General features: G+C 61.2%; 44 protein-coding genes and 1 pseudogene. 25 read left to right on the top strand and 20 right to left on the bottom strand.

Annotated elements, in window-relative coordinates; genetic code table 11:
• Positions 1-87: 87 nt before the first annotated feature.
• The gene (gene rapA, locus PSTU_RS0111345; protein ID WP_019341145.1) at positions 88-2,937 is read right to left on the bottom strand and encodes an RNA polymerase-associated protein RapA; all 2,850 of its coding nucleotides are present in this window, start codon (positions 2,935-2,937) and stop codon (positions 88-90) included.
• A gap of 180 nt (positions 2,938-3,117) precedes the next feature.
• On the opposite strand from rapA, the gene PSTU_RS0111340 reads away from it, so the two are divergent.
• From PSTU_RS0111340 to ccoM, 4 genes are all read left to right on the top strand, one after another.
• Positions 3,118-3,417, top strand: coding sequence for a hypothetical protein (locus PSTU_RS0111340; protein ID WP_019341144.1), 300 nt, complete (start codon positions 3,118-3,120; stop codon positions 3,415-3,417).
• Entirely contained in the window at positions 3,404-4,042 is a 639-nt protein-coding gene (locus tag PSTU_RS0111335) for an alpha-ketoglutarate-dependent dioxygenase AlkB family protein (protein WP_019341143.1), read from the top strand. Before PSTU_RS0111340 ends, PSTU_RS0111335 begins: the two co-directional genes overlap by 14 nt.
• Positions 4,039-4,200, top strand: a complete 162-nt coding sequence (locus PSTU_RS21830) for a hypothetical protein (protein WP_019341142.1) — start codon at positions 4,039-4,041, stop codon at positions 4,198-4,200. Before PSTU_RS0111335 ends, PSTU_RS21830 begins: the two co-directional genes overlap by 4 nt.
• A gap of 224 nt (positions 4,201-4,424) precedes the next feature.
• A complete protein-coding gene (ccoM, locus tag PSTU_RS22225) occupies positions 4,425-4,535 on the top strand; it encodes a cytochrome c oxidase subunit CcoM (protein WP_019341141.1) in 111 nt (36 codons plus the stop codon).
• Positions 4,536-4,823: 288 nt separating this feature from the next.
• On the opposite strand, the gene PSTU_RS0111320 is transcribed toward ccoM, so the two are convergent.
• Positions 4,824-5,294, bottom strand: a complete 471-nt coding sequence (locus tag PSTU_RS0111320) for a MaoC family dehydratase (protein WP_019341140.1) — start codon at positions 5,292-5,294, stop codon at positions 4,824-4,826.
• Positions 5,295-5,564: 270 nt separating this feature from the next.
• Between PSTU_RS0111320 and fadD2 the strand changes: the two genes are divergently transcribed.
• From fadD2 to rarD, 6 genes are all read left to right on the top strand, one after another.
• The gene (fadD2, locus tag PSTU_RS0111315; RefSeq protein WP_019341139.1) at positions 5,565-7,253 is read left to right on the top strand and encodes a long-chain-fatty-acid--CoA ligase FadD2; all 1,689 of its coding nucleotides are present in this window, start codon (positions 5,565-5,567) and stop codon (positions 7,251-7,253) included.
• Between the two features lie 211 nt (positions 7,254-7,464).
• A complete protein-coding gene (gene fadD1, locus PSTU_RS0111310; RefSeq protein WP_019341138.1) occupies positions 7,465-9,153 on the top strand; it encodes a long-chain-fatty-acid--CoA ligase FadD1 in 1,689 nt (562 codons plus the stop codon).
• A 262-nt stretch (positions 9,154-9,415) separates the two neighbouring features.
• A complete protein-coding gene (locus PSTU_RS0111305) occupies positions 9,416-11,101 on the top strand; it encodes a methyl-accepting chemotaxis protein (RefSeq protein WP_019341137.1) in 1,686 nt (561 codons plus the stop codon).
• Positions 11,102-11,474: 373 nt separating this feature from the next.
• Complete coding sequence (locus PSTU_RS0111300; protein WP_019341136.1) at positions 11,475-13,079, top strand: M28 family metallopeptidase; 1,605 nt, start codon at positions 11,475-11,477, stop codon at positions 13,077-13,079.
• 116 nt (positions 13,080-13,195) lie between these two features.
• Positions 13,196-17,611 (top strand): ATP-dependent RNA helicase HrpA, encoded by a 4,416-nt coding sequence (hrpA, locus tag PSTU_RS22035; protein ID WP_019341135.1) that lies wholly within the window; start codon positions 13,196-13,198, stop codon positions 17,609-17,611.
• Between the two features lie 49 nt (positions 17,612-17,660).
• Positions 17,661-18,554 (top strand): EamA family transporter RarD, encoded by an 894-nt coding sequence (gene rarD, locus PSTU_RS0111290; RefSeq protein WP_019341134.1) that lies wholly within the window; start codon positions 17,661-17,663, stop codon positions 18,552-18,554.
• 174 nt (positions 18,555-18,728) lie between these two features.
• Here the strand turns inward: rarD and PSTU_RS22030 are convergent, their stop codons facing one another.
• The 3 genes from PSTU_RS22030 to PSTU_RS0111275 all read right to left on the bottom strand — a co-directional run bounded on the left by PSTU_RS22030 (position 18,729) and on the right by PSTU_RS0111275 (position 20,683).
• Positions 18,729-19,055, bottom strand: a complete 327-nt coding sequence (locus tag PSTU_RS22030) for a hypothetical protein (RefSeq protein ID WP_080571208.1) — start codon at positions 19,053-19,055, stop codon at positions 18,729-18,731.
• A gap of 277 nt (positions 19,056-19,332) precedes the next feature.
• Positions 19,333-19,929: a 2-hydroxychromene-2-carboxylate isomerase gene (locus PSTU_RS0111280; RefSeq protein ID WP_019341132.1), complete on the bottom strand. Its 597-nt coding sequence runs from the start codon at positions 19,927-19,929 to the stop codon at positions 19,333-19,335.
• 22 nt (positions 19,930-19,951) lie between these two features.
• The gene (locus PSTU_RS0111275) at positions 19,952-20,683 is read right to left on the bottom strand and encodes an SDR family oxidoreductase (protein ID WP_019341131.1); all 732 of its coding nucleotides are present in this window, start codon (positions 20,681-20,683) and stop codon (positions 19,952-19,954) included.
• A gap of 91 nt (positions 20,684-20,774) precedes the next feature.
• Here PSTU_RS0111275 and PSTU_RS0111270 point away from each other — a divergent pair, with 91 nt between their 5' ends.
• Positions 20,775-21,350 carry a TetR/AcrR family transcriptional regulator gene (locus PSTU_RS0111270; protein ID WP_019341130.1) on the top strand — a complete coding sequence of 192 codons (576 nt, stop codon included), beginning with the start codon at positions 20,775-20,777 and terminating at the stop codon, positions 21,348-21,350.
• A 167-nt stretch (positions 21,351-21,517) separates the two neighbouring features.
• Here PSTU_RS0111270 and PSTU_RS0111265 read toward each other — a convergent pair whose 3' ends face one another.
• Complete coding sequence (locus PSTU_RS0111265) at positions 21,518-23,614, bottom strand: TonB-dependent receptor (protein WP_413771559.1); 2,097 nt, start codon at positions 23,612-23,614, stop codon at positions 21,518-21,520.
• 172 nt (positions 23,615-23,786) lie between these two features.
• Positions 23,787-24,767, bottom strand: coding sequence for a ribonuclease Z (locus PSTU_RS0111260; protein ID WP_019341128.1), 981 nt, complete (start codon positions 24,765-24,767; stop codon positions 23,787-23,789).
• Between the two features lie 204 nt (positions 24,768-24,971).
• Here PSTU_RS0111260 and PSTU_RS0111255 point away from each other — a divergent pair, with 204 nt between their 5' ends.
• A complete protein-coding gene (locus PSTU_RS0111255; RefSeq protein ID WP_019341127.1) occupies positions 24,972-25,754 on the top strand; it encodes a sulfite exporter TauE/SafE family protein in 783 nt (260 codons plus the stop codon).
• Between the two features lie 203 nt (positions 25,755-25,957).
• On the opposite strand, the gene PSTU_RS0111250 is transcribed toward PSTU_RS0111255, so the two are convergent.
• The 5 genes from PSTU_RS0111250 to ccoN form a co-directional block, all read right to left on the bottom strand.
• Positions 25,958-26,380 carry a VOC family protein gene (locus PSTU_RS0111250; RefSeq protein WP_019341126.1) on the bottom strand — a complete coding sequence of 141 codons (423 nt, stop codon included), beginning with the start codon at positions 26,378-26,380 and terminating at the stop codon, positions 25,958-25,960.
• A 19-nt stretch (positions 26,381-26,399) separates the two neighbouring features.
• Entirely contained in the window at positions 26,400-26,819 is a 420-nt protein-coding gene (locus tag PSTU_RS0111245; RefSeq protein ID WP_019341125.1) for a YciI family protein, read from the bottom strand.
• Between the two features lie 303 nt (positions 26,820-27,122).
• Complete coding sequence (locus PSTU_RS0111240; protein ID WP_019341124.1) at positions 27,123-27,827, bottom strand: glutathione S-transferase N-terminal domain-containing protein; 705 nt, start codon at positions 27,825-27,827, stop codon at positions 27,123-27,125.
• 198 nt (positions 27,828-28,025) lie between these two features.
• Positions 28,026-28,241, bottom strand: coding sequence for a hypothetical protein (locus PSTU_RS0111235; RefSeq protein ID WP_019341123.1), 216 nt, complete (start codon positions 28,239-28,241; stop codon positions 28,026-28,028).
• Positions 28,242-28,244: 3 nt separating this feature from the next.
• The gene (ccoN, locus tag PSTU_RS0111230) at positions 28,245-29,693 is read right to left on the bottom strand and encodes a cytochrome-c oxidase, cbb3-type subunit I (protein ID WP_019341122.1); all 1,449 of its coding nucleotides are present in this window, start codon (positions 29,691-29,693) and stop codon (positions 28,245-28,247) included.
• A 407-nt stretch (positions 29,694-30,100) separates the two neighbouring features.
• On the opposite strand from ccoN, the gene PSTU_RS0111225 reads away from it, so the two are divergent.
• The 4 genes from PSTU_RS0111225 to PSTU_RS0111210 all read left to right on the top strand — a co-directional run bounded on the left by PSTU_RS0111225 (position 30,101) and on the right by PSTU_RS0111210 (position 33,094).
• Positions 30,101-30,559, top strand: coding sequence for an HIT family protein (locus PSTU_RS0111225; protein WP_019341121.1), 459 nt, complete (start codon positions 30,101-30,103; stop codon positions 30,557-30,559).
• A 114-nt stretch (positions 30,560-30,673) separates the two neighbouring features.
• Entirely contained in the window at positions 30,674-31,684 is a 1,011-nt protein-coding gene (locus PSTU_RS0111220) for an ABC transporter substrate-binding protein (RefSeq protein ID WP_100206781.1), read from the top strand.
• Positions 31,681-32,442 (top strand): ABC transporter permease, encoded by a 762-nt coding sequence (locus PSTU_RS0111215; protein WP_019341119.1) that lies wholly within the window; start codon positions 31,681-31,683, stop codon positions 32,440-32,442. Before PSTU_RS0111220 ends, PSTU_RS0111215 begins: the two co-directional genes overlap by 4 nt.
• A complete protein-coding gene (locus tag PSTU_RS0111210; RefSeq protein ID WP_019341118.1) occupies positions 32,435-33,094 on the top strand; it encodes an ATP-binding cassette domain-containing protein in 660 nt (219 codons plus the stop codon). The genes PSTU_RS0111215 and PSTU_RS0111210 overlap by 8 nt, the downstream gene beginning before the upstream one ends.
• 149 nt (positions 33,095-33,243) lie before the next feature.
• Here the strand turns inward: PSTU_RS0111210 and PSTU_RS0111205 are convergent, their stop codons facing one another.
• Positions 33,244-34,509 carry a DUF445 domain-containing protein gene (locus PSTU_RS0111205; RefSeq protein ID WP_019341117.1) on the bottom strand — a complete coding sequence of 422 codons (1,266 nt, stop codon included), beginning with the start codon at positions 34,507-34,509 and terminating at the stop codon, positions 33,244-33,246.
• Between the two features lie 149 nt (positions 34,510-34,658).
• The gene (locus PSTU_RS0111200; RefSeq protein WP_019341116.1) at positions 34,659-35,051 is read right to left on the bottom strand and encodes a hypothetical protein; all 393 of its coding nucleotides are present in this window, start codon (positions 35,049-35,051) and stop codon (positions 34,659-34,661) included.
• Positions 35,052-35,252: 201 nt separating this feature from the next.
• On the opposite strand from PSTU_RS0111200, the gene PSTU_RS21770 reads away from it, so the two are divergent.
• The 3 genes from PSTU_RS21770 to PSTU_RS0111185 all read left to right on the top strand — a co-directional run bounded on the left by PSTU_RS21770 (position 35,253) and on the right by PSTU_RS0111185 (position 36,248).
• Positions 35,253-35,402, top strand: coding sequence for a hypothetical protein (locus PSTU_RS21770; RefSeq protein WP_019341115.1), 150 nt, complete (start codon positions 35,253-35,255; stop codon positions 35,400-35,402).
• Positions 35,403-35,520: 118 nt separating this feature from the next.
• A complete protein-coding gene (locus PSTU_RS0111190; protein WP_019341114.1) occupies positions 35,521-35,742 on the top strand; it encodes a hypothetical protein in 222 nt (73 codons plus the stop codon).
• Positions 35,743-35,819: 77 nt separating this feature from the next.
• Positions 35,820-36,248, top strand: a complete 429-nt coding sequence (locus PSTU_RS0111185) for a 3-isopropylmalate dehydratase large subunit (protein ID WP_019341113.1) — start codon at positions 35,820-35,822, stop codon at positions 36,246-36,248.
• Between the two features lie 108 nt (positions 36,249-36,356).
• Here the strand turns inward: PSTU_RS0111185 and PSTU_RS0111180 are convergent, their stop codons facing one another.
• Complete coding sequence (locus PSTU_RS0111180) at positions 36,357-38,216, bottom strand: SLC13 family permease (RefSeq protein WP_019341112.1); 1,860 nt, start codon at positions 38,214-38,216, stop codon at positions 36,357-36,359.
• 296 nt (positions 38,217-38,512) lie between these two features.
• On the opposite strand from PSTU_RS0111180, the gene PSTU_RS0111170 reads away from it, so the two are divergent.
• The gene (locus PSTU_RS0111170) at positions 38,513-39,418 is read left to right on the top strand and encodes an alpha/beta fold hydrolase (protein ID WP_019341110.1); all 906 of its coding nucleotides are present in this window, start codon (positions 38,513-38,515) and stop codon (positions 39,416-39,418) included.
• A 131-nt stretch (positions 39,419-39,549) separates the two neighbouring features.
• Here the strand turns inward: PSTU_RS0111170 and PSTU_RS0111160 are convergent, their stop codons facing one another.
• The 3 genes from PSTU_RS0111160 to PSTU_RS0111150 all read right to left on the bottom strand — a co-directional run bounded on the left by PSTU_RS0111160 (position 39,550) and on the right by PSTU_RS0111150 (position 43,515).
• A complete protein-coding gene (locus PSTU_RS0111160; protein WP_019341109.1) occupies positions 39,550-41,232 on the bottom strand; it encodes a methyl-accepting chemotaxis protein in 1,683 nt (560 codons plus the stop codon).
• Positions 41,233-41,362: 130 nt separating this feature from the next.
• A complete protein-coding gene (locus PSTU_RS0111155) occupies positions 41,363-42,586 on the bottom strand; it encodes an MFS transporter (protein WP_019341108.1) in 1,224 nt (407 codons plus the stop codon).
• 395 nt (positions 42,587-42,981) lie between these two features.
• On the bottom strand, positions 42,982-43,515 hold the full coding sequence (locus PSTU_RS0111150; protein WP_019341107.1) for an ankyrin repeat domain-containing protein: 534 nt from the start codon (positions 43,513-43,515) through the stop codon (positions 42,982-42,984).
• Between the two features lie 191 nt (positions 43,516-43,706).
• Between PSTU_RS0111150 and PSTU_RS0111145 the strand changes: the two genes are divergently transcribed.
• On the top strand, positions 43,707-43,919 hold the full coding sequence (locus tag PSTU_RS0111145; RefSeq protein WP_019341106.1) for a DUF3820 family protein: 213 nt from the start codon (positions 43,707-43,709) through the stop codon (positions 43,917-43,919).
• 1 nt (position 43,920) lies between these two features.
• Here the strand turns inward: PSTU_RS0111145 and PSTU_RS0111140 are convergent, their stop codons facing one another.
• Positions 43,921-44,451, bottom strand: coding sequence for a hypothetical protein (locus tag PSTU_RS0111140; protein WP_019341105.1), 531 nt, complete (start codon positions 44,449-44,451; stop codon positions 43,921-43,923).
• Between the two features lie 271 nt (positions 44,452-44,722).
• Here PSTU_RS0111140 and PSTU_RS0111130 point away from each other — a divergent pair, with 271 nt between their 5' ends.
• The 3 genes from PSTU_RS0111130 (at position 44,723) to PSTU_RS0111120 (ending at position 48,742) form a co-directional block, all read left to right on the top strand.
• The gene (locus PSTU_RS0111130; RefSeq protein WP_019341103.1) at positions 44,723-45,844 is read left to right on the top strand and encodes a beta-ketoacyl-ACP synthase III; all 1,122 of its coding nucleotides are present in this window, start codon (positions 44,723-44,725) and stop codon (positions 45,842-45,844) included.
• 248 nt (positions 45,845-46,092) lie between these two features.
• Complete coding sequence (locus PSTU_RS0111125; protein WP_019341102.1) at positions 46,093-47,403, top strand: OprO/OprP family phosphate-selective porin; 1,311 nt, start codon at positions 46,093-46,095, stop codon at positions 47,401-47,403.
• A 211-nt stretch (positions 47,404-47,614) separates the two neighbouring features.
• Entirely contained in the window at positions 47,615-48,742 is a 1,128-nt protein-coding gene (locus PSTU_RS0111120) for a GNAT family N-acetyltransferase (protein WP_019341101.1), read from the top strand.
• 1 nt (position 48,743) lies between these two features.
• On the opposite strand, the gene metR is transcribed toward PSTU_RS0111120, so the two are convergent.
• On the bottom strand, positions 48,744-49,670 hold the full coding sequence (gene metR, locus PSTU_RS0111115) for a transcriptional regulator MetR (protein ID WP_019341100.1): 927 nt from the start codon (positions 49,668-49,670) through the stop codon (positions 48,744-48,746).
• A gap of 401 nt (positions 49,671-50,071) precedes the next feature.
• On the opposite strand from metR, the pseudogene PSTU_RS20700 reads away from it, so the two are divergent.
• Positions 50,072-50,530 (top strand): annotated as a pseudogene (locus PSTU_RS20700) (5-methyltetrahydropteroyltriglutamate--homocysteine S-methyltransferase); the annotation flags it as partial.

Below are 50,530 nucleotides of genomic sequence, written 5' to 3'. Positions count from 1 at the left end.
TCTCTCGGGCGAGGCGGGTCCACCAGATGAAATGAAAAAGGCCGGCTGCGATCACTCGTAGCCGGCCTTTCATACTGCGATCAAACGTCAGCCGGCGACCAGCACGCGGATCGCCTCCAGGCGCAGACCGGCCTTCTCCAGCATCGCCAGACCTTCTTCGCGCTGCTTGCGTACGGCTTCGATCTCGCTGTCGCGCACGCTCGGGTTGACTGCCTGCAGCGCCGTCAGGCGCGCCAGCTCTTCGTCGAGGCTGGCCTTCAATTTGCGCTGCGCTTCGGCGACCCGCTCGGTATGGCGAGGGGTGACTTTGGCTTCGGCATCAGCGATCTGCTTGGCCAGCACGTCGCGCTGAGCCTGGACGAACTTGTTCGCACTGGCGCGCGGGACGCTTTCCAGCTGATCGGTGAGCGTCTCGAACGCCACCTTGGGCGCCAGGTCGTTGCCGTTCGAATCCAGCAGGCAACGCAGCGCCAAGGGTGGCAGGAAGCGGTTGAGCTGCAGGGCACGCGGCGCCACCACCTCGCTGACATAGAGCAGTTCAAGCAGGACGGTGCCGGGCTTGAGCGCCTTGTTCTTGATCAGCGCCACCGCGGTGTTGCCCATGGAGCCGGACAGCACCAGGTCCATGCCGCCCTGAACCATGGGGTGTTCCCAGGTGAGGAACTGCATGTCTTCGCGAGCAAGTGCCTGCTCACGGTCATAGGTGACGGTCACGGCTTCGTCGTCCCCGAGCGGGAAGCTGGCATCCAGCATCTTCTCACTCGGGCGCAGGATTAGAGCGTTCTCGGAATGGTCTTCGCTGTCGATGCCAAAGGCGTCGAACAGCTCTTCCATGTAGATCGGCAGGGCGAACTGGTCGTCTTGCTCTTCGATGGCCTCAACCAGTGCCTTGCCCTGTTCTCCGCCGCCGGAATTGAGTTCCAACAGACGGTCACGGCCGGCGTGCAGGTCGGCTTCCAGTCGTTCGCGCTCAGCGCGTGCCTCTTCGATGAGTTGCTGGAATTCGTCGTCGTCGCCTTCTTCCAGCTGATTCAGCAGGCGCGGGCCGAACTGATGCTGCAGGGCATTGCCGGTGGGGCAGGTGTTGAGGAAGGCATTCAGCGCCTCGTGGTACCACATGAACAGGCGTTCCTGCGGGCTGGTTTCCAGGTAGGGCACGTGCAGCTGGATGACGTGGGCCTGACCGATCCGGTCGAGGCGGCCAACACGCTGCTCCAGCAGGTCGGGGTGCGACGGCAGATCGAACAGCACCAGATGATGCGCGAACTGGAAGTTGCGGCCCTCGCTGCCAATTTCCGAACAGATCAGCACCTGCGCGCCAAATTCTTCGTCGGCGAAGTAGGCCGCGGCGCGGTCGCGCTCGAGGATGCTCATGCCTTCGTGGAACACCGTGGCCGGAATACCGGAGCGCACGCGCAGGGCGTCTTCCAGGTCCAGCGCGGTCTCGGCGTGGGCGCAAATGACCAGCACCTTGAATTTCTTCAGCATCTTCAGCGTGTCGATCAGCCACTCGACGCGCGGATCGAAATTCCACCAACGGTTCTGAGCATCCGGTTCTTCCTGCTGGCTCTGGAAGCTGACTTCCGGATACAGCTCGGCATGCTCGCCCAACGGCAGTTCCAGATACTCGGCGGGGCAGGGCAGCGGATACGGATGCAGCTGGCGCTCTGGGAAACCACGCACGGCGGCGCGAGTGTTGCGGAACAACAGGCGGCCGGTGCCGTGACGGTCGAGCAGCTCGCGAATCAGGCGGCTACTGGCTTCGATGTCGCCGTCGGTAGCCGCGGCGAGTAGCGCTTCGCCTTCGGCGCCGAGGAAGTCGTGAATCGTCTGGTGTGCTTCTTGAGAGAGGCGACCCTCGTCCAGCAGCTCCTGCACAGCCCGTGCAACCGGCTGGTAGCTGGCGCTCTCAGCGCGGAAGGCTTCGAGATCATGGAAACGGTTCGGGTCTAGCAGGCGCAAGCGCGCGAAGTGGCTTTCCTGGCCGAGCTGTTCCGGCGTTGCGGTCAGCAGCAGGACGCCGGGGGTGACTTCGGCCAGTTGCTCGACCAGTTTGTATTCGGCGCTGGCGTTTTCCGGGTGCCAGACCAGGTGATGCGCTTCGTCCACCACCAGCAGATCCCAGCCGGCGGCGAAGGCGGCGTCCTGGGCGCGTTCGTCATCTTTCAGCCATTCCAGCGAAACCAGTGCGAGCTGGGTGTCCTCGAATGGGTTGCTGGCATCGCTCTCGATGAAACGCTCGTCATCGAACAGCGCGACTTGGAGGTTGAAGCGGCGACGCATCTCCACCAGCCATTGGTGCTGGAGGTTTTCCGGGACGAGAATCAGCACGCGCTTGGCGCGTCCCGAGAGCAGCTGGCGATGGATCACCAGGCCGGCCTCGATGGTTTTGCCGAGCCCCACTTCGTCTGCCAGCAAAACGCGTGGGGCGATGCGGTCGGCGACCTCACGGGCGATATGCAACTGGTGCGCGATGGGTTGCGCACGTACACCGCCCAGGCCCCACAGCGAGGAGGTGAGCTGTTTGCTCTGGTTTTCCAGGGTGTGATAACGCAGCTTGAACCAATTCAGCGGGTCGATCTGCCCGGCGAACAGACGATCACTGGCGAGGCGAAACTGGATGAAATTCGACAGCTGGGTTTCCGGCAGCGTGCGGGCTTCGCTCTGGGCGGTCAGGCCGTGATAGACCAGCAGGCCGTCGACGTCGTCAACTTCGCGCACGGTCATCTTCCAGCCTTCGAAGTGGGTGATTTCGTCACCCGGAACAAAACGCACGCGGGTCAGCGGGGCGCTGCGTGCGGCGTATTGGCGGGTTTCGCCTGTCGCGGGGTAAAGCACGGTGAGCATGCGGCCATCTTGCATGAGGATGGTTCCCAGACCGAGTTCCGCTTCGCTGTCGCTGATCCAACGTTGCCCCGGTAGATACTGCTGCGCCATGCCCTGCCTCCCGCTGTAAAAAAGCCCGCTATATTAACGGAACACTACCGATAGAGCGACGATAGATACCGCGCCAGTCAGTGTAGCGTTGCTGTTAAAGTCGACAGCAGGTTTAGCGTTCGGTTGGTTCAGGGCTGCTCGAATGGCCCTTGATCTTGGCGTAGCTTTTGGAGAGCACAGATGCTGCCAGTTATTCCACCCGGTACAGTCCAGGTCACCGCGCAACAGGACGTGGTCAAACCGAGACCTGATATCGCGCCGGTGACGCCCGTTCAGCCGAGCGCCAACGAGAGCTCGGTGGGCCTCGATCGTCGCCACCCGCAGGAAGCCGAGCAGATGCTTCGCGATGAGCAACGCAGGCGCCAGCGTCGTCGTGGCTATACCGCTCAGGAGCTGGCCGAGGGCGAGACCGCCGAAGAGGATCAGGCCGCCCTTGAAGAGCTTCCGCGTCAGGGGTTATGGGTGGATGTCGAGGTTTGATCCGTCTGGACCCGCCAGCTGCGAGGTAATCGAGGAGGTAATCGAGCTGCCAGACGCGGATCTGCGCTACTTCCCGCAATGGGTCGATGCAGGCCTGGCTGATCAATGGCTTTCGCAGCTTTCAGCACAGACGCCATGGTCCCAGCCGCAGATCCGACTCTATGGCCGCAACATCGCCGTGCCGCGACGGGTTGCCTGGTATGGCGATGCTGACGCGCTCTACCGGTATTCAGGTCTCACTCACGAACCGCTTCCCTGGACGCCACTGCTGGCCAATATTCGCCAGCGGGTGCAGCAGCAGGTTGGCCAGCCCGTAAACGGTGTGTTGCTCAATCTCTATCGTGATGGGCGGGACGCCATGGGTTGGCACAGCGATGACGAGCCAGAGCTGGGCCAACAACCCCTGGTGGTTTCTCTCAGCCTGGGCGCAACACGGCGTTTCGATTTTCGCCGCAAGGGAACCAGCCGGACTGCGCACTCCATCTCGCTCGAGCACGGATCGCTGCTGGTCATGAGCGGCCTGACGCAGCATTATTGGCAACACCAGATCGCCAGAACTCGAAAGGTTCGCGCACCGCGCCTGAACCTGACTTTCCGCCAGATCATCCGCGAGCCCATCTTATGAGCAGTGACGAAAAGCTGATCGACTTCAGTGCAGAACGTGAAAAGCGCATCCACGACATCAAGGAAAAGCGCCTTGTCGAGATGCGCCAGGCCTTCGAGCAGGTGTTGCCGTTGAGCAAACCGAAGAAGAAGCCCAAGACCAATCCGAAAAAACGCTGATAGCGCGTTCGCACCGTTTCGCCCTCCGCCACATCGCGATGGCCTGCAGGTTGTCGTCTCGCTAAGGCACCTCGCCTTCATACCCCGAATTACTTGACCTGGATCAGCTCCCGCGGCGCCTTTTTCTAAAGGTCTTGCGGGGTTGATGTCGGTCAATTTTTTAATCGGTGAGACGGGTAACTATGCAGCCATCAGACAGCGAGACAGCTTGGAGGTAGGGAATCATGTTCCTCGATAATGTGGTGCTCGCAGGGGTGGTCACGGTCGGCCTTATGGTCGCCTTCCTCGGAGGTTTCGGATATTTCATCTGGCGGGACGCGCACAAGAAGCGTTGATCCGGCTGGTGGTACAGAGCACGCAAGGCATTTGGGCGACTTAGGTCGCCCTTTTTTTTGCCTGCGTTTTTGTTAACCGCGGCGGATTATGCGGGCACTGTGCGGGGCAGAAAAAGCCGTCCATATCATTCGCGACCCAGCTGGGCAGCCGAGCGTGCCGCTCGAACCGCAACGCCGGCAGCCCGATGCACCTCGTCTCGCTGGGGTCAATCAAGCGCAAAAGGCGCCAATCAGGCGCGCTTGAGCGTGACCCCATTATCGTTCCGCAGGTGCCGAACCATCGGCGTGTCAGCCGATGCTGACCGGTGGCAAGGCTTTGATCTCGACCGTCTGTGCCTTGCGTGGGGCGAGAATTTCGGCCTCGCCGTCAACGACCATCTCGTCGCGCTGGTTGAACACCTGAGTGGCGATGCGGACGCGAAACTTGGGCAGTTTCTCGAGGATTTCCAGGCGCACGGTCAGGGAGTCGCCAAGCTTGACCGGCAAGGCAAAGCGCATCGTCTGGCCGAGGTAAATAGTGCCCGGTCCCGGCAACTCGCAGGCCACGGCTGCGCTGATCAATGCGCCGCTGAACATGCCATGGGCAATACGCTCGCGGAAGATCGTCGAGGCGGCGAATTCGGCGTCCAGGTGGACCGGGTTGTGGTCGCCCGACATTGCGGCGAACAGCTGGATGTCACGTTCTTCCACGGTTTTGCTGTAGGTGGCCTTTTGGCCGATTTCCAGATCAGCGTAGGGAGTGTTGCTCAGCGTGCTCATGCATAGACCTCTAAATGCGGATAACGACAGACCCCGCCGCGATAGGGTCCGCCGCAGGTAGCAAAAGACGCGCCCTAAAAGGCGCTCGAGTGCCAGCATTCTAGAGATCTGTGATGGGGTTGTCCCGTGCCTGGTTGTCTGTCGCAGTAGCCGGAGATTCACATCACTGATTACACCCGCCTCGCTATTGCGCGGCACAGCGGAACTGCTAAGTTCGCCACAGCCCGCCGCGAGTGGGTCAGACACTCTCAGGTATCGAGGCCAATAACAATGCAACCTGACTTCTGGAATGACAAACGCCCCGCCGGTGTGCCCAACGGCCTGGACATGGGCGGCTTCCGCTCGGTCGTAGAAGTATTTGAGCGCTCCTGCAAGCTTCACGCAGACCGTCCCGCATTCAGCAACATGGGTGTGACGCTGACCTATGCGGACCTGGAACGATACTCGGCGGCTTTCGCGGGTTGGCTGCAGAATCACACCGACCTGCAACAGGGCGATCGCATCGCGGTGCAGATGCCCAACCTGCTGCAATACCCGGTTGCTGTCTTCGGCGCGCTGCGTGCCGGACTGATCGTGGTCAACACCAACCCGCTGTATACCGCGCGGGAGATGCGCCACCAATTCAAGGATTCCGGCGCGCGGGCATTGGTCTATCTGAATACCTTTGGCAAGCTGGTGCAGGAAGTTGTGCCCGATACAGATATCGAGGTGCTCATCGAGGCGCGTATCGGCGACATGCTGCCTTCGCTCAAGGGGCTGCTGGTCAACGCCGCAGTCAAGCATGTGAAAAAGATGGTGCCCGCGTACAGCCTGCCGCAGTCCGTGTCGTTCAAGCATGTGCTGCGTGATGGCGCGCGGCATGCCCTGAAGCCGGTTCCACTGACATTGGACGAGGTTGCCGTCCTGCAATACACCGGCGGGACTACTGGCGTTGCCAAGGGCGCCATGCTGACCCATGGCAATCTGGTCGCCAACATGCAGCAGGTCCATGCCAACATGCAGCAATTGGACGAGCACGGGCAGACGATCATCAAGGAAGGCCAGGAGATCATGATCGCGCCGCTGCCGCTCTATCACATCTACGCCTTCACAATTAACTGCATGTGCATGATGGTGACCGGCAACCATAACGTGTTGATCACCAACCCCCGCGACATCGACGGCTTCGTCAATGAGCTGCAGAAGTGGCAGTTCACCGCGTTCCTTGGGCTGAACACGCTGTTCGTCGCGCTCATGTCGCATCCCGAATTCAAGAAGATCAACTTCGCCTCGCTCAAGGGCACCAACTCAGGCGGCACGGCGCTGGTTTCCGCGGTGGCCGAGCGCTGGAAGAGCATTACCGGCGTCACCGTGACCGAAGGTTATGGTTTGACCGAAACCTCACCTGTGGTCTGCGCCAATCCGCATGGCGAAGGATCGCGCTTGGGTACCGTCGGCCTGCCGGTGCCGGGCACGACACTGAAAGTGATCGACGATAACGGCCGCGAGCTCCCGGTTGGTGAGCGCGGCGAGCTCTGCGTCAAAGGTCCTCAGGTGATGAAGGGCTACTGGCAGCGTCCTGAAGCAACTGAAGAGGTGTTGGACGCGGAAGGTTGGCTCAAGACAGGCGACATCGCTGTAATCGATGCGGATGGTTTCGTGCGTATCGTCGATCGCAAGAAAGACCTGATCATCGTGTCCGGCTTCAACGTCTACCCCAACGAAATCGAAGATGTGGTCATGGCGCATCCGAAGGTGGCCGCCTGCGCAGCTATTGGCGTGCCTGACGAGAAGTCAGGTGAAGCCGTTAAGTTGTTCGCCGTGCGCAGCGACCCCAGCCTGACCGTCGAAGAGCTGATGGCGTACTGCCGGGAGAACTTCACGGGCTACAAGATCCCTCGCCACGTGGTATTCCGCGATGCATTGCCGATGACGCCGGTGGGCAAGATTCTGCGGCGCGAGTTGCGCGAACAGGCTTGAATCGAGCGATCATTTCCGCTGTCTTCGAAGTGACTGGTTTTTTGCCTTCAGTCACTTCGTGTCTTTTTCAGGCTTGCCGGACACTGTTCGGCCAGTTGCAAAGCTGCTAACCTCGAACTCTGTTTTGGCCGGTACTTCCGTACAAAAATTAACAAAACACAACAAAACCGCTGCGATATGCAGTGAAGCTGTCGCTTAGGAGTGGGGTTATATGACCGATAACTTCTGGAAGGATAAGTATCCTGTCGGGGTCAAGAGCGAGATCAATCCCGATGAGTACCAGAACATTCAGGCTGTGCTCAAACAGTCCTGTGAGCAATTCGCAGACAAGCCTGCCTTCAGTAATCTCGGCAAAACCCTAACCTACGGTGAGCTATACAAGCTGTCCGGTGAGTTTGCGGCTTACCTCCAGCAGAATACCGACCTGCAGCCAGGCGATCGTATTGCGGTCCAGCTTCCGAACGTTATCCAGTATCCAGTCGTCGTGTTCGGCGCCATGCGCGCGGGGCTTGTTGTAGTCAACACCAACCCGCTCTACACGGCGCGGGAGATGGAGCATCAATTCAATGATTCCGGCGCCAAGGCACTGATTTGCCTGGCCAATATGGCGCACCTGGCGCAAGAGGTACTGCCCAAGACCGGCATCCGGCACGTAGTGGTGACAGAGGTTGGCGATATGCTGCCGACCCTCAAGCGCATGCTGGTCAATGCTGTGGTCAAGCATGTCAAGAAGATGGTGCCGGCATACAACTTGCCCAAAGCGGTCAAGTTCACCGATGCCATGGCGCTGGGACGCGGCAAGGTGGCGCGGGAAGCCAATCCGGCCAGTGATGATGTGGCCGTGCTGCAGTACACCGGCGGTACGACCGGGGTTGCGAAAGGCGCCATGCTGACCCATCGCAACATCGTCGCCAACATGCTGCAGTGCCGCGCGCTGATGGGCTCGGAGCTGGGTAAAGGTTGCGAAACCATGGTTGCGCCGCTGCCGCTGTACCACATCTATGCGTTCACCTTTCACTGCATGACCATGATGCTGATCGGCGCCCATAACATACTGATCACCAACCCGCGCGACCTGCCGACCTTCGTCAAGGATTTGAGCAAATACCGCTTCACCGGTTTTGTTGGCCTTAACACCCTGTTCGTGGCGCTGTGCAATAACGAAGACTTCCGCAAACTCGATTTCTCCTCCCTGAAAGCGACCTTCTCCGGCGGAATGGCCTTGCAGCTGTCGGCGGCCGAGCGTTGGCAGCAGGTCACAGGCTGCGAAATCTGCGAAGGTTTCGGCATGACCGAAACCAGTCCAGTCGTCTCGGTCAACCCCTTCGGCGGCATCAAGATCGGCACGATCGGCATCCCGATGCCCTCGACGTTGTGCAAGGTCATCGACGATGAAGGCAACGATCTGCCGATGGGCGCAACCGGCGAGCTCTGCGTCAAGGGCCCCCAGGTGATGAAGGGCTACTGGCAGCGTCAGGAAGCCACTGATGAAATCCTGAGCGCTGACGGTTGGTTGAAGACGGGCGACATCGGCATTATTCAGGACGATGGTTACATGCGCATCGTCGACCGCAAGAAGGACATGATTCTGGTGTCCGGTTTCAACGTCTATCCCAACGAACTGGAAGACGTGCTCGCAACCCTGCCCGGCGTGTTGCAGTGTGCAGCCATCGGAGTGCCGGACGAAAAATCGGGGGAGGCGATCAAGCTGTTTGTAGTGGTCAAGCCGGGCGAAAGCCTGACCAAGGAACAGGTTATGCAGCACATGCATGACAACGTTACGGGCTACAAACGGCCTAAAAGCGTCGAGTTCCGCGACAGCCTGCCAACCACTAACGTTGGCAAGATCCTGCGTCGTGAGCTGCGTGACGAAGAGTTGCGAAAAATCGGCAAGAAGTAACGCTTCCAGGCTAGTAAGAGCCCCGCTTCGGCGGGGCTTTTTCGTTTCAGAGCTTCGTTCAGGTCCAGCTAGCCTATCGTCTGGTTTGGCCTGGTCTGACTTGGACTAACAATCGCGCGCTCCTTAACACCTGGCGTCATTTTTTTTGCTGTGGCTGGCTCAATTATGCGGCCAGCTAGCCGATATCCCTGATGGTGCGGTAAATTTGGCGCCGAAAAAAAGGCGCCTTCGCTGCCTTTAAGTTCTGCTCGGGGTTCCGCTCATGCTGTCCAGATTACGTCTGCAAACGAAGCTTCTCATCCTCGCATTAGGTCCAATCCTCTTGTTGGCCATACTTCTTAGCGGCATATCCGTGCTCACGCTGCACGAATTGGCGGCCAAGCAGGAGGCAGAGACGCGTAAGAATCTCGTTCGGGATCGCCGCGCGGAACTGGAAAACTACGTGCAGCTTGCTCGAAAGATGATCGCCCCCATCTACGACAGCTCCGCCTCGGATGACCAAGACGCACGGGACCGTGCCGTGGCCATTCTGGAAGCGCTCTCCTACGGCAAGGACGGCTATTTCTGGGGCTACGACGAACAGAGCGTGCGGATTCTGCAGGGCAACACCAAGGACAAGATTGGGCAGAGCTTCTCCGATTATCGTGACCCCAGTGGCAAGTACGCCATTCGTGAACTCGTCCGGGCCGGTATCGATGGAAGCCATTACGTCGATTACAGCTTCGTGCTGGGCAGCAGCACGACGCTGGTCCCGAAGATCGGCTATGCAGAGTATTTGCCGAAATGGAACATGGTCTTTGGTACATCTCTTAACCTGGACGGGGTAGAGCGTGACGTTCAGGCAGCTCGAGCGGCGTTTCAGGACGATATCAACGAATTGCTGGTTATCATGGTGGGCTCTGCGCTCGGGCTGCTGGTGCTGATCGCCCTGCTGGCGACTGCCACGAGCCGCACGCTGCTACGGCCACTCATGCTGATAAAGGGCAAGCTCGATGACATGGCGTCCGGTGAGGGCGATCTGACCCATCGCCTGCCGGTTACCAGCCAGGACGAACTGGGCGATCTGGCGTCGTCGTTTAATCGCTTCGTCGATAAGATCCACGGCCTGGTTCAACAGGTTTCGAAGACCACCGGCCAGCTGACTACCCTGGTTGCTAGCGTCGCCAGCCAGGCGCAACGTTCCGAGCAGGCGATGGCAGCGCAGCGTCATGAAACCGATCAGGTGGCGACCGCAATCAACGAGATGTCGGCCGCTGCCCAGGAAGTGGCAATGAGCGCACAGCGTGCCGCCGAAGCGGCTCAGGAAGCGGATCAGCAGGGCCAGAGCGCCAAGCGAGTCGTGGACGGCAGCATTCAGCAGATTCACGATCTGGTCGGCGAACTGCATGACAGCGGCGAGTCGCTGGGCGGACTGCAGAAAGACGTGGAAGGCATCGTCGGCGTGCTCGATGTGATTCGAGCGGTCGCGGAGCAGACCAATTTGCTGGCGCTCAACGCCGCCATCGAAGCGGCACGCGCCGGCGAAGCCGGCCGCGGATTCGCCGTGGTCGCCGACGAAGTACGAGCGCTCGCCAGCCGTACCCAGCAGAGCACGGTCGAAATTCAGGGCATGGTCGACCGCCTGCAAAACACCACGGCGACGACCGTGACAGGCATGGGCCGTGCCGGACAGCAGGGTGAAAGCACTCGGGCCCAGTCCAACCAGGCGGGCGAATCGCTGGATGCGATTGCCGCTCTGATCGGCACCATCAACTCCATGAACGCTCAGATCGCCAGCGCGGCCGAAGAACAGACTGCGGTTGCCGAAGAGATCAATCGCAGCGTTCATCACATCGCCGATGCGGTTGACGGCGTGGCGCAGGAAGCCGCCGAAGGCGCCCAGACTTCCCGCGAACTCAATGGTCTTGCCGAAAATTTGCAGCGTTTGGTCGGGCAGTTCTGTATCTGACCAATGCTTGATGAGGCGGGCGCAATGTCCGCCTTTGCCTGTCGAAGGTTCCCGGCGGCATTTTCGTCGGGTTCCATCAACCCGACCGGCGGTGTTGCCGTCTGGCGCAACGGTGCGAACCGAAACGACGCAATCCAGTCTAGGACCCTATGGCCGCGTCCGCTCTAGCGGCTGTTGAATGCCAGCGCGCCTCTGCTATGCCGTGCCGAAGCCGTTTGAGTGTCCACTGCAATGCGTCGACGCGCATCGCAGCCGGCTTCGCCTCCATTTCTGTCGCACGCTTCGTTTTCAATGGCCGGTTGTGCCGTAGGGGACGATGGCGCATGCCATTTTGCGGCCTGCCCATCAATCTCGTTCCAAGGATGAGTTACCCATGCAAAAGAAAAACAATGCACGTCGGGTAGTTGCTTCTTTCGCTTTACTGGCTTCCACCGCAGTTTTGGCTGCACCCACTGCAGAAATTCCCGCGTTCGACGATTACTGGAGTCCGGACAAGCCCGACTCCAGGGTTTGTCGTACACCGCTGCTGGTCGGCACCCCGCTCGGGCTGCCACGCTGTATGCAGGCCAGCAACATCATGACGCACCTGCAGAACCTGAGCGACATCGCCGCCCTGAACAACGGCAATCGCGCGTCCGGTCAATCGGGTTATCAGGCTTCCGTCGATTACGTGCGCACGACGCTCGAGCGCGCCGGTTACCGCGTGCGGGTGCAGACTTTCCCGTTCCTTGCGTTCTATCCGCAGGGGCCTGGCTCACTCGCTGCGGTAGCACCGCAGGCCGTGCAGTACACCTGGGAGGAGGACTTCACCTACGCCGATCAAACCGATCCCGGAACCGTGACCGCTCCCGTCGTCCCGGTCGATCTGGCCCTTGGTCTGGGCAACACCTCCACCAGTGGATGTGAACCGGAAGATTTTGCGGGCTTCCCAGCCGGCGCCATTGCCCTGATGCAGCGCGGTGCGTGCACGTTCGGCCAGAAGGCGACCAATGCGGCAGCGGCCGGTGCTTCGGGCGCGATCATCTTCAACCAGGGCGATACCGAGGACCGTAAAGCGCTCCTCGTTGCGACGTTGGGTGAGGATTATGAAGGCGGCATTCCGGTGCTGTTTTCCACCTATGACAATGGCGAGACCTGGGCTAGCACGGAAGGGCTGCAGCTGAGCATGAACGTTGACGTGGTGCGCGAGCGGACCGAAACCTACAACGTGCTGGCCGAGACCCGGCGGGGCGATCCCGACAACGTCGTGATGGTCGGCGCGCATCTGGATTCGGTATTCGAAGGGGCGGGCATCAACGACAACGGCTCCGGCAGTGCCGCATTGCTGGAAATGGCAACCCTGATGAGCCGGGCTTATCCGCTGAACAAGGTGCGCTTCGCCTGGTGGGGTGCGGAGGAATCGGGACTGGTCGGCTCGACCTTCTACGTCAACCAATTGCCGGAGGAAGAGAAGCAACAGATCAAGGCCTATCTGAACGTCGACATGATTGGCTCGCCGAACTTCGCCAACTTCCTCTATGACGGTGACGGCTCCGATTTCGGCCTGCAAGGCCCACCCGGCTCCGGTGCCATCGAGCGTCTGTTCCGCTCCTACTTCCAGCTGCGTAATGCGCCGACCGAAGGCACCGAGATCGACTTCCGCTCCGACTATGCGCAATTCTTCGATGACGGCATCGCATTTGGCGGGTTGTTCACCGGTGCCGAAGGCATCAAGACCCAGGAGCAGGCACAGCGTTACGGCGGCACCGCCGGGCTATCGTACGATCCGTGCTACCACTCTGAGTGCGACGACCTCAGCAACATCTCCACCGAGGCGTTGGAGTTGCACGGCGATGCGCTGGCCTTCGCCACGAGCTGGCTGTCCCTGTCGACCAAAATGATCGACGACGAGATAGCGGCAGCGGCCGAGCAGAGCATTGGCACCATGCGCATCCAGCAGGTACAGGAGAAGTCACGCTGGGGTCATTGGATCCGTTGATCGCCTAGCCACCGCGCCGGCTTGCCGGCGCGGTCCCTCCGCCAATCCCTTTCCTTACGGCCAGCCGGGCAAATCTGCGACAATCGCGCCCTTCACGAATTGCCCCACGGCTGTCCATGACCGACGCAACGCCCGCCTTTGAACAACTCCTGAAAAACCTCGATCAGGCCATGTACGCCGACCGCCATCGCTTGCGTCGGCAATTGCACGACTTGCGCAAGAAGGCTGGTGACTCGCCGATTGAAGAAGAACGTCTTGCTCAGTGGTTTGAGCGCTTTCAGGCTTCAGCGACCAAGGTCGAGGCGCGGCGCCAGAGCGTGCCGGTCATGCGCTACGACGACAGCCTGCCGATTGCCGCCAAGCGCGACGAAATCAAAGCTGCGCTGGAAAAGCACCAAGTGCTGATAATTGCCGGCGAAACCGGCTCGGGCAAGACCACTCAGCTGCCGAAGATATGCCTGGAGATCGGTCGCGGCGTGCATGGACTGATCGGTCATACCCAGCCGCGTCGGTTGGCTGCGCGCAGTGTCGCGACCCGAGTTGCCGAGGAGATCGGTACGCCATTGGGTGAGCTGGTGGGTTATCAGGTGCGCTTTGAGGATCAGAGCAAGGAGAGCTCGCTGATCAAGTTGATGACCGACGGCATTCTGCTGGCCGAGACTCAGCATGATCGCTTCCTGGAAAAGTACGACACCATCATCGTCGACGAGGCGCACGAACGCAGCCTCAACATCGATTTCCTGCTCGGGTACCTCAAGACGCTGTTGCCGCGCCGTCCGGATCTGAAGGTGATCATCACCTCAGCAACCATCGACCTGGAGCGCTTCTCCGAACACTTCAGCGGGGCCGGCCGTCTGGGCGCGCCCATTGTCGAGGTCTCGGGGCGTACCTATCCGGTCGAAACCTGGTATCGGCCTCTTTCGGCAGAAGTCGACGAAGACGGTAATCGTGTCGAGGATGACCTGACCGTCGACCAGGGCATCCTTGCCGCGCTGGACGAAATTGACGCCCATGAAAAGAGCATCGGCAAACGCCCCGGCGACGTGCTGGTGTTCTTGCCGGGTGAACGCGAAATCCGCGATGCAGCCGAGGTGCTGCGCAAGGCGAATCTGCGCTTCACCGAGGTACTGCCGCTGTATGCGCGGCTGACACCTGCCGAGCAGCAGAAGATTTTCCGTCCTGCCGGTGGACGCAAGATCGTGCTGGCGACCAACGTCGCTGAGACCTCGCTGACCGTGCCGGGCATTCGCTACGTGATCGACTCGGGGACCGCGCGCATCAGTCGCTACAGCTACCGTGCCAAGGTCCAGCGGCTGCCAATCGAAGCCGTTTCTCAGGCCAGCGCCAACCAGCGCAAGGGCCGTTGCGGTCGCGTCGAGCCGGGAATCTGCATTCGGCTCTACAGCGAGGAGGATTTTCTCTCTCGCCCGGAGTTCACCGATCCGGAAATTCTGCGTACCAATCTCGCGGCGGTAATACTGCAGATGCTGCATCTGCGCCTCGGCCAGATCGAAGATTTCCCCTTCATCGAGCCGCCGGATGGCAAGGCTATCAGCGACGGCTTCAACCTGTTGCAGGAGCTTTCGGCGGTCAACCGTGAGAACCAGCTGACCCCCTTGGGTCGGCAACTGGCGCGTCTGCCCGTCGACCCACGCCTCGGGCGCATGCTGCTTGAGGCGGCGCAGTTGGGCAGCATCGCCGAGGTGCTGATCGTTGCCAGTGCGCTGTCGGTGCAGGATGTGCGCGAGCGCCCAGCCGATCGCCAACAGCAGGCCGATCAGGCACATGCGCAGTGGAAGGACCCGGATTCGGATTTCGCCGCGCTGATCAATCTTTGGCGCGGCTTCGAGGAGCAGCGCCAGGCGCTGGGCTCCAACGCGCTGCGGACCTGGTGTAGGAAAAATTTCCTCAACTATCTGCGGTTGCGCGAGTGGCGGGACGCCCACCGGCAGCTGACGCTGATCGTGCGTGAGTTGAGGCTTGAGACCAAAACTCGCGCTGATCGGGATCGGAGCGACGGTGAGGCAGAAGCTCGCGGTCAAGACCGCTCCCACAAGGCTGCCTCAGCTCAGCGTGGAAGCGATCTTAACCAGATCCAGATCCAGATCCAGATTCAGAACCAGAACCAGAACCAGAACCAGAACCAGGGTCGGGAGACGGATCAGGGCCAGGGCCAGGGCCAGGAAAAGGATAAGAGCCAGGGCCGGAACCAGGAGCAGAAGAACCAGAGCCACAGCCAACGCCACAGCCAGGGCCTAGGTCAGAATCAAGGTAAGGAGAAGATCCGGCAGGACCAGGTGACTGCAAATCATCGTGGGAGCGGTCTTGACCGCGAAGAGGCGGGCGTGGAAACGAAGGCGGGCACTCAGGAACGGGAACGTACCCATGCCGAGGGGCCCGTGCGGACTAAGGACAAGAAGGTCAACGTCAAACTGGCGCAGCAGGCCGAAGCCAGCGAAGCGGCGCAGAAGGCCAAGAGCTATGCCGCGGTGCATAAGGCGATCCTCTCCGGTTTGCTTAGCCAGGTTGGTCACAAGACCGAGGAGGGCGACTTTCTCGGTGCGCGGCAACGGCGCTTCTGGGTGCATCCGTCGAGCGTCATCGGGCGCAAGAAGCCCAACTGGATCATGGCCGCGGAACTGGTCGAGACCACCAAGCTGTTCGCGCGCATGGTGGCCAAGATCGAGCCCGATTGGATCGAGCCACTGGCTAGGCACCTGACCAAGACCAACCACTTCGAGCCGCACTGGGAGAAGAAGCGCGGCCAGGTGGTCGCGTTCGAGCAGGTCACCCTGTACGGCATGATCATCGTTGCCCGGCGGCCGGTGCATTTTGGTCCCGTCGACCCGCAGGCGGCGCGTGAGTTGTTCATCCGCGAGGGCCTGGTGCGCGGTGAGATGCACAGCCGTGCCAAGGCGTTGACCGCCAACCGTGAGTTGCTGGAACTGTTCGACGAGCTGGAAGCCAAGGCTCGTCGGCGCGACATCATTGCTGACGAAGACACGCTGTTCGCCTACTACGACGCACGGTTGCCGCAGGATATCTACCAGACCGCCAGCTTCGAAAATTGGTACAAGCGCGAGAGCGCGAAAGATCCGCAGTTGCTGATGATGCGCGACGAAGACGTGCTGGCCCGCGACGCCAGCGAGGTTACGGCGGCCCAGTATCCCGACCATCTGCGCATCGGCGAACTGCAACTGTCACTGGAGTACCATTTTGAACCCAATCACCCGCGCGATGGCGTGACCTTGCGCGTGCCAGCACCTCTGCTGCCGCAGCTGCGGGGCGAACGGCTCGATTGGTTGGTGCCGGGCTTGATCGAAGCCAAAGCGGTGGCGCTGGTGCGCAACCTGCCCAAGGCGATCCGCAAGAACTTCGTACCGGTACCGGATTTCGTCAAGGCGGCGCTATCCAAGATCAGCTTTGGTGAGGGCTCGCTGCCCGAGACACTTGGCCGCGAGCTGTTGCGTATGACGGGAGCCAGGGTGTCGGATGAGGCCTGGGCGGAGGCGGCAGTGGGGCTGGAAAGCCACCTGAAGATGAACATCGAAGTGGTGGACCCACTCGGCAAGTTTCTTGGCGAAGGCCGTGATCTTGTCGAGCTTACGGCGCGTTTCAACGAGGCCAGCCAGGCCGCACTGGCGCCGCCGCAGCATAAAGCCGAACAGAAACCGGTGGAGGCCAAGGCATTCGCCGAGGTCGCGGAAAAAGCCCAGGCGAAGATGGCCGGGCTCTCGATGACGGTCTATCCGGCGCTGGTGGAAGACGGCGGCGTGGTCAAGGAGGGGCGCTTCCCGACTAAGGCCGAAGCCAACTATCAGCACCGTCGGGCGCTACAGCGGCTGTTGCTGCAGCAGCTGGCCGAGCCGGCCAAGTATCTGCGTAACAAACTACCGGGCCTGACGGAGATGGCGTTGCTGTACCGGGACATGGGCAAAATTGACGCGCTGGTCGAGGACATTCTGCTGGCCAGTCTCGACAGTTGCGTGCTGGACGGTGAAGCCCAACTACCCCGCGATGGCGCTGCATTGGCTGCGCTAGCGGAACGCAAACGCAGCGACTGGACGCCGCATGCCGAACGTCTTGCCCGCCTGGTACTGGAAGTTCTCAAGCTCTGGCACGGCCTGCAGAAGCGCTTCAAGGGCAAGATCGACCTGGCCCAGGCGGTCGCCCTCAACGACATCAAGGCGCAGCTGGCCAATCTGGTGTATCCCGACTTCGTTCGCGAAACCCCAGGCGAGTGGCTGAAGGAATATCCTCGCTACCTCAAGGCGATTGAGCAGCGATTTGAAAAGATCGGCGCGCAGCTGCAGCGGGATCGCGTCTGGTCCGGCGAGTTGGCCGGTTACTGGGAACAGTACCAGGCGCGGCAGAAGAAGCATTTGCAGGAAGGCAAGCGTGATCCCGAGCTGTCTCTGTACCGCTGGATGCTGGAGGAATACCGCGTGTCGCTGTGGGCCCAGCAGCTTGGGACGAAGATGGCGGTGTCGGACAAGCGTCTGAACAAGCAGTGGAGTCAGGTCGAACCCTGACGGCGGGCAGGCACCGCAATGTCTGCGTCCTCGAATCCCAGGAAATAGTATGGAAGGCCGGAACAGTCTGCCGGGAGTGGCCAGTTCGCTTGGAGCATCGGTGCTGTTCGCCACGCTGTATTACTACACCACGCTTCTCGAACCGTTGACCGGCCAGCAGATCTACGGATGGCGCATTCTGTTTACCGCGCCGTGTCTGGCCTTGCTGCTGCTCGGCCTGGGCCGCTGGAGTGAGGTTCGTCAGATCCTCGTGCGGGTGCCGGCCGAACCGCGGCTCTGGCTGGCACTGCCGCTGTCCTCGGTGCTGGTCAGCCTGCAGCTCTGGCTATTCATGTGGGCGCCCATCAACGGCTATGGCTTAGATGTATCCCTCGGTTATTTCCTGCTACCGCTGACCCTGGTATTGACCGGCCGCCTGCTCTTTGGCGAGGCGATCAGCCGCCTGCAACGGCTAGCCTGCCTTTTCGCGGCGGTAGGCGTCGGCAACGAACTGCTGCTGGCCTCGTCACCGTCCTGGCCGGTGCTGGCAGTCGCGCTCGGCTATCCATGCTACTTCGCCCTGCGTCGTCGGATCGGCACCGCCCACCTCGGTGGCTTGTGGATCGACCTCGCCATCAGCCTGCCGGTTGCCGCCATCTTTGCCCTGGCCGATCCCGGCACCTTGCAGCAAGTTGTCGCGAGTTCTCGACTGCTCCTGCTGATCTTCGGGTTGGGCGCTCTCAGCGCTTTGGCACTGGCCTTGATGATCATCGCCGGCAAGCGCCTGAATTTGGCCGTGTTCGGCCTGCTCAGCTACGTCGAGCCGGTTCTGCTGGTCGTGGTTGCGCTATTGCTTGGCGAAAGCATCGGGCCGGATCAGTGGCTGACCTACGGTGCAATCTGGCTGGCAATTGTGGTGCTGGTGGCCGAAGGGGCGAGGGCGTTGCGCAGGGAGCGGGTGTAGCGGTTCGGGGTGAGCGGCTTTGACCAAGCGCCATTTACTCAAGCGGGGCCAGGAGCCGATGGCGCAATCGATCTACTGGGCTGGTAGTGCTGACTGGAAGCGCATGTCCATGACCGTTGCCCCCGGCTGCCCCTGAGCGCCAGCTTGCGGTCAGGGGGGATACCTATGCCGCTGTTAGATAAAAAGCTGCCGAGAAGCGCCACGGGGAAGGCGATTTCGGCCTGGAAGTTGCTCCAGGCGTTTCTGCCATTCGGCGCGAGGCGTTAGGGACAGGCCAGGTCTTGCACCTTCAGGAGTGGCTACCACTGTCTTCGCGGCTTTTGCAGCGGCCCTTAGCTCAGCAAGGCTTGGGGTCTTGCTTACAGGCTCATTGCGCCTTTTTTCAACGGAGCGAAGGCAGAGCTTGCATGAAACCTGAGCTACATCCTGGGAGCTGTTCAGGCTCGAACCTGTGCGTCCACATGCGACATTTCCCAGGGGGGCCGAGTAGTGAATGGCCAATGTGTTGTCTCCTGCATTTTTCGGGCGCGGAATTCTACACGGCCATCCGCTCAGATGCGCGCGCAGTGACTGCCAAGGTCTGCGGCTATAACGAACCCGCGGGCATCGAAGTCTGCATACGTAGATTAACTTCACAGCCGCTTCGATCGTAGCGATGTCGATCTTCGTCATGTCTCTTTCGGTGCCAGGGCGCGGCGACTTTTCACACGAGACGGCTGCTCTGCACGATGAGTTCACCTGCCTGGAGCAGCCGCGGTTGGTGTGCGACGGCTGAGTATCAGGCGCCTGCCAGCGCCTCTTCGACAAATGCCAGCCGGTCCTGGCCAAAGAACATTTCGTCGCCAATAAAGAACGTCGGTGCGCCAAAAACGCCGCGGCGCACGGCTTCTTCAGTGTTTGCTTTGAGCGCGGCCTTGACTTCCTCTTCGGCAATCATCGTGCGGTACTGCCGCGCATCGAGCCCTGCTGATTCCAGCGTGGCGGCAAGCACAGCCTCATCGCCGAGGTTGCGCTGTTCGGCCCAGAGGGCGCGATAAATCGCTGTCAGGTAGCGAGGAAAGCTTTCCGGCTGCTGCAGCTGATAGCCGACGGCGCCGCGCATCAGAGCGAGCGTATTGATCGGGAAATGCGGGTTGAACGTGAACGCTACTCCGTAGCGCCTGGCATACCGCTGCAGGTCCAGGAGCATGTAGCGCCCCTTAGCCGGCACGCTGACTGGCGAGGCATTACCGGTGGCCTGGAACACGCCGCCCAGCAGCATGGGCCGGTACAGCAACTCGGCGCGGTTGCGCGCGCACAGCGCTGGCAGCTGGGTCCAGCCGAGATAACTGGCCGGGCTGCCCACATCGAAAAAGAACTCCACGGTCTTGCTCATATCGCGTCTCCAGTTGAGTGGTTTACCAGCGCTCGATCCAGGGGCGCAGATCGAGTTCGAACGTCCAGGCGTCACGCGGCTGGCAATGCAGGTGCCAGTAGTTATCGGCGATATGCTCCGGATTGAGGATGCCATCCTGGTCCTTCAAGGCGTAGCGCTCGGGGAAGCTGTCACGGATGAAGTCCGTATCGATGGCGCCGTCGACCACGACATGCGCGACATGAATATTCATCGGGCCCAATTCACGCGCCATGCTTTGTGCCAAGGCGCGAATCCCGTGCTTGGCTCCGGCGAACGCGGCGAAGCCGGCCGATCCGCGCAGTCCGGCGGTGGCGCCGGTAAACAGAATCGTCCCGCGGCTGCGCGCGACCATGCGTTTGGCCACTGCCTGGCCGGTCAGGAAGCCGGCGAAGCAGGCCATCTCCCAGATCTTGAAGTATTTACGCGGGGTCTCCTCGAGGATGCTGCAGGGCACGTTGGCGCCAATGTTGAATACCATCACCTCGATTGGGCCAATGTCGCGCTCGATGGTCTCGAGGAGTTCGGCTACTTGATCTTCCTTGCGCGCATCGGAGGCGAAGCCATGGGCACGACCGCCCTCGGCAATGATGCTGTCGACCAGGGGCTGCAGCTTGTCGGCGCTGCGCCGGGTGACGCAAGCCACGTAGCCCTCACGGGCGAAGCGCCGCGCAATAGCACCACCGGTAGAGTCCCCTGCGCCGATCACCAGGGCCACGCGATTGTTGTTGTGCATGTGTTTGCTCTCTTGCTAAACGATCGTTAGGTTAACGGACGTTATGTTACGCTTCACGCTTCGTCAAGCGAGCGTCATGAGGTTGTGCTGCATGCGTTATTCCGCCGGCCACAAAGAAGAAACCCGTCAGCGCCTGGTTGAAAGCAGTGGTGCTATTGCCAAGCGTGGCGGCTTTGCGACCACTGGTGTCGATGGCTTGATGAAAGCCGTTGGCCTAACGGGTGGCGCGTTCTACAGCCACTTTCCCTCCAAGAACGACCTATTTACCGAGGTCGTCCGGCGCGAGCTGTCGCAAAGCCCGATTCTGGCGCAGGACTGCAGCTTGACTGTGGATCGGCTGGAGCGCTGCCTCGACAGCTATCTGAGTTTGGCTCATCTGCATAACCCGGCAGCCGGCTGTGCGATTCCTGCGCTGGGCGCTGAGATTGCTCGGGCCGATATCCAAGTGCGCAAGGAAGCCGAGCATTGGCTTTGCGCGCTGCAGCATGCCTGGGCTCAGGCACTCGGCGACGGCGATCTGGCCTGGGCACTGATTGCACAATGCGTCGGGGCGTTGGTCGTCGCACGTATGTTGGTGACCGAAGATACGCAGCGCAACGTGCTCGCGGCGAGCAGAGCCATGCTCCATTCGGCGTTGGCGCAGGGCGAACAGCCACCCCAGAAATAGGAGAGCAAGGCGTTGATCCGCCTGTTTCCCCGGAGCAGCTGGAGTTGCCGCGACCGAGCAATCGCTATGAATGGTGGGCGCGCAGCAACGGTGTGGGCGGGCAAGTCAGAATGACGAGGCGCTCGTTCAAGCGCCTCGTGTCTCACGTTGTGCTTGGCGGTTTCTAATTAGAACCGGTAGTTGGCGCTTAGCTCGAGTGTCCGTGGCGCGCCAGAGGTGATCAGGTCGACCGAGCCGTGCGCCGAGGCGTAGTAATCCTTGTCGAAAACGTTGAACAGGCGCAGCGCCGCGTCCCATTTCGGTTGTTGATAGAAGAGCGCCGCATCAACCGTGGTGTAGCCTGGCATCTCGGTTTCGTTATCCAGCGAGGTGTATCTGCTGCCGACGTAGTTCGCACCCATGCCGACGCGCCATTCAGGCGTCAATGAGCGTACGGCCCAGAGGTTGGCGCTGTGACGCGGGGTCAGCGTCGGCACCTGGCCTTCGTTGTCGACGCCGTTGGTCTTGCTGTTCGACTTGGTGATCTCGGCATCCAGGAAGGCATAGCCACCATAAAGCTGCCAGTTGTCCGAGACCTGACCCATGAAGGTGGTTTCGAACCCATCGGTGCGCTGCTCGCCAGCCAGCACCAGCTTGGCCGGATTGACCGGATCGGTCGTCTTGATCTGGGTGCGCTCCAGGCGGAACACCGCGGCGGTCAATGTGAGCCGATCTTGCAGCAGGTTCCACTTGGCGCCGAGCTCGTAGTTGATGGTTTCCTCCGGCTCCAGTTCGGCGTTGGCTGAGCTGACCTGAAACATTTCGCCAGAAGGCTGATAGGACTGGCTGACCGAAAGGTAGTAGGACTGCTTGTCATCCGGCTGCCAGACCAGGCCGGCGCGCGGGCTGAGTGTGTAGTCGGTGCGCTCCAGTTCCGCCTTGTCCTTGAGATCGTCCCGGTAGGCCTGGTCGAACTCGTCGTAACGCACGCCTAGCAACGCCTTCCAGTGTGGCGACAGTTCGATCAGGTCCTGGATGTAGAGACCTGTAGTTTCCTGGGTATTGAGCCCGTCACCGGTCTTCTGATTGGCGTGGGACGGCACCGGCAGCAGCGTATCGCCATAAACCGGCACCCGCGCTACATCGTTCTGGTTGTAGAACTGCTGGTCCTTTTCCTGCCGGCCAAACTCAATGCCGTACAGCAGTTGATGGTTCATACCGGCAAAGACCGCGTTCTGCTTGAGTTCGGTCTGGTTGAACCAGCCATCCTCCTTGCGCTGGACGTTGCCGCGCTTGAGCTTGACCAGCAAGGTGCCGTCCGGCGCGGTGACGAAGCGGTTGGCATCGGTGTGAGCCAGGGTGTTGTTGCGGTCCAGATCGTAGTGGTAGTAGCGGCTGGTATTGCTTAGCGTGAAGGCATCATTGATGCGGTAATCGATGCCGGCGGTCAGCGAGAAGACTTCGCTGCGGGTGTAATCCTGATCCGCGTCGGCAGAACCGAAACGCTTGTCGCGGTCGACATCGACGGGGCGGCCGTTGAGAGACGGAATACCAAAGTCGATCAGACGCTCATCGTACAAATACGACGCACCCAGATTGATTTCCAGATCATCGGAGAGGCGGAAGTAGGCAGACGGTGCGATGGCCTTGCGCTCGAGAAACCCGCCTTCCCGGAAGGTATCGCTGTCTTCCAGCGCCCCGGTCACGCGAAACGCTTTGTCTTTATGCTCCTGATCGGCCCAGCCGGCATCGAACTGGGTGCGGCGCTTTCCTTCGCTGTCGAAGCTGACGCCCACTTCCTGCTCTGGCGAGAAGGTCGGCTTCTTGGTCACGCTGTTGATCAGGCCGCCAGAAGAGCCACGACCGTAGAGCACCGCCGCTGGGCCCTTGATGACTTCAACGCGCTCGATGTTCGACATGTCCCGGTAGTACAGCGCGTCATCCCGGATGCCATCGATGTACTGGTCGCCAATCGCGCTGAAGCCGCGAATGGTGACCTGGTCACGCTGCCCGTCGCCGTTGCTCAAGCCGATACCCGGAACATTCTTAAGTGCGTCTTCCAGCGAATCGGCGCCTTGGTCCCGGAGCACGCTCTGCGGCACTACGTTGATCGACTGCGGCACGTCGCGCAGTGGCGCGTCTATCTTCAGCGCGGTCTTGCTCTCCACTGGCTTGTAACTTGCCTCCTCGCGGGTGCCGGTTACCGCGGTCGCAGGAAGCTCGAGCGGTGTAGCAGATTGGGCGTAAACGGCGGGCGCTGCCAGGGCGGTGAGCAGTGGGACCAGACGGGTTGCGGTTGATGCCACGATGTCATCTCCAGTAGAAAAAGGGAGACGGACAATATAGCTATGTAAACTTAATGTAAATGATAAGAGTTACTATTAGCGATTCGTATGAATGGACCGACTTTGCCTTCTTTAACCTTGATCAGCCGTCTGGCCTGTTGGTCTTCGAAGCCTACGTGTCGTATCGAACGTGGCGTTGCACTTGCTCCACCTGTCCCGTCTTGTTCAAGCTGAGCCGCATCAGGTCCTCGGCCAGTATGAGTTGCCCGCTGTAGTGCTGGCCTGCCTCTGCTCGAATATCTTCGATCGACTGACCTCGGTTCGGAGCGTTCTGGTAGCGGGCGCTGAAATGCGTCAGCGCCAGGTTCGGCACCTGAACCGATTCCGCGAACGCAGCGACCTGGGCGGCAGTGCTGTGACCGAAATCGGCTTTGCCCGCGTCAGCGACGGCTTGGGTGTAAGTCGCTTCGTGCACCAACAGTTGCGCATTCCGGCAGGCGTCGCGCAGCAGCTCGGGGCAATCGTTGTCGCCGCCGATGACAATGCGCTGCGGTGAACGGGTAAACAGCAGATAGTCCATGCTGCGCAGGATGCGGCCTTCATGTTCGACATCGTGGCCGCGCATCAGCTCGCCCCAGAGCGGGCCGCGGGGGATGCCATCGCGGTCGAGTTTGTCGATGTTCAAGCGTGGGTCGGGGCGGGTTTCGGTGAAGGTATAGGCCCAGCTTGGGACTCGGTGGGAAAGGGGCGTGGCTTCTACGCGCAGCAGCCGGTTGTGCCATTCCTTGAGGGATTCGGTGGGGTAGAAATTCAGTTCATAAGGCAGCCAGCTTTGACTCATCTCCAGCGTCGCGCGGACCCACCCTTCGATCACCGCCGGCGCGATGATATCCAGCGGCTCCCGACGACCTGCCATGGCGGCGCTGGCGAGCAGGCCGGGTAATCCGTAGCAGTGGTCGCCGTGCACGTGGGTAATGAAGATCGCTCGCAAGCCGTGCAGCGTCAGCGGCGTACGCAGCAGCTGGTGCTGGGTGGCTTCGCCGCAGTCGATCAGGTACCAGCCCTTGCCGCTGTCTTCGAGCAAACCCAGACCGCTGACGTTGCGCGCCCGGGTCGGAGCGCCGGAAGAGGTGCCGAGAAATAGCAGGTCCACGCGTTGGCTCCTTGGTTTTCGTGACGTCAGTATGGCAACTCCGATCGCCGCGGATAAGTCCACACGCGCCTGAGCCGCCCCTGTTTGCTCGCTTATGCTTTTCAGCTACTAAACAAGCACAAACTTATATTAAGAATCGCTAAACAATACCCTTATGCTGGCCGCCATCGTTACGGCCGGACCGGCCCACCTTGGGATTGAATGATGGAGTTTGGTGTTCTTGGCTTTGTGATTGCCGGCTTGCTGGTCGGTTTCGTCGTCGGCATGACGGGCGTCGGTGGCGGATCGTTGATGACGCCGATCCTGCTGTGGTTCGGTGTCAGCCCGGCAGCGGCTGTCGGAACCGATCTGCTCTATGCGGCGATCACCAAAGCGGGCGGTGTCTGGGTCCACCAGAAGAATCGCAACATCGACTGGCGCATCACGGGTTGGCTATCGTTGGGCAGCCTGCCGGCGGCTGCGCTGATGCTCTGGGTGCTGAAGGGACTGCATGGCGATCAGGACGCGCTCAACGCGGTCATCAAGCAATCGCTGGGCATCGTCCTGGTGTTCACCGCATTGGCGGTGCTGTTCAAGAAGCGTCTGCTGGCAGTCGCAGCTCGCCTCTCTGGACCAACGCCGCGCCTGTCACCTAATGGCTTGAATGCGCTGACCGTTGTAGTCGGCGTGATCCTCGGGGCGATGGTGACGCTGACCTCAATCGGTGCCGGCGCGCTGGGCACGGTCGCCTTGTTCTTCCTCTACCCTTTGCTCACTACCCGTCGCCTGGTAGGAACGGAAATCGCCCACGCCGTGCCGCTGACACTTGTCGCTGGCCTCGGCCACGCGGGCATGGGCAACATGGATTGGACCATTCTGGCCTATCTGCTGATGGGCTCGTTGCCCGGCATTTACTTGGGCAGCAACCTGTCCGGTCGTGTTCCGGATTCCGTGTTACGACCTTGCATGGCGGTGATGTTGGCGACCATCGGCTATAAGCTGATCTGACCGTAGCCTTTTCCGGAGGCGCGACGCACCACGCGTTCCTGGATGAACATCATCGCGGCTGGCATTGGCGAGAGGGAGATCGCCATGGAGGCTCGATCTACTGAATCACGTCGTCGTATTGGCTGGCCAGGGTGGAAGACGCGTGGCTCGGGGTGGAGTCAGGCGTCTTCGCATCGGTGGTGGCGCTTAAGCGATAGCTGCAGCTAGGCCTGCTCGCAGTTGACCATCCAGGAGACGCCGAAGCGGTCTACAAACATGCCGAAACGCTCGGCCCAGAAGGTTTTCTCCAGCGGCATCATGACCTGTCCACCTTCGGCCAGCCCGTTGAATACGCGTTCGCCCTCGGCAACGCTTTTTGGATGCAGGGATATCGAGCAGCCCTTGATCCCTTCGTACGGGCCGCCGCCACAGGTATCGCCGGGCATGGTGTCGGACGCCATCAGCTGGTAGTCGCCCAGGTTCAGGCAGACGTGCATGATCCGCTCCCGATGCTCGACAGGGAAATGCTCGGACTCGGGCGCCTGGGCGAAGGTCATCATCTCCAGCGTGCCGCCGAGCACCTTCTGGTAGAGCGTGAAGGCGTCGCGTGCTTGGCCGTCGAAGGTGAGGTAAGGGGTGATTTTCATCTGTGTTCTCCTGTTCGGGTTATGAGGTAATTCGTGCGCGCAAACGCTCTTCCTGCTCGCGTAACTCCGGAGTGAATTCGGCGCCGAAGTCTTCGGCTTCGAAAATCTGGCGAATCTCGATTTCCGAATCACCGATGGCGGATGCTGGGCAGCGTTTCACCCAGTCGATAGCTTCTTGCAGCGATCCGGTCTGGAATATCCAATAGCCGGCTATCAGCTCGCGGGTTTCGACGAAGGGGCCGTCCACCACCGATGTTTGCCCCTCGCTAAAGCGCACGCGGGCGCCACGAATGCTGGGGTGCAAGCCTTCACCGCCGAGCATGACGCCGGCGTTCACGAGTTCTTCGTTGTATTGGCCCATGGCCGCGAGCACATCCTCGCTGGGCATCACACCCGCTTCGGTGTCCCGGTTGGCCTTGATCATCACCATGAATCGCATCGTCTGACTCCTTCGCCGGATGGGAGAATCAGCCTAGACGGATTTACAAGAATTTCCGCCGGCTCCGATCATTGGTCGAGCGGGCGAGGCGAGAATCGACAATGGGGCGCGGCTTTTTATGGGTCGACGAGCTTTGCCGGAGGGCGTTTGGTCGATAGGTGCTGCAGTTGCGAGCCCGATACGCTCGATCGGCACGGCTTCGGAGAGCCGACTTCGGAACTCTGCGACGCTGGATTTGCGCAGGTTGCGTGCGCACTTTTTCTAGCGTGAAGCGCTGGGTGAGCAGCGCTCCCATACCCACACTCAGTCGCGTGACGGAATGTTCAGCCCCCTGGCCACAGCAGGCCGCGCGACGAACGCATCCAGCACCCGCTGGACGTTGACGAACCGTTCGAACTCCACCAGTTCGCGCGCTTCGTAGAAACCCACCAAATTGCGCACCCACGGGAACGTGGCGATATCGGCGATGCTGTAGCGCCCGCCCATGAGCCACTCGCGACCCTCCAGCCGCTTGTCCAGTACGCCGAGCAGGCGCTGGCTTTCGGCGACGTAGCGCTCAAGCGGGCGCTTGTCCTCGTAGTCCTTGCCGGCGAATTTATTGAAGAAGCCCAGTTGGCCGAACATCGGCCCGATACCGCCCATTTGGAACATCAGCCACTGGATCGTCTCGTAGCGGGCCGCGGCGTCCTCGGGCATGAACTGACCGGTCTTGTCCGCCAGGTACAGCAGAATCGCCCCGGACTCGAATAACGCCAGCGGCTCACCGTTCGGCCCGTTGGGATCGAGGATCGCCGGGATCTTGTTGTTCGGGTTCAGCGAGAGAAATTCTTCCGAGAGCTGGTCGTTGCTCTCGAAACTGACCAGATGCGCCTCGTAGGGCAGACCGGTTTCCTCCAACATGATCGAGGCCTTCACCCCGTTGGGCGTGGTCAGCGAGTACAGCTGCAGGCGATCCGGGTAGCTGGCGGGCCATTTCTGGGTGATGGGGAAGGTGGACAGATCGTGCATGGTGCTCTCTCCGCAATACAGGTATCGGAAGGTGAGGATAGCGGGTGCGGCGTGACGTGGTCATTTCGCTGGCCTCGCTTCGATACCTGTCACGCGCACGCCATAGCGCACCTGCGCAGGGATGCGCGGGAAAGCGCTGCTGGCTTACCGCACCTCGACTGCTCGGCGCAGCGCATCGCCGTCTCTGCACGAAAGGGTTCAAGCCTTCCAGGTGTAAGGGGGCTCAGACTCCTCGGCAGGCCGCACCACTCGTTCGCAGACCAGGCCGGTTTCGGTCGTCATCTGGCGAGCGGCCTCGGGATCGTCGGCGAACGGCAGCAGTGAGGCCTGCTCGGCGTCTTGACTGGACAGCTTTCCCAGGCTGAGCGCGGCGCAGACCAGCGCGATCATGGTGAGGACAATCAGCAGTGTCATGGGTTACCTCGCTGCGGCCAGACCGGAAATCGAAGCCTGCACGTTACGTGTGCCCGCACGCACTGTGCACCAGGTGTTGTACGCCATCAGCAGCATGCCGAAGGCGAAAAGGCCACCGCCTGCCAGGCGTACCAGATAGCCCGGATGACTGGCTTCCAATGCTTCGACGAAGGAGTAGGTGAGCGTGCCGTCTTCGTTGATCGCTCGCCACATCAGGCCCTGGGTAATGCCGTTGACCCACATCGAGGCGATGTAGAGCACGGTGCCAATGGTGCTCAGCCAGAAATGCGCGTTGATCAGGCCGACGCTGTGCATCTGCTCGCGGCCCCAGAGCTTGGGAATCATGTGGTACAGCGTGCCGATGCTGATCATTGCCACCCAGCCGAGGGCGCCGGCATGGACGTGGCCGATGGTCCAGTCGGTGTAGTGGGACAGCGCGTTGACGGTCTTGATCGCCATCATCGGGCCTTCGAAGGTCGACATGCCGTAAAACGCCAGGGAGACGACGAGGAAGCGCAGGATCGGGTCGGTGCGCAATTTATGCCAGGCGCCAGAAAGGGTCATCATGCCGTTGATCATGCCGCCCCAGCTTGGCGCAAGGAGGATGATCGACATCACCATACCCAGGCTCTGCGCCCACTCAGGCAGTGCCGTGTAGTGCAGATGATGCGGGCCGGCCCAGATGTACAGGCTGATGATTGCCCAGAAATGCACGATCGACAGGCGGTAGGAGTAGATCGGTCGTTCTGCCTGTTTGGGCACGAAGTAATACATCATCCCCAGAAAGCCCACCGAAAGGATGAAGCCGACCACACTGTGGCCGTACCACCACTGCACCATGGCGTCGGTGGCGCCCGAATAGATCGGGTAGGACTTCAACAGTGAGACGGGTACCAGCATGTGATTGACGATGTGCACCATCGCCGTAACGATGATGAACGCCCCGTAAAACCAGTTACCGACATAGATATGGCTGACCCTGCGCTTGGCAATGGTGCCGAAGAACAGCCATATGTAGGCAAGCCATACGAAAGTGACCAGCAATGCGATCGGCCACTCCATCTCCGCGTATTCCTTGGAGGTGGTGTAGCCCAGCGGGTAAGTGATCAGCATCGCCACAATCACCGCCTGCCAGCCCCAGAACACGAAGCTGGCCACCACGTCCGAGATCAGCCGTACCCGGCTGGTGCGCTGCACCACATACAGGGATGTGGCGAACAATGCGTTACCGCCGAAGGCGAAGATCACCAGATTGGTGTGCAACGGCCTGATGCGTCCGAAGCTTGTCCAGGGCAGATCGAAATTAAGCTGCGGCCAGACCAGCTGAGCGGCGATGAACACGCCCAGGCCCATGCCGAGAATGCCCCATGCCAGGGTCATGAGGGTAAACCGGCGAACAATGTCGTAGTTGTAGGTTTCGCCGGCCGAGCCGGCGGCAATCAGGTTGGACATGAATAATTCCAGTTGCACGCAAGGGGATATTCCGCTGTCCGCATGCACGTCCTCGCGAGCCACCTCTTTCGGGGGTTTGATTACGAGACTGCAAAGTTGCGGGAGGAGTGCATACAGTCTGATACTCGATGATTGTGTATGCAAAAGAATAATAATGTCGATTGAGTGCAATATTTTTTATTCAACAGCTTGCCGTAGCTGTAGCTCGCTTGGCTAAACCCCACGGCGCCGAAGCAACGCGCTGTCTTGCCAGCAATTGATTCGCTGCACTTATGGACGGAGGCCGGCGTATGCACGCGGGCGAACGCCCTGGCTCTGAACGCCGGCCCGGCAAGCGGATTGCGTTATTGGCTCCCATCGTCGTTCCCGCTATGGTTTAGAGCCCTGTCCGCCATGGAGCGACGCCGGTGTCTCTGATCACGCCCTACGATCCAAAAAACATCTTTGCCCAGATCATTCAGGGCGATGCGCCTTGCTACAAGCTCTACGAGGATGACGATGTGCTCGCCTTTCTCGATCTGTTCCCGCAGTCCTTCGGGCATACCTTGGTGATTCCCAAACGGTCGGCGGCCTGCAACATCCTCGATGTGGATACCGAGGCGTTGTGCAAGGTGATGGCGGTAGTGCAAACGCTCACTCAAGTGATCGTCGATGAGTTGCAGCCCGATGGCGTGCAGGTCGCGCAGTTCAACGGCGCGCCGGCAGGGCAGACGGTGTTTCACATCCACGTGCATATCGTGCCGCGTTACGCCGGCGAAGGCTTGGCGATTCATGCCGCGGACAAGGCCGAGCCGGCGGAACTGGAAAAGCTGCAGGCGCGGCTGGTGCAGCGGCTGGCACAGAAGATCGCTCAGCCGGACCTCTGATTCACGACCTGCGCTGAGGTCGCGGCTACGGGAATTGCAGCCGCGACCATCGCAGCAGCGAAGGGGCACCAAAGTACTATTCGTAGGGCCCCGTAGGCTTCGTACCCTGCAGGCATGATGCCTGCTTCGTGGTTCCTCACCCGCCTGTTCGCCCGCACCCATGGTGTGGCGCGTCGCTGCGTTCCGGCGGTTCTAATTGCCGTGCTGCCGCTTTTCGCGCTGGCGCAAGGTGCTACGCAACCCCTGCCAGTGCTGACCCTCAGCGTGTTGCAGTTCGGCACCTCGCACTGGGAACTCGACCATCTCAAGCGCCACCATCTCGACAAGACCAACGGCTTCGAATTGAAGGTGCGGTTGGTGGCCGATCTGCCCGCTTCGCGATTAGCGCTGAGCAGCGGCAGTGTCGACGGCGCGGTCAGCGATCTGCTCTGGGCGCAGGCGCGTCACGAGGCCGGGACGCCCTATCGCTACGTAGCGTTTTCTTCGCAGATCGGCGAAGTATTGGTTAAAGATGGCAGCGACATTCGCAGCTTGGCCGACTTACGTGGCAAGCGTATCGGTGTGGCGGGCGGGCCGGACGGGCTGGGCTGGCAACTGTTGCAACAGGTCGCGGCAGGGCAGGGCGTCGACCTGGCGCGCGAAGCGACGGTGCAGTACGCCGCGCCGCCGTTGCTGAGCCAGGCGCTGCGTCGCGGTCAGGTGGATGCGCTGTTGACCTACTGGCATTTTTCCGCACGCCTGCGCGGCGAAGGCGGCGTGCGCACGGCCTTCAGACTGGCCGAACTGGTCAGCACACTGGGTCTCGATTCCGATCTGCCAGTGCTCGGCTATCTCTTTGCCGACTCCTGGGCCAGCGAGCATGGCGACCTGCTGCGGCGCTTCGCCAGTGCCTTGCGCCAGACCAAGGATCAGCTGGCTGCCGACCCGGACCACTGGCAGGCAATCCGTCCGTTGATGCGCGCCGATGACGAGGCGGTATTCGCCGCGCTACGCGACAGTTTCGTCGAAGGCATCCCGCAACCCCTGGACGAGGCGCGCATAACCGCGCTGCACCGGCTGCTAGAGCTGACCGGTGCCGAACCGGGGAAGCTGATGCCGGCCGCGCTGTTCCAGAGCGAACCATGAAGGGCTCGCGCTGGACCTGCTGGATCGCGCTGCCGCTGGTGGTTGCGCTCTGGGCAGTTGTCGCGTTGATCGTCAGTACGCCGCTGCTGCCGTCTCCAGCGGACGTCCTGCAAACCTTCTGGCTGGCTACGCAGAACGGCGAGCTGCCCCATCACCTGCTGATCACTCTGCGTCGAGTGCTGATCAGTTTTGTCCTGGCGATGGCACTGGGTGCGCTGCTGGGCGTGTGGATGGGCCGCTCGCGGCTCGCCAACGCCGTGCTCGATCCGCTGCTGGTGCTGTTTCTCAATCTCCCAGCACTGGTCACCATCATCCTGCTCTACGTCTGGTTCGGCCTGGTGGAAGCGGCGGCGGTGCTGGCGGTGGTGATCAACAAGGTGCCGAATGTCGCTGTGACCGTGCGCGAAGGCGCGCGCAGCCTCGACCCCAAGCTGGAGCAGATGGCGCAGGTGTACGGTTTAAACCGCTGGCAGCGGGTGGCCAACGTCTGGCTACCGCAGTTATTTCCATACCTGATGGCAGCGACCCGGGGCGGCCTGGCGCTGATCTGGAAGATCGTTCTGGTCGTCGAGCTGCTCGGTCGTTCCGACGGCGTTGGCTTCCAGTTGCACATGGCCTTTCAGGTGTTCGATGTAGCGAGCATCTTGGCCTACAGCCTGGCCTTCATCGCGGTGGTGCAACTGATCGAACTGGTTGCGCTGCAACCGCTGGAACGGCGCGCGTCTTCCTGGCGCGAGGCGGGGGTAGCGCATGCTTGAGCTGCGGATCGATGGTGCGGCGGCAGGCCATTCGGTGCTTGGTGCGATCGACGTGCAGGTGCGGGCGGGTGATCGCATCTGCCTGTTGGGACCGTCCGGCGTTGGCAAGACCACGCTGCTCAATGCCATCGCCGGGCTCGATCCGCGTCTCAGCACTATGGCTCGGCCGCGTGCCGGTGTGCGTGTCGGCTACCTGTTTCAGGAGCACCGCCTGTTGCCCTGGCGCACGGTGCGGCAGAACCTGGCGCTGGTCGGCGCATCTTCTGGCGATATCGATCGTTTGCTGAACGAGGTGGGGCTGTGTGATGCCGGCGATTGTCTGCCGGATCAGCTGTCGCTGGGCATGGCCCGTCGTGCGGCGCTGGCGCGGAGCCTGGCGATCAAGCCCGACCTGCTGTTGCTCGATGAACCCTTCGCGTCGCTGGACCCGGATCGTGCCGCCGAACTGCGCCGCCTCATCCTCCGGCTACTGGATGCGCAGCCGCAGATGGCAATGATCTGCGTGACCCACGATGCCCGTGATGCCGACCAGCTGGCCAACCGCCTGTGGTACATGAGTGGCCGGCCCGCCACCTTGCGCTGGGATCGGCCCCTGGCCGGTGGCGCCAGTGCGAGCGGTATCAGTGAAGAGCTGCGTCTGCTCGGCGCCTAGCAAACCGCGCGTTCGTTACGCTCACAGCGAGCGATGCTGGGGTTCCGTAAAGCGATGGGTTGCATCCATCCTACGAACTCGCCGTCCAATGGGTCGCTGCGTTCATCACGCTCACACTGAATGATGCTGCGGTTCTGCCTCGTCGATTCTTACCCAACGGCCAGCTGGGTCAGCGCGTGCAGCACCAACCCGACCAGGCCACCGACCAGGGTGCCGTTGATGCGGATGTATTGCAGATCCTTGCCGACGCTCTGTTCCATCTGCTCGACCAGCTCGCGGCTCTCCCAGTTTTCCACGCGTTGGGCGATGTACTTGCCGATCTGTCCGCGATAGCGCTCGAGCATCGCGGGTGCGGCGGCCATCAGTTGCTCGTTGATCCAGGTGCGCATGGCGGTATCGGCGGCCAGCGAGTCGCCCAGACCCTGGGTCAGGCGCACGATCCGTTTGCCGATGCGCGAGTCCGGGCTGTCCAGGTCGGCCTGCAGCCAGTCGGTCAGCTCGTGCCAGAGCGTCTGGAGATAAGCGGTGGTAGCCGGATGCTCCAGCAACTGTGCAACGATGCGCTCGACTTCCAATCGATAGGCCGGGTCATGCTTGAGCCGCTCGATATATTCGCCGACATGCTCGTCGAAGCGCTCCCGCAGCGGGTGTTCTGGGTCGCCCGCGATTTCGGCGATCACTGCCGATACGCCGTCGACGAACTTGTTCGCCGACCAGCCGCCGACCGCCTTGCCCAGGCCCAGATAGCGCAGGGTGCGCACCTCGGCGGTGATGGCATCGGCCACCAGCGCGCGGGTGTCGTCGTCTTGCAGCAGCGCATCGACCTTGATCAGTGCCTCATCGAGCATCGCCTGATGTTTGCCCTGGCGGGTGAGCATTTCCAGCACCTGCCCGCAGACCGGCGCGAGGTCGACCTTGCGCGCGCGGTTGATCAGCTTGGCCTGGACGAAGGCCTGCACACGCTCGTCATGCAGGGATTCGACGCCGAAGCGCGCCATGCCGGTGAGCTGGCGGCCGACCGCTTGGGCATTGTCTGGATGGCGCAGCCAGTTGGCCAGGCGTCCGCCGATATCCAGCGCTTCCAGTTTTGCCAGCACCAGGGGTGTGGACAGAAAATGCGTGGTGATGAATGTGGACAGGTTCTGCCCGATGCGCGCCTTGCTGCGCGGGATGATCGCCGTGTGCGGAATCGGCAGGCCGAGCGGGTGGCGGAACAGCGCGGTGACGGCGAACCAGTCGGCAATGGCGCCGACCATGGCCGCTTCGGCGAATGAGGCAAGGTAACCCCAGACCGGATGGCGCGGCTCCAGGGCGGCCGCGATGACGTAAAGCAGGGCGGCAACCAGCAGCAGGAGGCCGGCAACCAGCTTCATGCGCGAAACCGGGGATTGCCAGTGACGTTGCAGAGGGCTCATGCGATTCCTCTTGGTGGCGGCGGAGGATGAAGCGAAGGCGGAATTGGCCGGATGACCGACGGGTCTGCCTATACAGCACAGACCCGGTTGAGCGGGAGAGGGTTCGAGTGGCCCGTTTGATGCGTTTGATCCAGCGCGGTTTGCGCCGCTTATTCTTCGTCGTCTTCCTCACGCAGCAGGACGTAGGTGCCGTCGTCCAGGCGCTCGCAGACATAGAACATCGAGATGGTGCCGTCCTGCTCGGTCACGGCCGCGTAGTCGTCCGCATCGACAGTGAAATAGCCCTTGGAGTCAGAGCCGTGTTCACTGGCAAAAACGGCAGTGAAGAAGGCGTCTTCGGGCATGCCGTCGAAGTAATCGGTGCGCGCCTTGGCATCCCACTCCTGCGGCGGTTCGAACTGTCCGGTGATGATTACCCGGGCGTCGCCCATGTCACGCTCTTCACCTTCCGGGTCCGTTTCGTGAGCGCGGTAGATGGTGCAGCTCAGTGCATCCGGGCTGGCCAGGATGCTGTCGCGTGAAGGGGTTTGGGTGGCAGGCATGGCAGGCAGCTCCGGTCAAAGGTTGGATTGTCGGCAGTGTGGTGGAGTACTGGGGTCGCTGCAATCGCAAGTTGGAAAGGGTGACGGATTCTTTTTGCTTGCCGATGAGTGATCGGACCACCGGTGCCCAGCCAGGCGAACGCTGCCGGCTGCCTGTTGCTCCAATTGGGTAGACCCTTCGAAACGTGCAACGAGGTAGCCATGAGCCAGAGCGACCAGACCCAGCGTGAGAAGAACGAGCCGGCCGAGGATCTGCCCGACATCACCATGACCGACGCTGGCGAGAAGGAAGCAGGCGAAGACCCTGATTTCGACGATAGCGAAATCGAAGGCGACGACGATCGCGGCTAGCCCGTTAACGCTCGTCTGTCGTGCCCGCTGCAGGCGAGTCGGTAGATCAAACGGCACAATCCGATTACCGGCTACGCCAAGAAAGCGGGCAGAGCGCAATTCATAGAAGGAGCACAGCATGGACAAATACCACGTGAACCCGACCCCGATGGGCTGGGAACTCACCGATCAGCAGTCTCAGGAAACGGTACTGCGAACCCTGACCAAAGACGAAATGTTCACCGGCCTGGACAGCTTGATGGGCGGCAAGACCGCATCGGTCGAGGTCTACGATCGCCACGGAACACTGGAAGAAGAGCGGCCCTATCCCGGCAGCAGTCATCCGGTGTCGACCCGCTAAGCCACAACTTTCCGCACGGTGAGCGAATAAAGCTGTCGTACCATCACCGCTTCGCTTACCAGCTCGGAGAGTCCTCTATGCGCTTGATCCTCGCCCTGATCCCTGTGCTGGCTTTAGCCGGTTGCTCGTCCTGGCAGGCTGATCCAGAGGACATCACGCCCGTCCCCGAGGAGCGTTTGCGCGGCTATCAAACGCCTGTTGCCAATGGCGGGGAGCTGGTGGTGACGCGCGACTTCGGTATTCGCGGCGGTGGGTGCTACGTGGCGGTAATGGTTGATCGCAAGATCGCCGCACGCATTCATGTCGGTGAGCAGGTGCGCTTGCAGGTGCCTGCGGGGATGCGCATTGTCAGCATCGAATCGGACCCAGAAGACGACACGCTTTGCGGCAAGGGCAATCTGCTGCGCGAAAAGGCCGCGCGGGTTGAGCGCGGCGAGACGCTGCAATTTCGCATCAGCAGCGATAACCGCATCGGCTTCGATATCCAGCAGGTCGAGATCCAGTAAGGCTGCTCGCCGCGCTTAAACTTCAGGGCCATTCGTCTTGATCCCGGCTGTATGGACGACGGAACAGGTTGAGGCCCGCTGTGGCTGAGCCCCGTTTGCAAGATACTGCTACAGCGGCCAGACCCACAGAATGGCCGGAACGGCCACCAGCACCACCAGCATCGACAGCGGCAGCCCGAGCCGCCAATAGTCACCAAAACGGTAGCCCCCGGGCGCCATCACCAGCGTATTGGACTGGTGCCCGATTGGCGTCATAAAGGCGCAAGACGCTCCGATTGCGACTGCCATCAACAGCGGGTCGGCGGAGGCTTCCATGCCTTTCGCGAGGGCAATCGCCACCGGTGCTGCAAGCACCGCGGCGGCGGCATTGTTGACTACGTTCGACAGCAGCATCACGCCAATCATCAGGATCGCAACGGTAGCTGCCGGTGGGGCGGACTGGCCGATGTTCAGCAGGGCGTCGGCGATCAGGCGCGAGCCGCCGGTGCTTTCCAGTGCCTCTCCGATGTGCAGCATCGCGGCGATCAGGACGATGATCGATATATCGATGCTTTTGTAGATCTCGCCGGTAGGCACCAGCCCGACCAGAATCATCGCCAGTGCGCCGCCTACCAGCGCGACGGCGGACGGGGCCATCCCCAGCGCGATCAATGCCAGCGCGGCGGCAAAGATGCTACTGGCGAGCAACACCTGACGAGGCGCGGTGATCCGCAGACCACGCGATGCCAGCGGCAGGCAACCGAGACTATTCAGCGTCGATTGCAGCTGATCTTCACGGGCCTGTAACAGCAGGATGTCGCCAGCGGCAAAGCGGATTCTGCCCAGCCGTTGCTGCAACCGTTGCCCCTGCCTCGCCACGGCGAGGATGTTGACGCCATGGCGCTCACGCAGTGCCAGGCCGGAGGCGCTGGTGCCCACCAACGGAGAATTTGCAGTCACGATGGCCTCGGCCAGGGCGCGCTGGGCGTTGCGATCGCGGTTTTTTTCGGCGGCCTCTGGCTGTTTGTCCGGCTCATCGGTCTGTTCCTGCTGCCCGTCCTGTTCGGCTTTCTCGCGGGCTTCCGCCTTGCTGTCGGCTTCGGCGGCAAGCTGCAGATGCGTCACGTCGAGAAAGCGCTTAAGGCTGTCCGAATCGGCCTCGACCAGCAGGATGTCGTCGTCGCGCAACACTTCATAGGTCGAAGGCATCCGGTGATACCTTCCAGCACGCACCAGACCGGTGACAATCACATCGACCTCATCGCCGCCGGCTGCGATCAGATCATGCAGGGAGCGGTCAGCGTATTTGCTGCCGGCCGGTACCTGTAGCTCGGTCAAGTAGGCGCTGATTTCGAACAGTTCCTGCTCACTGCTCGGGTCCTCACGACGAGGCGTCAAGCGCCAGAGCACGGCGATCAGCAGCACACCGGCGAGGGTGATGGCGAGACCGACCGGCAGGAAATCGAACATGCGAAAAGGTGCTTCGCCAACTTCACCTCGATAGCCGGCGATGATGATGTTGGGTGGCGTACCGATCAGCGTCAGGGTGCCGCCGAGTAAAGAGCCGAACGCCAGCGGCATCAGCAGATAGGAAGGTGATCGCCCGCTCTGCCGTGACATCCAGACGGCGACGGGCATGAACAGCGCCAGCGCGCCGACGTTATTCATGAAACCCGAGCACAGCGCGACGATGCCAGTGAGCGTCATCACCTGAATCCAAGGCCGATCGCCGACCTTGGTCAGATGGCGCGCCAGCGAATCCACCACACCCGCATTGAGCAAGCCGCGGCTGAGCACCAGCACGGCGGCTACGGTGACCACTGCCGGATGGCCAAGGCCCATGAATGCTTCTTGCGGTGGCACGATGCCGGCCAGGGTGACCACCAACAATGCGCCAAGGGCGACGATGTCGTAACGCCAGCGATTCCACACGAACAGCCCGAGGGTGGCGGCGAGCACAGCGAATACGATCAGCTGATCGCTTTGCATGGATAACTCCGATTACAGCTTTTGCCGCAGTGCGCGGATGAAAATGAAAGAGCCGAGCGGCAGGAGGTAGAGCGCCAAAGCGAAGCGCTTAGTGCCGCCATACACTAGCCGCTGGTGCAGGGGCTGAGCCAGCGCTGCGTTCGATATTCGTGATAGCGGGGCGGGTGTTTAAACCAGACACTGCTTGCATTCGCGGGCCAAAAATATTTCGCGCCGGATACTTTTCCAGCCCCAACTACTGGCAAGACCCGCTCCGGTGGGCAAGGATGTAGCTGAATCCAGATCAGAAAGTGCCCATGCCCAAGCATCTAGTTCTGCAATGCCGTGATGGCTATCCGCTCGCCGCGCAACTCTGGTTGCCGGCTGGCGAAGCGCGCGGCTCGGTGATCGTCAGCAGTGCGACTGGCGTGCTGGCCCGCTACTACGCGCGTTACGCCGGTTTCCTGCGCGAGCAGGGCTATGCGGTGCTGACCTACGACTACCGAGGCATCGGCGGGTCGCGTCCGGCCAGCCTGCGCGGCGTTAAGATCCGCTGGCGTGACTGGGGTGACTACGACTTCGATGCGGCCGTGCGCTGGATGCGCGCCCGCGACCCAGAGGGCCTGCTGGTGGCGGTCGGGCACAGTATTGGCGGCTTCCTGCCTGGCTTCGCAACGGCGGCGACGGAGGTGGATCGCTTTCTCAGTGTCGGTGCGCAATACGCGTATTGGCCGGACTACGCGTCGGCGCAGCGCTGGCAGATGTTCGCCAAGTGGCATCTGTTCATGCCGGCCGTGACGGCGCTATGCGGTTATTTCCCCGGTCGGCGCCTGGGCTGGCTGGAAGACCTGCCGGCCGGTGTCGCGCTGGAGTGGGCGTTTCGCCGCGCACGCTTGGAACGCAGCTATCCGGCCCACGAACGTGACGAAGTAGTACAACGTTTTGCCGCAGTGCGTGCACCGATTCTCGCGGTAAGCGTCACGGATGACGAATACGGCACGTTGCCGGCTATCGAGCGAGGCTTGAGTTATTACCGGAACAGCACTTGCGAACACGTGCGGCTCAGCCCCGCCGAGCTGGGTCTGGCGCGGGTCGGGCATTTCGATCTGTTCCACGAGCGCCACCGGCACGGTTTCTGGCAGGCAACCCTGGGCTGGATAGACGAGGGCCGCAATCCATGGACAACGGCGCCCGTTGAGCCGACCGAATGCCGGGCATGCTGAACGCGACTGGTCAGCCGGTCGAGACTGGCATTGTCTGGCAGGCCGCCATTCCTTCTGGCGACCTGTGATGGAGATTTCCCTGAATGGCTTGGCCCACGCGCTGCCCGCGCGCGCCAGGATTGGATTGCCGATCAGATCCGGAACTGCTTGACCAGCGCGCCCAGGCGGTTGCCCAGCTGTTCCAGATTGCGCGCCGTCTGCGCGCCTTGCTGGGTCTCGTCGGCGACCTGATCGACCGAGACGGCGATCTGATGCACGCTGCGGTTGATCTCCTCGGCAACCGAGGTCTGCTCTTCGGCGGCACTGGCGATCTGCGCGTTCATGGCGTTGATGGTGCCGATCAGCTGCGCGATCGCATCCAGGGAAACGCCCGCGCGATTGGCCTGTTCGCTGCTGCTTTCGCCCGCTTCGCTGGAACGGATCATGGCGTTGACTGCGCTTTGCGTGCCTTGCTCCAGGCGATCAATCATTCCCTGGATTTCCTGCGTGCTTTGCTGAGTCCGGCTGGCCAGTGCGCGCACCTCATCGGCCACGACAGCAAAACCTCGGCCGGCCTCGCCGGCACGTGCCGCCTCGATGGCCGCGTTGAGCGCCAGCAGATTGGTCTGGTCGGCAATCGAGCGGATCACGCCCAGCACACTGATGATTGAACCCACGTCCTTTTGCAGACTGTTGACGGACGCGCCGCTTTCCCGGATGTCCTGCACCAGCGAGTGAATGCGCTGAACGCTGCCATCGACGACTCGCTTGGCGTCCTGGCCTTCCTGATCGGTTTGTTGCGCGGCGTTGGCAGCATTCTGCGCGCTCTGTGCCACTTCTTGCGCCGCGGCGGACATTTCATGGATGGCTGTGGCCACCTGGTCGGTTTCCTGACGCTGCTGCGCCATGGCGATTTCGGAGCGTCGTGCCTGCGCAGCCACCTCGCCAACCAGCTCGGTCAACTGAGAGGTGACCTCAACCATCTGGCTCACCATGCCGTGAATCTTGTCGACAAAACGGTTGAACGAGGACGCCAGTTCGCCGACTTCGTCCTGGCTGGCGATCTGCAGCCGATGGGTCAGGTCGCCGTCGCCGGCGGCGATGTCGTCGAGGTTGTCCTTGATGCGCTGAATAGGCCGCACGATCGAGTTGCTCAGTGCCAGCCCAGCAAGGCCGAGCACGACCAACATGATGGCTGCCAACACGATGGTACTGGTGATGATTGCCTCGATTCGTTCATCGATCTGCGCCTGGATCTGTTCCAGTTCGGCATCGATGCTGTCGATATTGATCGAGGTGCCGATGGCCATGTCCCACTTCGGCAGGTAGTGGTTATAAGACAGCTTCGGCAGCAACACACTGTCGTTGCCGGGCATCGAGGAAAAGTACCGCAGGTAATGGCTGCCATCCTTCGCTGCACGGACCAGCTCGGTATTGATGAACATGCCCTGCTGATCCTTCCGGTCCTTCATGCTGGTGCCGACGCCGTCCGGGTTGGCGCCACGGAACAGCCGGACGATGTCCGAGTCGTGACCGTAGAAATATCCGCTGTTATCGAACTTGATACGCGACAGCCGCTCGATGGCTTGCGCGCGTGCGGCCATGTCGCCGTTGGGCGAGTTTTCGTAGAGGTCATCGATCGCCGTGAGTGCCACCTCGACGTAGCCCTTCAGCTCTTTTTTGCTCTGCGCCATGAGCCGTTCGCGTCGGTCGGCGATCTCGGCTTCGGCGCGATCAGCGAGGATCTTCGCTGTCCCGCCGCATAGGACCAGCGCGAGCAGTAGCACAGGCAGCACCGCCAGAAGGATCATTTTCTGCTTCAGGGAAAGATGCATCGGTAACAGCCTGTGAGGAAAACAAGGTCCAGTAAGGCGACCCGGAACGGAGAAACTTAAGCCCTGTAACCAAATCTTTCCACTGTAGGCAGGCTTGGTGTGCCGCAGCCTCCTGTTCGTTTCAGGCTGATCAATCGCAGGCGGTGGCAGTTCCCCGGCTTGCTTCGCTTGCACTGCCTGCAGTCCAGGCCCACCAGAACACCAGCAGCCCGGCGGCGCCGGTAGCGGCACCGATGTAGCCGGTGGCAGTCCAGCCAAGACCAGCGCTGATCGCCAGGCCGCCGAGCCAGGGGCCCAGGGCATTGGCGACGTTGAACGCCGAATGGTTGGACGCAGCGCCAAGCGTCTGGGCCTCGCCAGCCACGTCCATCAGGTGCGTCTGCAGGGGCGGGCCGAGCGATACCATGGTGCCGACCGCAAATGCGGCCGGAAGGATCGTCCACAGCGAATGCGCGGCGAGCGGGAATATCAACAGGACCAGAATGCTCCACAGCAGCAGCCAGGCGACGGCCTTGAACCCCAGCTTGTCGAACAGCCAGCCGCCGAAGATATTGCCGACAATGCCGCCCAGGCCGAATGCGGCGAGACCCACCGGGATCCAATGTTCGCTGACGCCGGTGACCTCCAGCATGGTTGGTGCCAGGTAGCTGAACACGCAGAACATGCCGGCGAAACCGATCGAGCTGATGGCCAGCGCCAGCCACACCGGTTTGCGATTGAAGTCACGCAGCTCGCGCATCGCATTGTTGCGCGGCTCGCTGCGGTCGAGCGGCAGGAAGATGGCCACCAGCAGCACCGTCAGCAGCGCGATGATTCCGACCAGGCCGAATGCCCAGCGCCAACTGAGCCACTGCCCCAGCCAGGTCGCGGTGGGGTTGCCGATCAACATGGCAATGGTCAAGCCCGCCAGCACGCGGCTAACTGCCTTGGCCCGCTGGTCTGGAGCCACCATCGAGGCTGCGACAAGCATGGCTACGCCGAAATAGGCACCGTGAGGCAGGCCGGCCAGAAAGCGGAACAGCATCAGCGCGTGGTAGTCCGGTGCCATGGCGCTGGCAAAGTTGCCCAGGGCGAAAAAGGCCATCAGCAGCAATAGCAGGTGCCGCCGAAACATTCGTGCGCCGAGGATCGCCAACAGTGGTGCGCCCACCACTACGCCCAAGGCATAGCTGCTGATCACATGCCCCACCTGCGGCTCGCTGATGCCGAGGCCCTGCGCGACGTTGGGCATCAGGCCCATGATCGCGAACTCGCCTGTGCCGATGGCGAACCCGCCCATGGCCAGCGCCAGTTCAATCAGCAGAATGGCGCGCGCCGAGAGCGTCGGCTTGCCTGTGGCATTCACTGGGGTCATCGGTGCCTCAACGGATGGTTTGAATAATGGACACGCGCCGCTGGAGTCGAACGGCGCTGGGCTTGCGGGGGTGGGGCGATAGGTAGGCAGTAATCGTAAGTTGAAGTTCGTCGCAGTATCAAAGACACATTGTTTTTGTGGCGCGGCCCGTAACAGGCAACGCGCAGCAGTCATCGGCCCTTGGCCAGGACCGCGGCGAACTGGCTATCGCGCTGCATCTGCTGCATCGCCCGCAGTCGCCATCTGGCGGTAGGCAGAGGCCCGGAAAGCAGGCTGCGGTGTTAGTCTGCTCCGAGCGAAGCCTGCCTTGACCACCTTGCTGACAGCTGCAGCCATCGGATGTACGGCGCGCTGTGGAGAGTATGGGCGTCGTTCAGGCGCTGCGCAGTTGAAACTCAGCTGCTGGCAGCAAGGGCTTTGGTTAGCAGGTGCGGTGTGTCCTGAGCACCCATGGAATGCGCAATAGCCAGAGGCGTCACGCCGTTGATGTCGGCCCGACTCGGATCCGCGCCGCGCGCCAGCAACAGTTCGACAATTTCACTGCGATTGAACATGGCTGCCATCATCAGTGCGGTCTTGCCGTCGGGCGAGGCGCTTTCGACATCTGCGCCGTGGTCGAGCAGCAGCCGGGCCATTTCCAGGTTGCCCTTGAACGCAGCGCCGGCCAGCGGGCTCTGGCCCTTGTCGTTGCGCAATTGGGGGTCGGCACCGTTTTCCAGCAGCACGCGCGAGGCGTCGAGATGGCCGTGGTAGCTGGCGAGCATCAACAGACTGTCGCCGTTGTGGTTGCGGATATTGGCCGGCAAGCCGCGACCGAGCAAGTCGCCGAGACGCTGAGCGTCACCGGTACGGGCACTTTCGAAAACCTGCTCGGCGAATGCCAGTGCGGCGTCGTCCAGTTCGGGTTTGGAACTCGGTTGATCCGTCATCTTGATCTCCTCGACTGTCGGGTTTGGGCGCAGTGGCGCTGGCGTCAATTCTGCCAAAGCGATCGGTTCAGGCTGGCAACTGCGTATCTATCCGACCAATAGGCAGCGCCAATGTGCGAAACGGGCGCGAAGCTGCGCGGCCAGAATGGCTGTGGCAGTATTTGCGGCCCTTTCGCCGGTGACCTTGCACAATGAAAGCTGAAGATCTCGAACGCCTGGTGACCCAGACGATGCCGTACGGCAAGTACAAGGGCCGGCTGATTGCGGATCTTCCCGGCAACTACCTGAACTGGTTCGCCCGGGTCGGTTTCCCTCCCGGGGATCTCGGCCAGCTGCTGGCGTTGATGCAGGAAATCGACCACAACGGCCTGTCCGGCTTGCTCGAGCCGCTGCGTCGTCGCTGAGTCAGTTCTGGTCTTGCGCCTGTAGCGCTGCCAGCGCTGGTGCCGCGTAGATGCCGACTTCCACCGCCAGCGCCATGACACGCTCGATATCGCAGGTGTAGACGAGCACTGCTTGCAGCTCGTCATCCAGCGGCTCGCTGAAATCCACCAGCACGTAGCCGCCTTTTTCCGGGTAGAGACTGCTCAGCTGGGTCTGGATACGGTTGAGCGCCTTGAGCGGCTCGGTTTTTGCCAACTGCTTTGGCTTGAGCACGAAATTCACATCCGGCCCGAATGACCCGACGATCTGCTCGAACAGGGCCTGATGATCGTCGGCCTGGAACAGAACGGTGTCCGGCAAGCTGCCGACGATCATCCATTCACCCAGCGGAATAGGAAAGTCATCGTCGTAGATGATGTCCGGGTTGGCCTGCAGGAAAGCCTGGGGGTCCGCATAGGCCTGAGCCGCTTCGTCGGCGAGTCGGTTGATCTCGTCTTCGCTCATGCAGCCTGAGCTGATCAGACGTATCAGTTCGGCGAGTGGCTCTTTCATCGTGGCGCGGTCCTGGAATGAGGGCGTGCAAGAATACCCGAAAGCCTGGAGCCAGCGGGCCACTGTGGGCATAGCAGGCGCGTGGCAGTGCGCGCTGCAGATCATCGACCTTTGTCTGCTTTTACGCGCTGAGCTGCAGATTCTGTTCGGTTTTCGTGCACAATAGCCGCCATATAAACAGACGCGGCATGAACGATCGCATCGGCGCTGGCCGGCTTCGCTCCTGTTCCGATATCCGACTACGATCAGCCAATATTCGAGAGGAACGACTGTGTATAACGTCGTCATCAGCGGTACCGGCCTTTACACCCCTGCCCAGAGCATTTCCAACGACGAGCTGGTTGAGTCTTTCAACACCTATTCACGTCGTTTCAACGAAGAGCACGCTGCGGCGATCGAAGCGGGTGATGTTCAACCGATGCCGGAGTCGAGCTCTGCGTTCATCGAAAAGGCGTCTGGCATCAAGAGCCGCTTCGTCACTGACAAAGCCGGCATTCTCGATCCGGACCGTATGGTTCCGCGCATCCCTGAGCGCAGCAATGACCAGTGGTCCATCCTCTGCGAGATGTCGGTCAAGGCCGCTGAGCAGGCGCTTGAGCGCGCAGGTAAAACCGCAGCCGATATCGACGGTGTGATCGTCGCCTGTTCCAACCTGCAGCGTGCTTATCCGGCGATTGCCATCGAAGTGCAGGCGGCGCTGGGCATCAAGGGCTTCGGCTTCGACATGAACGTAGCCTGCTCCTCGGCGACCTTCGGTATCCAGAATGCGGCCAATTCGGTACAGCTGGGGCAGGCCCGGGCGATCCTGATGGTCAACCCGGAGATCTGCACAGGCCACATGAACTTCCGTGATCGCGACAGCCACTTCATTTTTGGCGACGCCTGCACGGCCGTCATCGTCGAGCGTGCCGATCAGGCCACCTCGGACTACCAGTGGGACGTCGTCAGCACCAAGCTGGCAACCGAGTACTCCAATAACATCCGCAACAACTTCGGCTTCCTCAATCGCACCGCCGAGGAATACATGACCAACCCGGACAAGCTGTTCGTTCAGGAAGGACGCAAGGTATTCAAGGAAGTCTGCCCGATGGTGGCCGAGCTGATCGGCGAGCACCTGAATGAAAACGAGATCGAGGTCGGCGAGGTCAAGCGCTTCTGGCTGCACCAAGCCAACCTGAACATGAACCACTTGATCGTACGCAAACTGCTCGGTCGTGATGCGAGTTCGGAAGAAGCGCCCGTTATTCTCGACACCTATGCCAACACCAGTTCGGCGGGTTCGGTCATTGCGTTCCACAAGCATCAGGACGACCTGCCCAGCGGCAGCCTTGGCGTGCTCAGCTCGTTCGGTGCGGGCTACTCGATTGGCAGCGTGATCCTGCGTAAACGCTGAGTTGCGTTAACACTCACGAGCAAAAAGGCGGACTTCGGTCCGCTTTTTTGTGCCTTGTCGCTGCATGCAGAGAGGATCGGCCGCCGCCTTGATGATTGGCGATAAAAACCGGTCTTTTAAGTTCCCGCTGTCATAAAACCTTTATGGAATAGCCACTTGGCTGACACACGTGCTGGCCAAGATGCCGGCAACACAAAGAGCCACTAGCCGTGTGTTTTCCGACGCTAAACCAAAAAGGGGAATTTTCGATGATCCGTAAGCACTTCGCCGGTTTCGCCGCCAGCGCCCTCGCTCTGGCCGTTTCCGCCCAGGCTTTCGCCGGTACCGTTACTACTGACGGAGCTGACCTAGTCATCAAGACCAAGGGTGGCCTGGAAGTGTCAACCACTGACAAGGAGTTCAGCTTCAAGCTAGGCGGTAAGCTGCAGTGGGACGCGGTAATGTTTGATGGCCTGCAGGCAGCGAGCCAGGATGATGCTTTCGGAAGCACGTTCAACACCTTCATTCGCCGTGGCGAAGTTACCTTTGAAGGCAATGCGTACAAGGATTTTGGTTATGGCCTGCGCATCAGCTATGACGGCGATGAAGACGGCACTGACGTCGACCGCGCATTCCTCACCTACAGCGGACTGGACGTCGTAGATTTCACGGTCGGCCGCTATGGTGTTGATTACGGCTTGGAGAACACCACCAGCTCGTCGTGGATCACCGCCATTGAGCGGCCCTTCATGTACGACTTCCTGAACGGCGACGAAGACACGAATTTCGGCGTGCACGTCAAGCACGTCGGCGCGAACTATGGCGTCGCTGCGCAGGTTGCGCACTACGGCGAGATCGAAGACGAAGGCAACGATGAGCGCTTCGGTTACACCCTTCGCGGTAACTTCGCTCCTTATTTGAATGGCACCGACGTGGTGCATCTGGGGGCTAACTTCCATAGCGCTCGTCCCGATGACAGCCGTGCCCGCGCCCGCACCCGTATGGGCATTCGCAGCGATAACGATGACCGTCTGGTATTCGGCGACGTAGCCAGCGCCGAGAAGGACAACGAGTGGCTGCTCGAGGCCGGCGCCCAGTTCGGTGCCCTGCGTGCGCAAACTGAATACTTCCAGCGCAAGATCAGTGGCGAAAATGGTGCCGGGGCCAATGCTGATGTCGACATCAGCGGCTACTACGGTCAGGTTGCTTACATGTTCGGCGCAGTGCGCGGCTACAAGGTGGACGGCGGCAAGTGGGACAAGCCGACCAAAGCCGGTGCAGTTGAAGTATTTGCGCGCTACGAGAACAACACTGTCGACGGCGACGCGACCGCTGTTCCAACTGATCTGAACGACGCCGGTGGCGTTGCGTTCATCCAGGCGGCTGATGTGACGGATGAGTTTGACCTCAGCGCTTTCGTCGTAGGGGTCAACTATTTCCCGACGCCAGCCGTACGTTTGAGCCTTGATTACACCGACTATCAGGTCGATAACATCAACACCAACCTGGTCGCGGGCGACGGTAGCCAAGTAGAAGATGACGGCAAGGCCATCACTGGTCGCCTTCAGTACGTGTTCTAAACAGCTTCTCCATTCGTGTGCTCCCTTGAGGCCCCGCCATGCGGGGCCTTTTTTTGTTTGCCGCCGGGCCAATCATGGTTGTGCCCGATGAACCAAGGCTTTTCCTTCATACATAGAAACTCGCCGGCCTGGCCCGGACCTTGAACTAGCAGCCGACCTCATGCTGCGTTCAGCGCTTTTTTTCGAGCGAGACTGACGCCACACTTGCTGGATGAACATTCAGATCGTTTCCCGGTTGGCCGAACTACCGTCATCACAGTGGAATGCCTTGCTCGGCAATTGCCCGCAACCCTTCCTTCGACATGCCTTTCTGTCAGCGTTGGAAGACAGCGGCAGTGTCGGTGGGCGCAGCGGCTGGCGCCCCATGCACCACCTGCTCAGCGATGCGCAGGGTAAGCTGATCGCCGCACTGCCGCTCTATCGCAAGGCCCACTCCAGTGGTGAATACGTGTTCGATTGGAGCTGGGCCGATGCCTGCCACCGCGCCGGTATCGAGTACTACCCCAAACTGCTGTGTGCGGTGCCGTTTTCGCCGGTGACCGGCGCGCGCTTGCTGGGTGATCGCGCGGCGGCGGGCCAGCTGCTCGACCAGCTCACCGCCGGCTTGGCCGAAGGAGGGCATTCCAGCCTGCACGTGAACTTCACCGAACCGGACGCCGATGCGATCTTTCACCACCGAGATGGCTGGCTCGAACGCATCGGTTGTCAATTTCACTGGCACAACCGCGGCTACCGGGACTTCCAGGATTTCCTCGACGGCCTCACTTCGCGCAAACGCAAGCAGCTGCGCAAGGAGCGCGAGCAGGTGGCGGGGCAGGGCATCGAATTCGAATGGCGCGAGGGGCACCAGGTCAGCGAGCAGGAGTGGGATTTCGTCTACGCCTGCTACGCCAATACCTACCATGTGCGCGGCCAGGCGCCATATCTGACGCGTGCGTTTTTCAGTCTGCTGGCAGAGCGCATGCCAGAGGCGATCCGCGTGGTGCTCGCCTGCCAGAGTGGGCGTCCGGTGGCCATGGCATTCAGCCTGCTCGGCGCCGGCGAGCTTTACGGCCGCTATTGGGGCAGCCTGGCGGAATTCGATCGCCTGCATTTCGAAACTTGCTTTTACCAAGGGATCGATCAGGCGATTGCTGCGGGATTGTCACGCTTCGATGCCGGCGCCCAGGGCGAGCACAAGCTGATCCGGGGCTTCGAGCCGGTGATCACGCGCTCCTGGCACTACCTGGTTCATCCGGGGCTGCGCGCTGCTGTCAGTGAATTCCTCGAGCAGGAGCGGCTGGGCGTGATGCGCTATGCCGAGACAGCGCGCGATGCGCTGCCATACCGGCAGGAATGAGCTATTTCGTTTTCGGTGCGGCGCTGACGCCTTCGAGCGTCGAGAAGGACGTGTCCTTGGCGGTGAGAAGGAAGTCGCGCATGAATGGCGAGTCCAGCATGTCGGCGCGAATGCCGGCATAGAGCGTGGCAAACAGGCCTTTTTCGCCCAGGCGTTTGGCCGTGACGTAGCCGCGAACGCTGTATTCATGCAGCGCCCAATTCGGTACGCAACACACGCCGCGACCGGAGGCCACCAACTGCATCATCATCACGGTAAGTTCAGAGGTCCGAACCTGCGCCGGTTCGACATCGGCCGGCTCCAGGAAGCGGGTAAAGATGTCCAGACGATCCCGTTCCACCGGATAGGTGATCAGGGTTTCACTGGCCAGGTCTTCGGCGCGTACGAACGGGCGGGATGCGAGCGCGTGCTGGTTGGCGACGGCGAGCAGTGCTTCGTAAGTGAACAGCGGCACATAGGTGATGCCCGGCAGGTCGACAGGATCAGACGTCACTACCAGATCCAGATCGCCGCGCGCCAGCGCCGGCAGCGGGGCGAAGGAAAACCCGGACGCCAGGTCCAGCTCGACTTCCGGCCAGGCATCGCGGAACTGATCGATAGTAGGCATCAGCCACTGGAAGCAGCTGTGGCATTCGATCGCCATGTGCAGGCGTCCTGCGGTGCCACCCGCCAGCCGCGCCAGGTCCCGCTCGGCACTGCGCAGCTGCGGCAGCAAACTGTCGGCCAGCTGCAACAGACGCAAACCGGCACTGGTGAAGCGCACCGGCCGGGTTTTGCGGACGAACAGCTGTAAACCCAACCGTTCCTCCAGTTCCTTGAACTGATGGGACAGCGCTGACTGGGTCAGGTGCAGTCGCTCAGCGGCCTCCACCAAGCTGTCGGTTTCGCGCAGTGCATGAAGCGTCTTCAGGTGGCGGATTTCCAGCATGCTGGGGACTTCCTTGCTGTTTTCTGGCGGGCCAGGGTTTCGAGAGGCTGCCAGCGGGGTCAAGAAGCGGATGACTTGAGCCGTTCTCATCGTGGCCGGGAAGTGTGTCCCAGCGCGCCGATCATTGTCGAGCTGTCATGTCGGTTGGGTGCGATTCGAAGAGTTGCGTATGGATGAGTTGGCGAAGCGAGTCGGTATCAAACCAGTCAGGTCGTTCGCTGGGATCTGGGATGCCGCGCCGGATCGAGTGCGGAGGGCAGGGCCTTACGCTCTGGAAAGAACCGTTTTACTACGATCATGAAAATATTTACTGGTCATCTCAAAATGCGTGAGTTTGTTTCATTTCTGTCGGGCCCTCACAATCCTGCCATCGAAAACAAACGAACGAATTGGAGATTGTCATGGCTGTTGCGCATTCCCTGGGCTTCCCGCGTGTTGGTGCCGACCGAGAATTGAAGAAGGCGCTCGAAGCCTACTGGAAGGGTGATCTCAGCGAGGCCGAGCTGCGCCGGGTCGGCAGGGAATTGCGAGCCGCCCATTGGCAGCTGCAGGCCGATGCGGGCATCGAACTGCTACCGGCGGGCGACTTCGCCTGGTATGACCAAGTGTTGACCCACTCGCTGATGTTTGGCGTTGTGCCTGAGCGTTTTCGTCCGGCCAATGGCCAGCCGACCCTGGATACCTTGTTCGCCATGGCGCGAGGCGTTACCCACGCGTGCTGCGGTGGTGGCCAGGCGCAAGAAATGACCAAGTGGTTCGATACCAACTATCACTATCTGGTCCCTGAGTTCAGTGTCGATCAGGACTTCCGGCTGTCTTGGGAGCAACTGTTCGAAGAAGTCGAAGAGGCCAGGGCCTTG

The sequence above is a fragment of the Stutzerimonas stutzeri SDM-LAC genome (genome assembly GCF_000235745.1).
Lineage (GTDB): Bacteria > Pseudomonadota > Gammaproteobacteria > Pseudomonadales > Pseudomonadaceae > Stutzerimonas > Stutzerimonas stutzeri_H.
This window is presented reverse-complemented; position numbering and strand designations above follow the sequence as displayed.

Excerpts from the sequence above, each read along its gene's own strand:
- PSTU_RS0111200 (WP_019341116.1), bottom strand. The coding sequence starts at position 35,051 with ATGCCTGCCACCCAAACCCCTTCACGCGACAGCATCCTGGCCAGCCCG.
- PSTU_RS0111240 (WP_019341124.1), bottom strand. The coding sequence starts at position 27,827 with ATGCACGATCTGTCCACCTTCCCCATCACCCAGAAATGGCCCGCCAGC.
- PSTU_RS0111190 (WP_019341114.1), top strand. The coding sequence starts at position 35,521 with ATGGACAAATACCACGTGAACCCGACCCCGATGGGCTGGGAACTCACC.
- hrpA (WP_019341135.1), top strand. The coding sequence starts at position 13,196 with ATGACCGACGCAACGCCCGCCTTTGAACAACTCCTGAAAAACCTCGAT.
- ccoM (WP_019341141.1), top strand. The coding sequence starts at position 4,425 with ATGTTCCTCGATAATGTGGTGCTCGCAGGGGTGGTCACGGTCGGCCTT.
- PSTU_RS0111210 (WP_019341118.1), top strand. The coding sequence starts at position 32,435 with ATGCTTGAGCTGCGGATCGATGGTGCGGCGGCAGGCCATTCGGTGCTT.
- PSTU_RS0111185 (WP_019341113.1), top strand. The coding sequence starts at position 35,820 with ATGCGCTTGATCCTCGCCCTGATCCCTGTGCTGGCTTTAGCCGGTTGC.
- metR (WP_019341100.1), bottom strand. The coding sequence starts at position 49,670 with ATGCTGGAAATCCGCCACCTGAAGACGCTTCATGCACTGCGCGAAACC.
- PSTU_RS0111340 (WP_019341144.1), top strand. The coding sequence starts at position 3,118 with ATGCTGCCAGTTATTCCACCCGGTACAGTCCAGGTCACCGCGCAACAG.
- PSTU_RS0111335 (WP_019341143.1), top strand. The coding sequence starts at position 3,404 with ATGTCGAGGTTTGATCCGTCTGGACCCGCCAGCTGCGAGGTAATCGAG.
- PSTU_RS0111245 (WP_019341125.1), bottom strand. The coding sequence starts at position 26,819 with ATGCGATTCATGGTGATGATCAAGGCCAACCGGGACACCGAAGCGGGT.
- PSTU_RS0111220 (WP_100206781.1), top strand. The coding sequence starts at position 30,674 with ATGATGCCTGCTTCGTGGTTCCTCACCCGCCTGTTCGCCCGCACCCAT.
- ccoN (WP_019341122.1), bottom strand. The coding sequence starts at position 29,693 with ATGTCCAACCTGATTGCCGCCGGCTCGGCCGGCGAAACCTACAACTAC.
- PSTU_RS0111140 (WP_019341105.1), bottom strand. The coding sequence starts at position 44,451 with ATGAAAGAGCCACTCGCCGAACTGATACGTCTGATCAGCTCAGGCTGC.
- fadD2 (WP_019341139.1), top strand. The coding sequence starts at position 5,565 with ATGCAACCTGACTTCTGGAATGACAAACGCCCCGCCGGTGTGCCCAAC.
- PSTU_RS0111125 (WP_019341102.1), top strand. The coding sequence starts at position 46,093 with ATGATCCGTAAGCACTTCGCCGGTTTCGCCGCCAGCGCCCTCGCTCTG.
- PSTU_RS0111160 (WP_019341109.1), bottom strand. The coding sequence starts at position 41,232 with ATGCATCTTTCCCTGAAGCAGAAAATGATCCTTCTGGCGGTGCTGCCT.
- PSTU_RS0111120 (WP_019341101.1), top strand. The coding sequence starts at position 47,615 with ATGAACATTCAGATCGTTTCCCGGTTGGCCGAACTACCGTCATCACAG.
- PSTU_RS0111145 (WP_019341106.1), top strand. The coding sequence starts at position 43,707 with ATGAAAGCTGAAGATCTCGAACGCCTGGTGACCCAGACGATGCCGTAC.
- fadD1 (WP_019341138.1), top strand. The coding sequence starts at position 7,465 with ATGACCGATAACTTCTGGAAGGATAAGTATCCTGTCGGGGTCAAGAGC.
- PSTU_RS0111205 (WP_019341117.1), bottom strand. The coding sequence starts at position 34,509 with ATGAGCCCTCTGCAACGTCACTGGCAATCCCCGGTTTCGCGCATGAAG.
- PSTU_RS0111250 (WP_019341126.1), bottom strand. The coding sequence starts at position 26,380 with ATGAAAATCACCCCTTACCTCACCTTCGACGGCCAAGCACGCGACGCC.
- PSTU_RS0111235 (WP_019341123.1), bottom strand. The coding sequence starts at position 28,241 with ATGACACTGCTGATTGTCCTCACCATGATCGCGCTGGTCTGCGCCGCG.
- PSTU_RS0111270 (WP_019341130.1), top strand. The coding sequence starts at position 20,775 with ATGCGTTATTCCGCCGGCCACAAAGAAGAAACCCGTCAGCGCCTGGTT.
- PSTU_RS0111155 (WP_019341108.1), bottom strand. The coding sequence starts at position 42,586 with ATGACCCCAGTGAATGCCACAGGCAAGCCGACGCTCTCGGCGCGCGCC.
- PSTU_RS0111170 (WP_019341110.1), top strand. The coding sequence starts at position 38,513 with ATGCCCAAGCATCTAGTTCTGCAATGCCGTGATGGCTATCCGCTCGCC.
- PSTU_RS0111215 (WP_019341119.1), top strand. The coding sequence starts at position 31,681 with ATGAAGGGCTCGCGCTGGACCTGCTGGATCGCGCTGCCGCTGGTGGTT.
- rapA (WP_019341145.1), bottom strand. The coding sequence starts at position 2,937 with ATGGCGCAGCAGTATCTACCGGGGCAACGTTGGATCAGCGACAGCGAA.
- PSTU_RS0111280 (WP_019341132.1), bottom strand. The coding sequence starts at position 19,929 with ATGAGCAAGACCGTGGAGTTCTTTTTCGATGTGGGCAGCCCGGCCAGT.
- rarD (WP_019341134.1), top strand. The coding sequence starts at position 17,661 with ATGGAAGGCCGGAACAGTCTGCCGGGAGTGGCCAGTTCGCTTGGAGCA.
- PSTU_RS0111305 (WP_019341137.1), top strand. The coding sequence starts at position 9,416 with ATGCTGTCCAGATTACGTCTGCAAACGAAGCTTCTCATCCTCGCATTA.
- PSTU_RS21830 (WP_019341142.1), top strand. The coding sequence starts at position 4,039 with ATGAGCAGTGACGAAAAGCTGATCGACTTCAGTGCAGAACGTGAAAAG.
- PSTU_RS0111300 (WP_019341136.1), top strand. The coding sequence starts at position 11,475 with ATGCAAAAGAAAAACAATGCACGTCGGGTAGTTGCTTCTTTCGCTTTA.
- PSTU_RS0111255 (WP_019341127.1), top strand. The coding sequence starts at position 24,972 with ATGGAGTTTGGTGTTCTTGGCTTTGTGATTGCCGGCTTGCTGGTCGGT.
- PSTU_RS0111320 (WP_019341140.1), bottom strand. The coding sequence starts at position 5,294 with ATGAGCACGCTGAGCAACACTCCCTACGCTGATCTGGAAATCGGCCAA.
- PSTU_RS0111275 (WP_019341131.1), bottom strand. The coding sequence starts at position 20,683 with ATGCACAACAACAATCGCGTGGCCCTGGTGATCGGCGCAGGGGACTCT.
- PSTU_RS0111180 (WP_019341112.1), bottom strand. The coding sequence starts at position 38,216 with ATGCAAAGCGATCAGCTGATCGTATTCGCTGTGCTCGCCGCCACCCTC.
- PSTU_RS0111150 (WP_019341107.1), bottom strand. The coding sequence starts at position 43,515 with ATGACGGATCAACCGAGTTCCAAACCCGAACTGGACGACGCCGCACTG.
- PSTU_RS21770 (WP_019341115.1), top strand. The coding sequence starts at position 35,253 with ATGAGCCAGAGCGACCAGACCCAGCGTGAGAAGAACGAGCCGGCCGAG.